This is a genomic window from Archangium sp. Cb G35, from assembly GCF_001896145.1.
GTDB lineage: Bacteria > Myxococcota > Myxococcia > Myxococcales > Myxococcaceae > Archangium > Archangium violaceum.
In genome coordinates, this window is sequence record NZ_MPOI01000018.1 from 230685 (window position 1) to 288355 (window position 57671).

Annotated in this window: 34 protein-coding genes (2 of these 34 cut by a window edge); 13 read left to right on the forward strand and 21 right to left on the reverse strand. The window is 70.0% G+C overall.

Annotated features, from left to right (window positions below; translation table 11 throughout):
• Positions 1 to 1439, reverse strand: the 5' portion of a protein-coding gene (locus BO221_RS44415; RefSeq protein WP_073566988.1) for a serine/threonine-protein kinase. The gene continues 493 nt to the left of window position 1, outside the view; only the first 1439 of its 1932 coding nucleotides appear in the window; its start codon is at positions 1437 to 1439; the stop codon falls past the left edge of the window.
• Between the two features lie 255 nt (positions 1440 to 1694).
• Here BO221_RS44415 and dtd point away from each other — a divergent pair, with 255 nt between their 5' ends.
• The gene (gene dtd / locus BO221_RS44420; RefSeq protein ID WP_073566989.1) at positions 1695 to 2162 is read left to right on the forward strand and encodes a D-aminoacyl-tRNA deacylase; all 468 of its coding nucleotides are present in this window, start codon (positions 1695 to 1697) and stop codon (positions 2160 to 2162) included.
• Positions 2163 to 2181: 19 nt separating this feature from the next.
• Here the strand turns inward: dtd and BO221_RS44425 are convergent, their stop codons facing one another.
• Positions 2182 to 2643: a PTS sugar transporter subunit IIA gene (locus BO221_RS44425; protein ID WP_073566990.1), complete on the reverse strand. Its 462-nt coding sequence runs from the start codon at positions 2641 to 2643 to the stop codon at positions 2182 to 2184.
• Between the two features lie 217 nt (positions 2644 to 2860).
• On the opposite strand from BO221_RS44425, the gene BO221_RS44430 reads away from it, so the two are divergent.
• The gene (locus BO221_RS44430; RefSeq protein ID WP_158080025.1) at positions 2861 to 4741 is read left to right on the forward strand and encodes a serine/threonine-protein kinase; all 1881 of its coding nucleotides are present in this window, start codon (positions 2861 to 2863) and stop codon (positions 4739 to 4741) included.
• A 45-nt stretch (positions 4742 to 4786) separates the two neighbouring features.
• Positions 4787 to 5698 carry a DUF2381 family protein gene (locus BO221_RS44435; protein ID WP_073566992.1) on the forward strand — a complete coding sequence of 304 codons (912 nt, stop codon included), beginning with the start codon at positions 4787 to 4789 and terminating at the stop codon, positions 5696 to 5698.
• 50 nt (positions 5699 to 5748) lie between these two features.
• Here BO221_RS44435 and BO221_RS44440 read toward each other — a convergent pair whose 3' ends face one another.
• A complete protein-coding gene (locus BO221_RS44440) occupies positions 5749 to 6489 on the reverse strand; it encodes an Imm52 family immunity protein (protein WP_073567052.1) in 741 nt (246 codons plus the stop codon).
• A 13-nt stretch (positions 6490 to 6502) separates the two neighbouring features.
• Complete coding sequence (locus BO221_RS44445; protein WP_304528735.1) at positions 6503 to 7804, reverse strand: Tox-REase-5 domain-containing protein; 1302 nt, start codon at positions 7802 to 7804, stop codon at positions 6503 to 6505.
• 509 nt (positions 7805 to 8313) lie between these two features.
• Here BO221_RS44445 and BO221_RS44450 point away from each other — a divergent pair.
• On the forward strand, positions 8314 to 10116 hold the full coding sequence (locus BO221_RS44450; RefSeq protein WP_233166536.1) for a glycoside hydrolase family 3 protein: 1803 nt from the start codon (positions 8314 to 8316) through the stop codon (positions 10114 to 10116).
• Here the strand turns inward: BO221_RS44450 and hpf are convergent.
• Together hpf and BO221_RS44460 are read right to left on the reverse strand one after the other, a co-directional pair.
• The gene (gene hpf / locus BO221_RS44455) at positions 10096 to 10749 is read right to left on the reverse strand and encodes a ribosome hibernation-promoting factor, HPF/YfiA family (RefSeq protein WP_073566993.1); all 654 of its coding nucleotides are present in this window, start codon (positions 10747 to 10749) and stop codon (positions 10096 to 10098) included. The two genes, BO221_RS44450 and hpf, sit on opposite strands and share 21 nt — an antisense overlap.
• Positions 10750 to 10979: 230 nt before the next feature.
• Positions 10980 to 12506: an ATP-binding protein gene (locus BO221_RS44460; protein WP_073566994.1), complete on the reverse strand. Its 1527-nt coding sequence runs from the start codon at positions 12504 to 12506 to the stop codon at positions 10980 to 10982.
• 139 nt (positions 12507 to 12645) lie between these two features.
• Here BO221_RS44460 and BO221_RS44465 point away from each other — a divergent pair, with 139 nt between their 5' ends.
• Positions 12646 to 14199: a PAS domain S-box protein gene (locus tag BO221_RS44465; RefSeq protein ID WP_073566995.1), complete on the forward strand. Its 1554-nt coding sequence runs from the start codon at positions 12646 to 12648 to the stop codon at positions 14197 to 14199.
• Positions 14200 to 14217: 18 nt separating this feature from the next.
• Here the strand turns inward: BO221_RS44465 and BO221_RS44470 are convergent, their stop codons facing one another.
• Positions 14218 to 19119, reverse strand: a complete 4902-nt coding sequence (locus BO221_RS44470; protein WP_073566996.1) for a hypothetical protein — start codon at positions 19117 to 19119, stop codon at positions 14218 to 14220.
• Positions 19120 to 19360: 241 nt separating this feature from the next.
• Here BO221_RS44470 and BO221_RS44475 point away from each other — a divergent pair, with 241 nt between their 5' ends.
• Positions 19361 to 22234, forward strand: coding sequence for a PAS domain S-box protein (locus tag BO221_RS44475; protein ID WP_073566997.1), 2874 nt, complete (start codon positions 19361 to 19363; stop codon positions 22232 to 22234).
• A gap of 189 nt (positions 22235 to 22423) precedes the next feature.
• A complete protein-coding gene (locus BO221_RS44480; RefSeq protein ID WP_073566998.1) occupies positions 22424 to 25657 on the forward strand; it encodes a PAS domain S-box protein in 3234 nt (1077 codons plus the stop codon).
• Between the two features lie 54 nt (positions 25658 to 25711).
• Here BO221_RS44480 and BO221_RS44485 read toward each other — a convergent pair whose 3' ends face one another.
• The 9 genes from BO221_RS44485 to BO221_RS44525 all read right to left on the reverse strand — a co-directional run bounded on the left by BO221_RS44485 (position 25712) and on the right by BO221_RS44525 (position 34882).
• Positions 25712 to 25981 (reverse strand): GlsB/YeaQ/YmgE family stress response membrane protein, encoded by a 270-nt coding sequence (locus BO221_RS44485; RefSeq protein ID WP_043413900.1) that lies wholly within the window; start codon positions 25979 to 25981, stop codon positions 25712 to 25714.
• 110 nt (positions 25982 to 26091) lie between these two features.
• Complete coding sequence (rpiA, locus tag BO221_RS44490; protein ID WP_073567055.1) at positions 26092 to 26799, reverse strand: ribose-5-phosphate isomerase RpiA; 708 nt, start codon at positions 26797 to 26799, stop codon at positions 26092 to 26094.
• An 87-nt stretch (positions 26800 to 26886) separates the two neighbouring features.
• Positions 26887 to 28044 (reverse strand): kelch repeat-containing protein, encoded by a 1158-nt coding sequence (locus BO221_RS44495; protein WP_073566999.1) that lies wholly within the window; start codon positions 28042 to 28044, stop codon positions 26887 to 26889.
• A 126-nt stretch (positions 28045 to 28170) separates the two neighbouring features.
• On the reverse strand, positions 28171 to 29769 hold the full coding sequence (locus BO221_RS44500) for a M28 family metallopeptidase (protein ID WP_073567056.1): 1599 nt from the start codon (positions 29767 to 29769) through the stop codon (positions 28171 to 28173).
• Between the two features lie 166 nt (positions 29770 to 29935).
• Positions 29936 to 31516 carry a caspase family protein gene (locus tag BO221_RS44505; protein WP_073567000.1) on the reverse strand — a complete coding sequence of 527 codons (1581 nt, stop codon included), beginning with the start codon at positions 31514 to 31516 and terminating at the stop codon, positions 29936 to 29938.
• The gene (locus BO221_RS55185) at positions 31513 to 32319 is read right to left on the reverse strand and encodes a hypothetical protein (RefSeq protein WP_073567001.1); all 807 of its coding nucleotides are present in this window, start codon (positions 32317 to 32319) and stop codon (positions 31513 to 31515) included. The genes BO221_RS44505 and BO221_RS55185 overlap by 4 nt, the downstream gene beginning before the upstream one ends.
• A complete protein-coding gene (locus tag BO221_RS44515; RefSeq protein ID WP_073567002.1) occupies positions 32316 to 32816 on the reverse strand; it encodes an RNA polymerase sigma factor in 501 nt (166 codons plus the stop codon). Before BO221_RS44515 ends, BO221_RS55185 begins: the two co-directional genes overlap by 4 nt.
• A gap of 6 nt (positions 32817 to 32822) precedes the next feature.
• Entirely contained in the window at positions 32823 to 33509 is a 687-nt protein-coding gene (locus tag BO221_RS44520; RefSeq protein ID WP_073567003.1) for a hypothetical protein, read from the reverse strand.
• Positions 33506 to 34882: a matrixin family metalloprotease gene (locus tag BO221_RS44525; protein ID WP_073567004.1), complete on the reverse strand. Its 1377-nt coding sequence runs from the start codon at positions 34880 to 34882 to the stop codon at positions 33506 to 33508. The genes BO221_RS44520 and BO221_RS44525 overlap by 4 nt, the downstream gene beginning before the upstream one ends.
• Positions 34883 to 35102: 220 nt before the next feature.
• Between BO221_RS44525 and BO221_RS44530 the strand changes: the two genes are divergently transcribed.
• Positions 35103 to 40469: an ATP-binding sensor histidine kinase gene (locus tag BO221_RS44530; protein ID WP_073567005.1), complete on the forward strand. Its 5367-nt coding sequence runs from the start codon at positions 35103 to 35105 to the stop codon at positions 40467 to 40469.
• Between the two features lie 12 nt (positions 40470 to 40481).
• Here BO221_RS44530 and BO221_RS44535 read toward each other — a convergent pair whose 3' ends face one another.
• Complete coding sequence (locus tag BO221_RS44535; protein ID WP_073567006.1) at positions 40482 to 41789, reverse strand: VWA domain-containing protein; 1308 nt, start codon at positions 41787 to 41789, stop codon at positions 40482 to 40484.
• Between the two features lie 742 nt (positions 41790 to 42531).
• Between BO221_RS44535 and BO221_RS54440 the strand changes: the two genes are divergently transcribed.
• Positions 42532 to 43092 carry a hypothetical protein gene (locus tag BO221_RS54440; RefSeq protein WP_143196039.1) on the forward strand — a complete coding sequence of 187 codons (561 nt, stop codon included), beginning with the start codon at positions 42532 to 42534 and terminating at the stop codon, positions 43090 to 43092.
• A gap of 20 nt (positions 43093 to 43112) precedes the next feature.
• Here the strand turns inward: BO221_RS54440 and BO221_RS44545 are convergent, their stop codons facing one another.
• Together BO221_RS44545 and BO221_RS44550 are read right to left on the reverse strand one after the other, a co-directional pair.
• Entirely contained in the window at positions 43113 to 44285 is a 1173-nt protein-coding gene (locus tag BO221_RS44545; protein ID WP_073567008.1) for an FAD-dependent monooxygenase, read from the reverse strand.
• A gap of 103 nt (positions 44286 to 44388) precedes the next feature.
• The gene (locus BO221_RS44550) at positions 44389 to 46047 is read right to left on the reverse strand and encodes a serine/threonine-protein kinase (RefSeq protein WP_073567009.1); all 1659 of its coding nucleotides are present in this window, start codon (positions 46045 to 46047) and stop codon (positions 44389 to 44391) included.
• 139 nt (positions 46048 to 46186) lie between these two features.
• On the opposite strand from BO221_RS44550, the gene BO221_RS44555 reads away from it, so the two are divergent.
• Complete coding sequence (locus tag BO221_RS44555) at positions 46187 to 47080, forward strand: MliC family protein (RefSeq protein ID WP_083682422.1); 894 nt, start codon at positions 46187 to 46189, stop codon at positions 47078 to 47080.
• A gap of 67 nt (positions 47081 to 47147) precedes the next feature.
• Positions 47148 to 48341 carry a cytochrome P450 gene (locus BO221_RS44560; RefSeq protein ID WP_073567011.1) on the forward strand — a complete coding sequence of 398 codons (1194 nt, stop codon included), beginning with the start codon at positions 47148 to 47150 and terminating at the stop codon, positions 48339 to 48341.
• A 9-nt stretch (positions 48342 to 48350) separates the two neighbouring features.
• On the opposite strand, the gene BO221_RS44565 is transcribed toward BO221_RS44560, so the two are convergent.
• Both BO221_RS44565 and BO221_RS44575 read right to left on the reverse strand, forming a co-directional pair.
• Positions 48351 to 53633, reverse strand: a complete 5283-nt coding sequence (locus BO221_RS44565) for a trifunctional serine/threonine-protein kinase/ATP-binding protein/sensor histidine kinase (RefSeq protein ID WP_073567012.1) — start codon at positions 53631 to 53633, stop codon at positions 48351 to 48353.
• A gap of 263 nt (positions 53634 to 53896) precedes the next feature.
• Complete coding sequence (locus tag BO221_RS44575) at positions 53897 to 55225, reverse strand: sigma 54-interacting transcriptional regulator (protein ID WP_233166537.1); 1329 nt, start codon at positions 55223 to 55225, stop codon at positions 53897 to 53899.
• 332 nt (positions 55226 to 55557) lie between these two features.
• On the opposite strand from BO221_RS44575, the gene BO221_RS44580 reads away from it, so the two are divergent.
• Positions 55558 to 57255: a hypothetical protein gene (locus BO221_RS44580; RefSeq protein WP_073567014.1), complete on the forward strand. Its 1698-nt coding sequence runs from the start codon at positions 55558 to 55560 to the stop codon at positions 57253 to 57255.
• 63 nt (positions 57256 to 57318) lie between these two features.
• Positions 57319 to 57671 carry the start of a serine/threonine-protein kinase PknK gene (locus BO221_RS44585; protein WP_073567015.1) on the forward strand. 3124 nt of this gene lie beyond the right edge of the window, so only the first 353 of its 3477 coding nucleotides appear in the window; its start codon is at positions 57319 to 57321; the stop codon falls past the right edge of the window.

Consider the following 57671-nt stretch of genomic DNA (forward strand, 5'->3'; position numbering starts at 1 on the left):
TTCCCCTTCTGCATGACCACCCCCGCCCCCACCCCGATGAGGACCGCCGCCAGGCCCACGCCCAGCAGCGGCTTCAGGATGGACCTGGAGCCAACAGGCGCAATCTCCGCTGTATCGGGGGCCGCCTGGACCGGAATCACATCGGTGGTGGGCGGAGGAGGGCGGGGGGCCGCGGCCTGCGGACGCGCCTGGGGACGTGCCGCCTGCGGGCGAGCGACGGGCGCGGGGCGGATACCGGGCCGCTCCACCGCCGTTGCCTCGGCCTCGGGCGGAGGTACGGCCGGGCGGGAATTTGTGATGACCCTCGGGGCCTCCACTGTCTCGCCAGCCGGCGGGGCCGGCGTGCGCGCGGCTCGCGGAGGCGCCACGGGGGCCTCCTGCCGGGGCGCGGGACGCGGGGCGGGAGCTGGAGCCGGCTCGGGCTCCGGAACCGCCCGGGCGAAGCCGGACAGCTGCGTCATGTCCACCGCCAGCGTCCGGGCGATCGTCTTCAGCTCGCGCGCCACCACCTCGGCCGAGGCGGGCCGCTGTTCGGGCTCCTTGGCCAGCAACCGCAGGACGAGCGCATCCAGTTCCGGAGGCAACCCGTCCACCAGCGAGGCCGGCGCGGGCGGCTGGGCCTGCACCTGCTGGATGGCCACATGCATGGGCGAGTCGCCCCGGAAGGGCAGCCGCCCGGTGAGCATCTCGAACAGGATGATGCCCACCGCGTACAGGTCCGTGCGCGGGCTCACCGGCTGGCCACACGCCTGCTCCGGCGCCATGTACTCCGGGGTGCCGACGATCATGCTCGCGCGCGTCTGCGGCGTGGGGCCGTTGGGCGTGGCCCCCTGCTTGGCGAGCCCGAAGTCGAGCACCTTCACGTACTCCGTGCCGTTGGACTCCAGCACCACGAAGATGTTGCCCGGCTTGAGGTCGCGGTGGATGACGCCCACGGCGTGCGCGGCCGAGAGCGCGCCGAGCACCTCGATGATGAGCCGGATGGCCTCGGAGGGCCGCATGGGCGCCCGCTCATGGATGACCTCATCGAGCGGCCGGCCGTTGAGGTACTCCATCACCAGGTACTGGCCGATGCCCGGCAGCGTGCCGAAGCCGAAGATGTCGATGATGCCCCGGTGGCGGATGGCGCTCACCGCGCGGGCCTCGCCGACCAGGTCTCTCGAGCGAATGCCCTCGGAGGAGTCCGGGCGGATGATCTTGATGGCGACCTTGCGGCCGATGACCGGGTGCTCGCCCTCGTAGACGACCCCCATGCCACCGGCACCGATACGCCGGCGCACCACGTACTCGCCAATCTGCTGGCCCACCATGATGTCCTTGCGGACGGTGGACTCCCAGGCCGCCTCCGGCTCGTCCGAGGAGGGAAAACGTTCGTCCAGGGGCGCGGTGGGCGCGGCGCGCATCACGGTCTTCTCGTCCGGATGGGACTCGATGGACACGGGTGTTCCGTCACGAGGGCATTGCGTCGCACCTTCCGGAAGGGCCCCCCCACAGGTGCGACAGGGTCGCTGAACAGTCATCGGCCGTGCATCTTATGTCACCCCCTCTGGCGAGGCCATCAGGGTGCGCATGGAATGTCCGCACCGGGGGCAGGCGGATTTGCCTGGGGGGTCCACCGTGGGTACGTTCGCGGCGGTCCGATCGTTCCCCCGCCAGCCAGGCAGCCAGCCTCGCCCCCCTCCCGTGAGCACGACATGAAGGCAGTGGTCCAGCGCGTCCTCGAGGCCTCCGTCACCGTCAACGGCGAGCGCGTCAGTCAGGTGGGCCCCGGGCTGCTCGTGCTGCTCGGGGTGGGCAAGGGCGACACCGAGGCGGACGTGGCGTGGATGGCGGAGAAGCTCGCCACGCTGCGCATCTTCGAGGACGCCGCGGGCAAGATGAACCTGTCCCTGGAGGACACCTCCCGGCAGCTCATCGTCGTCAGCCAGTTCACCCTCTACGGGGATGCGCGCAAGGGCCGGCGGCCCAGCTTCATCGACGCCATGGAGCCGGCGGGCGCCAAGGCCCTCTACGAGCGCGTCTGCGAGGTGCTGCGCGCCCGCGGCCTCACGGTGGGCACGGGCATCTTCGCGGCGGACATGAAGGTGGCGCTCGTCAACGACGGCCCCGTCACCATCCTCCTGGAGAGCCCGGGAAGCGCGGCGGCGCCAGGCCCGCGCTGAGCGGTCCGGAGACCCGGCTTCAGGGCCGGGCGTCCTCCTGGACGATCAGCGCGTGGATGTCCGCGGCCGAGGTGGCCTCGAGGATGGAGGCGCGGAAGCGGGGATTCTTGAAGAGGCGCGAGATGCGCGCCAGTGCCTTGAGGTGGACACCGGCACTGTTCTCCGGAGCCACCAGGGCGAAGAAGAGGTGGGTGGGCTTGCCGTCGATGGCCTCGAAGTCCACGCCCTGGCGCGACACCCCGAAGGCGGCCACCAGGTTGGTGAGCCCGGGCAACTTGCCGTGGGGGATGGCCACGCCCTCACCGATGCCGGTGGAGCCCAGCTTCTCGCGCTCGCGCAACACCTCCACGAGGCGATCCTCCTTCAAGGAGGGATGGGCCCGGGCGAGCACCGCGCTCATTTCGCGCAGCACCGCCTGCTTGTCGCTGGCCTGGAGGTCCGCGATCAGGGCTTCTGGGCTGAGGAACTCGGAGATTCGCAAGCTTGCGCTCCCACGGTGGCGCTGCCTACGCGGGCAATTACTCCTGAGCCTCGATTCGCGCAAGGGTCGCCTGCCTGCCTTGTCCTCATCCGGGTGGATTCCTCCGCCATCTGCCCGGTAGGCGAATCGTCCGGGGGCCCTGTCCTCCCGCGTCCGAATGGCGAAGGAGATGCAACAGGTCATGCTAGCCTCCGAACCCCGGAGGTCGAGTCTCCCTGTGCGAATACCCCTCAACAGGCTCCCAGTCCCCGGTGACAGCGTTGGTCCCTACCTCGTGCAGGAGCAGGTGGGCCAGGGCGGCCAGGGCCATGTCTTCAAGGCCGGATGCGCCGGACGCTGGTTCGCCTTGAAGTTCTTCCAGGCCCGCCCGGCCGCCCCCTGGGGCGAGCACGAGCTCGATGTCCTGCGGCGGCTGGAGCACCCCAACGTGGTGCGCATCCTGGGTTACGGCCGCTGGCCGGACCCGGAGCAGGGCTTCCTCTACCTCGTCATGGAGTGGGTGGACGGACTCACGCTGGAGGACCATGCCCAGGTGCACGGACTGTCGGCGCGGCAGGCCGCCACGCACACCTTGAAGGTGGCACGCGCGCTCGGGGCGGTGCACGCGGCCGGAGTGAGGCACCGGGACGTGAAGCCCGACAACCTCCTCATGCGCGGGTTGGACGAAGAACCCATCCTGGTGGACTTCGGCGTGGCGCACCTGGAGGGGTTGAGCTCGGTGGAAGGGCGAGGGCAGATGGTGGGGACACGGGAGTTCTTCAGCCCGGAGGCGTGCGATTTCATCTGGGAGCACTACGGCGATGGAGTGCTCTACCGGGCGGACGTCTCCGATGAGGTGTGGGCGCTGGGCGTCTCGCTGTACTGGATGCTGACGGGCGCGCTGCCCTTCGGCTCGCGCTTCACCAACCCGAACATGATCAAGGACATCCGCGACGGGATGACCGTGGCGCCGCACGAGCGCAACGGCCGGGTGCCGGCGGCGCTGAGCGGGGTGTGCATGCGCCTGCTGGAGAAGGACCCGGGAGCACGCTTCGCGGACATGGAGGCCGTGGGCTCGGCCCTGGAGGCGGTCCTCGCCGGAGCCGAGGGGGATTCGCACTGGGACGTGCCCCTGGTGAAGACAGCACCCCGGCCGCTGCCCGAGCCCCCCTCGCCCCCCGCCGTCCCGACACCACCGCCCTCCCCCATGGCGAAGCGGAACGTGTGGCGGCGTGCGCTGTCACACCTGTTGCCCACGGGGGTGGGGGTGCTCCCCGTGCGGACCCTCGCACTGGAGGCCCTGCGGCGGGCGGTGCCTGTCCTGGTGCTGATGCTGTTGGCCACCGTGGGGACGTGGCTCCTCGCCCCACGACCGCACGCCCCCGAGTCCGCTCCACCCTCCAGGTCCGTGACGGGAAACCCAACCCCTGATGCCGGTGTTTTCCAGGCAGTGGCGACGGGCGGGAAGTCTGCCGAATCTTCCGGGGCGGGCGCGGCCCCCTCCTTGTCCTCTCTCCCCGCGTCCGAATCCGCCAACACCATGAGCCCCAAGCAGCAGTCCCAGCTGAAGCCCGACGCCACTTCCTCCCTCCGTTCGCAGCGCAAGACGCGGCGCTGCGTTCCCGACCTCAAGGAGGTGTGCCTGGCCGGTGTCTGTACCGTCATGCTCACCGGCTGCCCGGGAGCACCCGTACAGCATGTGGTGCGGCCCACTCCCAAGCTTGAGGAGTGCCCCCCCGGATCCATCGAGACCATGAGGAAGACACTGAGCATCAGTGTCGGGGATGGAGTGGTCACCCAATTTCCCGGGTACGAATACGACGAGCCCGTCACCGTGCACGAGGGTCCCACCCAGGTTCGAATGGAACAGCCGTTGGGGAAACTGCCCGTCGGCACCATGCTGACGGGAAGGCTGCTCTTCGGAGAGAAACGGCTCTACGGCCGCTTCACCCAGGCCCATCGCGCGGACGGTGAGAGCTTTCCTGTTTGCATCGAGTTCTATCAGGAGGGTAACCCCGGAATGAAACTCATCTCGGGTGCCGGGACCGACACATTCAAAGTCGGGCCCCGCCCGACGGTGAGGACCTTCATCGAATTCGGCGTGAGGCAGGACGACTGAGTCCTCCGGTTCGCATCCCCCACATCTCCCCGGAATCCGACTCCCGTGCTACCCACGTCCCGTACTGGCTTGCTGCTCCTGGCGCTCGTCGCTGGAAACGCTGGTGCCGCTGAACCCCCCCCTGCCTCTTGCGAGATGGGAGACCTGCGCATCGAATTGACAGCGGACCCGCCCAGCAAGACTCCCGTCTTGTGCACCAGTCCAGGGCTAACCACCACGCTGCTGTTCGATACGACATTGCTCCGTGTGGAGTTGGAGGGACGTGAGCGCTTCCACCGCGTCATGGAGGACACGCATGGACTCACCCTCGTGCCCTCCGGGGCCATGCTCGGCGAGGAGCCACTGCGCTTGACGGTCTACTTCGCTGACGGAGCGGGCCCCGCGAGTGCCAGCTTCCTCGTCATGGTCCATCCGGCTCTCGCCGCACGACAGGTAGACGTCCTCCGCCACACACGCCCGGTGGCGCTCTACGAGTTGGCGGAACGAAAAGCACAGGCCACGGCTCAGCAATGTGAGGAGGAGAAAACGCAACTGCGGGCCGAGCTCGATGGGCCCGGAGGGCTCCGGGGATTGCGCTTCTCGGGCCTGATGGACCAGAACCAGGGAGTCAAGGTTCATGACATCAGCACCGCCATCCACCGAAAGCCTGGTAACGCGCTGCACACCTCGAGCATCTGGGCCTACCGCGCCCACCACCGCATCGCCGTGGAAATGCTGCTGCACAATCAGGGCACCAGGCCCTGGATGTTCAAGGACGCATTGCTGAGGTGTGAGAAGGGTGAGGAGTTGAGACCACTTCCCATGTTACGGCCAGACACCATCTCCCCAGGACAGATGAACGTCCTCATCATGGTGGAGATGGATGCGAAGACCGAGAGCGCCAAGGGCTCGTGCACGCTCACACTCTGGGGAACCGACGGGCGTTTCATCACGCTCGGCAACGTGACCTTCCCGTAGGGCTGCTCCGGAGCGACAGGCACGGCCGTCCGTGTGGCTCCGGGCCCGTGTCACTCACTGGCGGGCTTGGGTTGAGGACGCTGGATGAGACCGGCCCTGTCGAGCAGCTCGCGCACGCGAGCCGTGAGGGCCACGTGCTCGGGGTTGCTGGCCGTCATGGGCTCGGGGGAGAGGACCAGGAGCCAGCCCAACGTCCCCACCGGCTCGATGCGTACAGGAGCGGGCAGCGGCGGCAACCTGCCCAGACGGCGCGACAGATACGTCAGCCAGCCCATCCGCACCTCGGGTCCCTCCTTCTCCACGAGGTCCACCATCTCCGAGGAGCTGGCCATGGCGAAGTCAGGGTCCCACGCGGTGACCGTGCACGTGAGCACCTCGGTCAGCACGGGCGAGCGGACCAATCGCTCCCAGACTGCGCTCGGCCAGATTGGGTTGAGCAGGCACAAATTGGGCCCTCCCCACGGCGAGTATCCGCCACAATGCAGGTGAACGTGGATGGGGTCCTTCTTGGCATTCCACAGCATCCGGCTGAAGCCCATGTCATCGAGGACCGTCTTGCTGGCGCCGCGGTGCCTGCTCTTCAGGAAGAGTTCTTCCAATTCCTTGAGCTCTGGACGAACCGGCCAGCCCGGCAGCTCTCGGGGAAAACCACGGCCCGCCCGGAACCATTGGGCGAACGCCGGGTCACACCGCGCCAGCATGTGGAAGAAGAGTTCCGCACGCCGCGCACACTCCAGCGCCGTCTCCTTGCGCGGACCCCAGTACGCCCCAACGTAGTACTTGTCCTGCATGCGTGCGCCCATCCTACTGTGTTGGCCGTGTGTGGCGGACGGTGATGTTCTTCAATTCTCTGTCCTTGAAGATTGCGCGAAGGAACTCCGCTACCTTGGCATCGGCGACATGCCAGGTCACCGGCATCCCTACTTGCTGGGCCATCTTTGACTGATCCGCAGCCTGGTTCAGCATCTCGTCGAACTTGCCGGAGTTCATGTACCAGTACTTGGGCGTGCCATCCGCGTTGAAGAAGGAGCAGTAACCCGGGCCCTTGGCCTCCAGCAGTTCCCCCAGCTTGATGCCGTCGAACTCCAGTTTCCCAATCATGTACACCCACCACGCGGGCCGCCCCGTCACCTGCTCCTGGTAGTCCAGGGAGCGCTTGGACTCGGTCGTGGGCTTCTTGTACGTCCACCTGCCGGGACTCCGCGCCGGAGCCGTCTTGGAGTTCTTCTTCGTCTTGTCGCTCGTGTCACCGCCTTCTCCCCGGCCTCTGCCCGCCATGTGGAGGATGGAGAAGGCGCCCAGGTCCACTCCCGCCGTGCCCACCGCCACGGATTCACCGAACACCAGTTCGCCCCTGGCCGTGAGTGACAACACCGGCACTTCCGCCCCAAGCCCGCCCATGCGTCCCACCGTGGCCCGCGCGCCTCCGAGCAACATGAGCAGGTGCGTGGACAGGCGCGCCGCCTCGCGTATCTGGTCCTCCCGTGACATTGCCCCGTAACGCGCGAAGTACTCGGGCGAGGTGGCAATCAAGTGCGCCACCGTGGTGGGCAGCTGACCCAGGTCCTCCAACGTGCGGATGGGATGGAGCACGGAGTGCGCCAGCGCCAGCGTCATCTCCGCCAGGGCGTCCTGGGCTCCATCGAGCGCGGCGTTGAGCGGGTCCCTCCCCAGGCCCAACTCCGCCAGGGGCGCGCTGTCCGCGCGCCGCAGGGCCTCGGTGACTGGATAGAAGACGCCACCGTGTGAGAAGTAGAAACCGCCCACCACGAGGCGGCCCACCCACCACTCGCCCTCCACCAGTTGCAGGGGCCCCCGACGTTGAAGCGGCGTGCCATCGAGCGCGACCACCAGGTAGCCATCCGGACGCACCAGCACCAGCCGCTCGAAGCGCTCGGCGCGCCACTTCAAGTCGGCGTAGTCCACGCGCTCGCCGCCCTCGAGCACCTCGCGCAGCAGCCAGGACAGCGCCCGGCGCGGGGCGAGGCTCCGCTGCGTCACGGGCGTCTTCGCCAGTTGGCCCAGCAGCTGGCGCGCCTGCTCCAGGTAGAGCGCAGCGCCCACCGGGTGCCGGGCCTCCTCCCCGAGGCCACTGGCCTCCTGCACCACTTGGAAGGAGTCCTCCGTCTGATCGGGAAAGCCGCCCGCGGACCCCTCTGTCTCTTCCGGCACAACAGGGACAGTGGGCCACCGGGATCCGGCACCGTCACGGAACGCAGCGGGCCGCGAGTGGAGACCGAAGCCGCTCGTCAGGCTCGCGCGTGGAGGGCCCGTGGCGCACCCGCCGAGGAGAACGGCCAGGGCCAGAAGCAGCCGCACGCCCGCGGGGAGCTCGCCGACAACACGCGTGGACAAGTCGCACCGCCTTCCGCCGCATGGGCTCTGGACAACCAACCCCCGGGACTTCAGGGAACCCCATCTTGCCCCCCTTCGCTGGATGAGCAGCGGCAGACGCCTCCCCGTCACACCCCACCCCCACCCACACGACTGATGGACGTCTACCCACCGCGTGGGCACCACCGCCCCACCGGACGGAGCGCTCGCGGCGGGTATCTCCGACTTCTCTGGCCAGAAAATGGAGGGCGCGAAGGGCTCGTCTAGGCTCCAGGCCCACCGTGTTCCCCCGGCCCCTCCGCGCGCTCCTCCTCCCGATCGTCCTCTGCTTCGGGGCCTGTGCCACCACCTCCGGCCCGCCCGAGGCGGCCGCGCCCCAGGCCCCCGTCCAGGCCGAGCAGGCCCCTCCACCCACCCCGCCCTCGGCGGACGAGCTGCTCCGGGCCCGCGCCGAGCACCTCCTGGCGGGCCTGTCCCTCGAGGACAAGGTGGGCCAGTTGATGATGGTGGGCTTTGGCGGCACCACGGTGGACGAGTCCGTGGAGGCGCTGGTGCGCGGCCGCCGGGTGGGCGGGGTGTGCCTCTTCCGGCGCAACATCTCCAGCGGCGAGCAGGTGGCCCGCCTCAACGACGGCCTGCGCCGGCTGCTCGCCGACGGCATCCCCCCCTTCCTCGCGCTGGACCAGGAGGGGGGCAACGTGGTGCGGGTGAAGGACGACGTGGTGGTGCTGCCGGGCAACATGGCGCTCGGAGCCACCCGCTCGGCCGAGCTTGCCTACGCCGCGGGGCTCGCCCAGGGGGAGGATCTCAAGCGCCTGGGCTTCAACATGAACCTGGCGCCCGTGCTGGACGTCAACCTCAACCCGCGCAACCCCGTCATCGGCATCCGCTCCTATGGCGACTCGGTGCCGCTCGTCTCCGAGCTGGGGCGGGCCTTCGTGCGCGGCCAGCAGGACGCGGGGCTCGTCACCGTGGCCAAACACTTCCCCGGCCACGGCTCCACCGACGCGGACAGCCACACCGCCCTGCCCATCATGCGCGAGACCCGCGAGGAGGTGCTCGCCCAGATGGAGCCCTTCCGCGCCGTCATCCAGGACGGGCTGGACGGGTTGATGACGGCCCACGTGGCCGTGCCCGGCCTCACCGGCGACGACATGCCGGCCACCGTGCACCCCCAGGTGCTGGACGGGCTGCTGCGCCAGCGGCTCGGCTTCGACGGGCTGGTGCTCACCGACGAGCTGGAGATGGACGCCATCGCCCGGCGCTACGGCGTGGGCCACGCCGCGGTGATGGCGGTGAAGGCCGGCGCGGACATGGTGCTCGTCCCCTGGCGCGCGGAGAAGAAGACGGAGGTGTACGAGGCCCTCATGACGGCGGCCTGGAGCGGCGAGCTTCCCCGGGCCCGGCTGGACGACGCCGTGCGCCGCATCCTCACCTCCAAGCTGCGCCGCGGCCTCTTCGAGCCGCCGCCCCTGCTGGAGGAGCGCCTGGCCACCCCACCCGCTCCGGAGAACGCCGAGGTGGCCCACCGCATCGCCCGCGCCGCCGTCACCCTGCTGCGCACCGACGGCAAGCACTTCCCGCTCTCCCCCGGCACGCGCCTGGGCCTCATCACCCCGGAGCACTCGCTGGGCGAGTCCATCCTCGAGCGCGTCCCGGGTGCCCAGGTGCTCAACGTCCCCACGTGGCCCTCGCCCGCACGCCGGGCCGTGCTGAGGCGGCAGGCCCGCCGCCTGGCGCTCGGCTCGGACGTGGTGGTGGTGGGCGTCATCAACTCCCGCCAGCTCGAGCTCGTCACCATGGCCGCCGCCACGGGACGCCCGGTGCTGGTGGTGTCCATGGGCCTGCCCTACCTCGCCGAGCAAGCCGACGAGGCCCGGGCCGTGCTGGCCATCTACTCGTACCAGCCCGCCGCCACCGAGGCCGCCGCCGCCGCCCTCTTCGGGGAGATCGGCACACCGGGCCGGCTCCCCGTGGGGCTGGGCCGGCTCGCCTTCGGTCACGGACTGGACGCACCGCGCCCCGGGCGGGCGGCCCGCTCGGAGCGCGGCAAACGCCAGGACTCAGCCCGCGGTGGGCGCTGAGCCGTGCACGCCGATGAGGCCGTACTGCCCGTCCTCCTTGCGCCGGTACACCACGCAGACCTCGTGCGTGGTGGCGTGCTGGAAGACGTAGAAGTCCTGGTTCATCAGGTTCATCTGCATCACCGCCTCGTCCACCGCCATGGGCTTCACGGTGATCTCCGCGGTGCGCACGATGCGCGTGGTGGACTGCGCGAGCTGCTCGGTGGCCGGCGCGCTCGGAGCGGGCTGCGCGGCGGGAGCGGGCGGCGCGAACTCCTCCTGCAGCTCCTCGGGCAGCTCGAACACCTTGTGGCGCACCTTGAGCTGGTTCACCAGCCCCTGGCGGTGGTGCACGCGCTCGCGCCCGTGGTGGTTCTTGATCTTCTCCTTGTACTTGCGCAGCTGCGCTTCGATCTTGTCCATCGCGAGATCGATGGACGCGTACATGTCCTCGCTCTTCTCCCTGCCGCGCAGCACCCAGGAGCCGGAGTGGATGGTGATCTCCGCGTGGTGCAGGTGCCGCTCGAGCGACAGCACCACGTGGGCCTCACCGGCCCTGTCCAGGTACTTGTTCACCCGCTCGACCTTCTCCTTCGCGTACTCCTTGAGGGCATCGGACGAGCCGAACTGGCGGAAGGTGATGTTGAGCTGCATGCGTTGATTGCCTCCGTTGGGGGCTTGGAGTGAGACGACCGGAGCTCCGGTACAGATCAGAAACGTTCTGAAGGGCCGAAAGCAACCCGCCCACTCGAAAGGACGGCTGATCGCACTCCACTCAACAGGCAGTGTCGTCTTGACTTTCCAGCGCGGCTGAACTCCTGACACACCCAGTGTGAGCGGCGGAGCGACGGGGAATGCCTGGACGAGAAGCCGGGTTGCAGTTGTTACAGCGGAATCTCGACCACGAAGGCCGCGCCGCGCCCGCCGGGCCCCGCCTCCACGTGCACGTGGCCGCGGTGGCCCTCGACGATCTGCTGCACGATGAAGAGGCCGAGTCCCAGGCCGCCGGCGCGAGCCACGCCACGCACCTGCTCGAAGCGCGCGAAGATGCGCTCGCGATCGGCCTCGGGGATGCCGGGCCCCTCGTCCCGCACCACCAGCCGCGCGCCCTCCGGGGTCCGCTCCAGCCGCACCTCCATGGGCTGTCCCCCGCCGTGGCGCAGGGCGTTGGCCAGCAGGTTGAGCACCACCTGCTCGAGCCGCAGCCGATCGAAGCGTCCCACCAGCGCCGGGGTGATGTCCGCGGTGAGGGACACGCCCGCCAGCCGGGCCTCCTCGCGGGTGCGCTCCACCAGCTCGGACACCAGCACGGACAGGTCCCCCGTGGAGAAGAGGAAGTCCAGCTTGCCCTGGCGCATGCGGCCCACGTCCAACAGGTTGTCCACCAGCAGGCTCGAGCGCCGCAGCAGCCGCTCGATGGCCTCCAGACGCGTCCGCACCTTCTGGGAGTCCAGCGGCGTGGAGCCCGCCTCCGCCTCCAGCCGCCGCATCATCTGCATCTGCAGCAACAGGCCGGTGAGCGGCGTCTTGAGCTCATGACTGGCGAGCGACAGGAAGTCCTCGCGCACGCGCACCGCCTCCTGCAGCGCCAGCTCCGTCTGCTTCAGGGTGGTGATGTCGAGCATGGCGCCGCGCACCACCATGGGCCGGCCCTGGGCGTCCCGCATCACGGTGGCGCGGCTGGTGAGCCAGTGCCAGGCGCCATCCGGCCACCGGGTGCGGAAGGTGGACGTATAGGACTTCACGTCATTGTGGAAGATACCGGTGACCTGGGCCTCCACCTCCGGCCGGTCCTCCGGGTGGAGCGAGGCGAGGAACTTCTCGTGGGTCCACTCCTTGAGCGGCTCGGGGTAGCCATAGAGCCGGTCATGCCCCTCCGAGCGGAACACCTGGCCGGTGGCGAGGTTCGTCTCCCAGACGGCCATCTGCGCGGAGTCGAGCGCCACCTGGAAGCGCTCGCCCAACAGCCGGAAACGCTTCTCCGTCTCCTCCACCAGGGCCTGGGCCTCCTCGCGCTGGGTGATGTCCGAGGCGAGCACCCACAGCTCGTCGCGCACGGGGACGACGGACACCTCCACCCAGGAGCGCGGCGGCAGCGAGGCGAGGAAACGCGCGGGCTGGCGCGTCTCGAGCGCCGTCAACAACCGCCCGTGTAACGTCCTGCCCGCGAGCGAGGGCACCGCCACCCACGGCTCCTGGCCGAGCAGCCGCCCGGCGGCCACTCCGAACAGCGCCACCGCCCGCGCGTTGCAATCGAGCACCCGCCCCCGTCCATCCAGCGACAGGAAGGACTCGGACATGTGCTCGAGCAATAGCCGCAGCCGCTCGTCGGCCGGCAACCCGGAGCCGTCGGAGTTGGAAGAAGGCGCCTGGCCGGAACCGGGCGCGCTCGGAACGGAGGGCGCGCTCACCCTGCCACGGTCGCTGGCACGGGCCGCCCCGTCAAGAACGCAGCACCAGGAGTGAAGCGGAATGGACGCCAGGAGGAAGGGGACGTCCGCGCAACGCTGTTGTATGAGGATCCCCGCCCCCCCGGGAGGGGCCCGCCGAATGGAAAAGACCCCATCCTCCCAGCCCCCCTCGCCCGTCGTGCTCATCGTCGAGGACGATGACGCCAAGCGCTACATGCTCGCGCGGACGCTGGAGCTGGCGGGATTCAGGACGCGGCAGGCCGCCACCGCGAGTGAGGCCTTCCAGCTCGCCCGGGAGGGGCCGGATGTCCTGCTGCTGGACGTGCGCCTGCCAGACCTGACGGGTTTCGAGGTGAGCCGCCGGTTGAAGGCGGACCCGGCCACGGCCTCCCTCCCCATCATCCAGATGTCCGCCAACTTCACCACCATCCAGGACAAGACCCAGGGGCTGCTCGGAGGCGCGGACGGCTACCTCGTGGCCCCGGTGGAACCCGAGGAGCTGGTGGCCACGCTGCGCACCGTGCTGCGCACCCACGAGGTGGCCCGGGAGCGCGCGCAGCTGCTGGAGTCCGAGCGCGCGGCCCGTGCCGAGCTGGAGGCCCTCAACGCCCAGCTGCGCACGCAGGTGGACATCCTCGCGAACGTGCAGGACAGCATCATCGTGTCGGATCTGTCCGGCCTCATCACCTACTGGAACGAGGGAGCCACCCAGCTCTTCGGCTACAGCGCCGGGGAGATGATGGGCCAGTCCGTGGCGAAGCTCTACCCGAGCCAATCCGCCGAGGAGCTCGCGGCGGGCCTCGCCCGCATCCTCACCATTGGCGAGCGCAGGGGCGAGTGGCTGGGAAGGCGCAAGGACGGGAGCGAGGTGTGGGTCGGCATCCGCACCGTTCCCATCCGCTCGGCCGGGGGAGAGCCCACCGGCTTCATCGGGGTGGGCCGGGACGTCACCGAGCTGCGCGAGCTGCGCGCCGAGGCGCTGCGCCGGGCCGAGCTGTCGCAACAGCTCATCGGCATCGTCAGCCATGATCTGCGCAACCCGCTCACCGCCATCACCCTGGCGGCGGAGTCGGGCCTGCGCAAGCAGGGCCGGGACGAGGCCGTCCAGGTGCGCCTGCTCACCCGCATCCGCAGCAGCGCCGAGCGGATGACGCGCATGGTGAGGGAGTTGCTGGACTTCACCCAGGCCAGCATGGGCAGCGGCATCGTCCTCCACCCGCAGCCGGTGGACCTGCACGAGCTGGCGCGGCAGGCGGTGGAGGAAGTGCAGTTCGCCCACCCCGGGCGCACGCTCCGGCTGGAGTGCACGGGCGATGGCAAGGGAACACTGGACGCGGACCGCGTCGCGCAGGTGCTGACGAACCTGCTGACCAACGCCCTCCAGTACAGCCCGCCCGATACGCCCGTGACCGTGAGCAGCACGAGCGAGGACGATACGCTGCAACTGCGCGTGCACAATCTGGGGACGCCCATCCCGCCCGAGGACCAACGGCACATCTTCGAGCTCCTGCGGCGCGGGAAGGACAGGACGGACAACTCCCAGCGCAGCATCGGCCTGGGGCTGTTCATCGTAAAGCACGTCGTGCGCGCCCATCACGGCGACATCCAGGTGCGCTCCAACCGCGAGGAGGGCACCACCTTCCAGGTGCGCCTCCCTCGCGACGCGCGGGACGCCGGGTCCTCGAGGGAGTGACCCGGCCGTCCCCACGTCTCACGGACAGAAGCGGGTGTCCGAGTGCCGGCACGCGTGCAGGTTGCGCGGCACCTCCAGCCAGGAGATGTCCGGCGTGGTGTTCTTGCGCTCACGCAGCGTCTCGCTGACGGGAGCCTGTCCCACGCCCGGCATCACCACCTCGTAGCGGATGCCACCCGTCGAGGACACGGAGACGACCGCCGCCGGCTCCGGAGGCGGCGCCCACGCATCCAGCGTCTTGGCGGGCATGTACCCGAGCAGCTTGCCGTCCGCGTCCGTCACCCGGAAGCCCTCCGCCTGGTCCGGCATGCCGGTGATGACGTCCGCCTGCCACGAGCGGCTGATGTCTCCGCCGCCCGACAGCTTGCAGGCGGAGACGGTGGCCGCCGCGGGAGGCGAGAAGCTCGGCCAGAACACGATGCCGCCCAACACGGCCGAGCCCGCCGCCGTCTTCTCCTGCAGGCCGCCATACCGGAGGAACCAGCCCGGCCCCTCCATCGTGCCCCGCGGGAGCGACGCCAGCGTGCTCGTGGGCACGTAGCGCTGCGGGCCCAACTCCGGGTGTACATACGTCGCGTAGGCGCTGTCCGGAATGGTGACGTCCACCAGCGAGCAGTCGACTCCCGCGCCGCAAGCGAAGGCGGTGTCCGTCACACGCTTGTGGTCGAACGCGAGGGCCTCGGTGGCGCTCTCGAAGTGGCGCTGCCATCCACCATACGCGTGGAAGCCGAAGTAGCGGTTGTGCGGCACCTTGTTCGCGTCCGCGCCCAGGTTCAGGTCCCCGTGCGAGTCCGTGGGAAGCGTGGCCAGCGTGCACGACCACTCACCGCCCGCCACCGCGCACTCGGCATCCGAGCTGGCGGGCGCCGGCGCACCCGCCGCGGGGAAGTAGTAGGAGCCGCTGCCCAGTGCCGTGCCGTTGTCACACCGGATGCGCAGGCGGGTGAGTTCCATGCGCGCGGACGAGCACGCCGGCGCCACCGAGCCCGAGAGCGCTCCCGTGTTCTTCACCAGCACGCCGTTGTCGTACTCGATGACGGACGTGCGCAGCAGACCGTTGATGCCGGCGGTGAGCTCCGCCTCCACGTCGCACTTCATCCGCACGCACGCCAGCAGATCGTCCGGACCGCAGTTCGTCCCCTCCTTGGAGCGCAGGTGCTGCCGGTCTCCCGTGCCCAGGAAGGCACGCAGCCAGCCCGTCTCCGGCTGACGCACGGTGGAGGCCATGTGGAAGAAAGGCTGCTTCTCGAAGTCCTTGCCACGCGCCATCTCCAGCGAGCGCGCGCCGAACCAGTTGTTCACCCGGCCATCGCTCCCGAGCACGCCCGGCGTGTGGAAGCGGAACGTCCACACCTGGCCGCCCAGGTCACCGGCGACGAGCGTGTCGAAGAAACCATCCAGGTCCATCTGCAAGCTCTCCGCGTCGCCAATGTCCACCAGCGCCGGCGCCGCCGCGATGGGCAGCATCCGGTTGAGCACCGCCGTGTACGCATCCGGCGAGGCCGCACCGGGCCGCGCCTCCACGGACCACAGCGTGTCACCCGTCCACGCATCCAGCATGTACACACCGCGGCCACGCGACAGGTCCGCGCTGTACCCGCCGTTGAGCACCGCCACCCAGCGCTCCTCCCAGCCGCGCGCATTGCTCGCCGCGAGCCGCACCGGACCGATGGGCGGCGGCTTGGGCGCGAAGTTCGTCCACGACTGGCCCACCATGGCCGACTCCGGCTCGCACGCGTTGGGGAACATCCAGCGGAAGGGCTTGCCGTCCGGCTTCAACATCTCGCGCGGGTTCGTCACGTCCAGCGCGGCGAAACGCTGGCCCCCCGAGCGCTCGGTGAGGATCGCGAGCGAGTGGAACTCGCCCGCCTCCTTCACGCCGTTGCCCGTGCTCGTGCCGCTCGCGGAACCGTCCGCCCAGACGTCACGCACCATGGCCGTGCCGTCCACGAAGTACTCGTGGCCGTTCAGCATCAGGCCCAGCTTGGGCAGCAGGTCCGGCGGGATGAAGCCCCACAGCTCCTGGCCCGTGCCCAGGTCGTGCACGTCATCAACGGCGCTCGTCTTGTCCCGCGCGAGCGCCGTGCCCGCGTGCACGGCGTGCAACATGCCTCCGTTGGAGCCCACCAGCACGATGCGCTCGCGCTTCGCGTTCGCCTTGCGGAACACGTCATAGGAACCGAACCGGTTCGCGCTGGAGCCACGTGGCGGATCCATCGGCGTGGCCGCGTAGCAGGGCTTGCCCGCGGACGGCGTGGAGCACGACGTCTCGGACGACACCGAGGCGGTGAAGTCGTCGTAGAGCGTGGACAGGCACTGGCCGCTCAGCCCCAGTGTGCACAGGAAGGGCTCGATGGGCGGCTCCACCGTCACCGGCGTGGAGTGGAAGATGTCCGCGAGCTTGCACGAGCGCGACGGATTGCCCGAGCACGGCCGGTCCTCGTCCGTGAGCAGGTCTCCGTCGTAGTCGAACACGTCCACACCGCGCACGAAGCGGATGAGCGTGTCCACGCACTCGGCGCGCTGCGCGGGCGTGCCCGTCCAGGCCTTCTTCAACTTCGCGAAGGCCACGGCGCAGAAACCATCTCCCGCCGCCAGCAGGTACTCCTCCAGCTCGGCGCGGTGGGCCACGTCGAAGGGCATGGGCGGGTTGTCCGCCTGCGTGAAGCGGCCATCCTTGTCACGGTCCACGAGCGTGAAGAGGCAGCGGCCTCCCGTGGGGTTGAGCGGATCCGCCGGGTTGCACGGCGCGCTCGCGCTGCGCTGGCCGAGCGTCTCCGCCAGGTCCCAGAAGGGCTGTGCCGGCGTGCCGCCCACCAGACGGCCATCGCTGGAGAGGGTGGCCGTCTGCACCTTCACCCAGACGCCCTCGGTGTTCTCCTGGACGATGTTGGCGCGCGTGAAGCTGGAGGGGTCCACCACCGCGCCCGGCGCCGGCGTGAAGCCCGCCGGCTTGTCGAGGAAGAAGGAGTCGTCGCAGTCCTTGTCTCCGTTGAGGTCGCGCGGGTCCCCCAGCGGGCTCCGGGCCACCGGCAGCTGGCAGCCCTGCGAGAACTCGCTGAAGAAGAAGAAACGGTAGAGGTGGCCCTCGTAGGGCCGGCCCCGGCGCGGCGTGAAGCGCGGCACGTAGGAGGACTGCGAGCCTCCCGACTGCACGCTCGCGACACTCGCGGACGAGAACGCCGTGGAGACCTCCTTCACGTCCCCGAGCGCGGCCATGAGCGCATCGCGCAGCTCTCCCGCGTTGTTGGCGCGGAAGAACCGGCCCTTGCCCGCCTTCGCGATGCTCTGGAGCATCGGGCTGTTGTCGCCGTAGCCGATGGTGTACGTGCGCACGGACTGGTCCCCCGCGAGGTCATCGCGCAGGTCCGCGTTGGCCAGGAAGAAGGCCACGTCGTCCATGAAGTTCTTGTTCGTCTTCGCCAGACCCGTGGGCCAGTTGGCGTAGTCGCAGTCCTCCTTCGTCGCGCCGAACTCGTCGCAGTAGTTCACCCCACCCGGCGCCGGGTTCGTCTCCGGGCTGCTCGGGTCGAACGTAAGCGGCGTACCGTCCGCGTGCTTCGCGCCCCGCGCCTTCAGCACCTCCATCATCTTCGTGATGGGCACCGTGTTGTCGTACCGGGGCGAGCCATCCGCCAGCACGATGACGGAGCTGGCCTGGCAGGCCGAGCACACGGAACGGTCCGTGCCCATGCCCTCCCACGGCTGCGTGTCCTTGAGCCACTCATCCGGAGACTGCGCGCCCCACGGCTCGCCATCCTTGCCCGTGAGCACATCATCCACCGTGCCGCCGTTGCAGCACCCCGGCCAGCCCCAGCCCGGGCTGATGGGGTTGGTGAACCAGTTGGCCCACCGCCCATCCACCTTCTGCGAGGAGAAGTACCCACCCAATCCGAAGAGCGCCTCGCCGATGGAGCGCTCGTCGTTGCGGAAGGAGATGGAGTTGATGGCCTTGCGCAGCTCCGCCCGCCCCAACGCCGTCTCGTCCAGCACGGGAAGCGACTTGTCACACGAGGGCTTCAGCGGCCGCAGCAGCACCGGCGGATCGAACCAGCCACGGTCCGGGCCGAACGTGGCCACGCCCATGCGCAGGTCCACCGCCGTGGAGACCACGTCCTTGAGCACCTTGCGCGCCACCACGAACTTCGGCGGGCGCACGTTGAGCACGCGGCCGCTCAGCACCCACTTGCGCCGCGCCTCCACCGGCAACGTCTCGCCCGCGGGCGCCGTGGGCGTGCTCGCCAGCGGACCCCGCCACCAGCCCTTGTCCGTCAGGCACTTCTGGCACTCCGTGTACACGGGCGAGCCCCACGGCTCGCTCCAGTCCATGGCGTTGCCGCACACCTGCATCAGGTCCGTGAAGCCCAGCGTGCTCCGCATGTCCACCGGGAGGGAGTACGGGCCCTCCTCCACCTGCCACGCCAGGCGCCGCCCGCGCGAGTGGTAGTACTTGTCCGGATCGAAGAAGTGCGGCTCCGTCGTGGAGAAGTCCGGGTCCGCGTCGAACGGAATGGAGCCGTTGAGCGCCGGATCCGCGCTCCCACGGTCGAACCACTTCATCGCGTCCACCAGCGCCGGGTCCGAGCAGCCCGGCTTCGAGGTGTCACCCACCTCGGGCAGGTACTGCGCGTACTCCTGCATGGACGCGTTGTTGCCCAGCAGGAAGATGGCTCCCGGCGGGCTCGAGGGCACCTCGAAGAACTCCTTGTCGCCTCCACCCGAGGCGTGAATCATCGTGTCACCCAGCGCGGCCGCGCCCGTGCAGCACGCGGCCTTCCCGGGCACAGGCACACTGCCCGTGCGGGCCGGCAGGGCCAGCAGCCCCGCGGCTCCAGCGGCCAACAGCCCCGCCGCCAGTCCCACGCGGCGGTTGAACCACCGCTTTCCCGCACGTCCCACTGCGTCGAAATCGATGCGCATATCCAGGCTCCCTGAAGCCGGCCCACCCCCCACCGACTCCCTTCGCCCTCGCACCCGGACAGAGTGGACCGCACCCTCCAGCAGAGTCCGGAGCCCTGACACCCCGCACGCACCACCAGGGGAAATGTGCCGTGACATCAAATCGCCACGATTTGAGGTCATAATGAGCCCGGCTCGGTGAGGACTTTCCTCGGCCCGGGGGATTGACGTGGGCGGCCGAGCCCTTCAGGAGATTCTGTTCATGCTCGCTCTGGCGCTCCCCACACGTGACACCCTGCGCGTCCGTGCACTCCTGGCGGATACGCACCGGCTCGTCTGGGTGGTGGACGAGGCGGGACGGATGCAGGAACCCTCGCCCTCCTGGGCGGCCTTCACCGGCCAGGCCCCCGGACAGATGATGGGCTGGCACTGGCAGCACGCCATCCACCCCGAGGATCGCGGCCCGCTGGACCCGGAGGGCGAGCTGCTCGGGCCCGGCGGGTCCAGTGAAGGGGAGCTCACCTTCCGCGTGCGCCGCGAGGATGACGTCTGGCGCGACATCCAGGCACGGGCGCTGCCGGTGAAGGACGACGCGGGGCGGCTCGTGGAGTGGCTCTTCCTCGGCGAGGACGTCACCGGGTGCTCCAGTGCCGTGCACACCGCGGAGGCACTGAACGAGAGCGAGGAGCGGTTCCGCTCGCTGGTGCAGACCTCGGCGTCGGCCATCTGGACCACCAACGCCCAGGGCCGTCCCGTGGAGGACGCGCCCACCTGGCGGGCCTTCACGGGCCTCACGCTCGAGCAATGGCTGGATGGAACCTCCTGGCTGGAGGCCATCCACCCCGAGGATTCACCGGCGGCCCGCGGGGCCTGGAAGAACGCCGTCACCACGAAGACGCCGTTCGCCCACGAGTTCCGCCTGAAGCACGCCAACGAGAGCTGGCGCTGGGTCATGTCGCGCGCCGTGCCCGTGTTCAACCTGGATGGCGGCGTGCGCGAGTGGGTGGGCACCAACACGGACATCTCCGAGCGGAAGAACGCCGAGGCCGAGCGCGACCGGCTGCTGGCGGAGCTGGAGACGAATGAGCGGCTGCTGTCGGCCATCCTCGAGCAGATGCCCTCGGGCTTCCTGCTGGCGGGGCCCCAAGGGGAGCTGACGTACGCCAACGCCCAGGCGGAGGCCATCTGGGGCCACCCGCTCATCCAGGCCTCGGACGTGAAGGGCTACACGGCCTACCATCAGCACCGCCTGGATGGCACCCCGTACCCGGCCGAGGAGCTGCCGCTGGCGCGCAGCGTGCTGCACGGCGAGGTGGTGCGCGGCGAGGTGCTGTGGCTGCGCCGGCCGGACAAGGACAACCGTTTCATCAAGGTCAACTGCGCCCCCATCCGCGACGAGCGCAGCCGGACGATCGCCGCGGTGATGGTCTTCGACAACATCACCGAGGCCCGTCAGGCCGAGGAGCACGCCGCGCGCCTGCAGGTGGTCACCTCCGCCCTGTCCCAGGCCCTCACCCAGGCCGACGTGGCCCGGACGGTGCTGTCCGTGGCGGTGGGGGGCATGGGCGCCGAGGCGGGGGCCGTCTACCGCCAGCGCGCGGACGGCTCGCTCGAAAGCCTCCATGACGTGGGGTACCCGGAGCGCTTCGTCCGCCATGTGCGGGACCTGATGCCCTCCGCGCACAACCCCGTCGTCGACGCGGTGCGCACGGGCAGGGAAATCTGGCTGCGCTCCACCGCGGACATGCAGGCGAGGTACCCGGAGATCGTCACCCTGCGTGCCTCGGAGCGGGACCACGCGGTGGCGGTGTTTCCCATGTGGGTGCATGGACAGTCCGTGGGCGCGCTCGTGCTGAGCTACCCCGACCCGCGCATCTGCGTCCCCGAGGAGTTGCAGTTCCTGCAGATGCTCGCGCAGCAGTGTGGCCAGGCCCTGGAGCGCGCGCGCCTGTACGAGGCGGCCGAGGCGGAGCGCCAGCGCGCCGAGCAGGCCAGCCGCCTCAAGGACGAGTTCCTCGGAGTGCTCTCGCACGAGCTGCGCACGCCGTTGACCGCCATCCTCGGCTGGGTGCAGATCCTCCGCACGCGGGAGCTGCCGCAGGACAAGCGCGAGCGCGCCCTGGAGACCATCGAGCGCAACGCACGGGCGCAGACGCAGCTCGTGGAGGATCTGCTGGACGTCAACCGGATCGTCAGCGGCCGGCTGCGGCTGGACGTGCGCCCCACGAACCTGGAGAAGGTCATCGAGAGCGCGGTGGACGTGGTGCGCCCGGCGGCCGAGGCGCGAGGCATCCAATTCCAGGTATCCCTGGAGCCGCAGACGGTTCCCGTGCAGGGAGACCCGGACCGGTTGCAGCAGGTGGTGTGGAACCTGCTGTCCAACGCGGTGAAGTTCACGCCCCAGGAAGGAAGCGTGACGGTGTCGCTCTCGTGGCGCCCCGCGCACGTGGAGATCCATGTGCGCGACACCGGGGATGGAATCTCCCCGGGCTTCCTGCCCCACCTCTTCGAGCGCTTCACCCAGGCGGATGCCTCCTCCACGCGCCGCCATGGCGGACTGGGGCTGGGACTGGCCATCGTGCGCCACCTGGTGGAGCTGCACGGCGGCACGGTCGAGGCGCAGAGCCCGGGCAAGGGACAGGGCGCCACCTTCACCGTCCTGCTGCCCCTGGTGGCCCCCCGCGCGGACGCGGCCGAGCCGGCCCGTACACTTCCCCAGCACCCGCCCCAGCTCCCCGCCGACTACCCGAAGGCGCTCCACGGCCGCCACATCCTGGTGGTCGATGACGAGAAGGACACGCGCGAGCTGGTGGCCACGCTGCTCCAGGAAGGAAAGGTCCGGGTCTCCATCGCGGAGAGCGCGGCCCAGGCGCTCGAGCTGATGAACCGGGAGCCGCCGGAGCTGCTCATCTCGGACATCGGCATGCCGGGGATGGATGGCTACGCGCTCATCCAGGAGATACGCACGCGGGCCCCCGAGCAGGGTGGACGGGTGCCGGCCGTGGCGCTCACCGCGTATGCCCGTCAGGAGGACCAGGCCGCCGCGCTGCGGGCGGGCTTCGACTCCCACGTGGCCAAGCCGCTCGAGCCCGCGGAGCTGCTGTGGGTGCTCGCCACGCTGCTGAAGCGTTCCTGAAGGTCCAGGTTGAGCCCCCTCCCGCGGCTGGCAGGGGAGCGAACGGCGTCAGGCACGAAACGGTTGCATTCATGACCGGGTGGCGGTTGTTCACCGCCCGCTCTGGAGTTTCATATGCAGGGCCTCGAAGCTGGCCCTCCAGGTTTCATGAGCGCCATCGGGCAGGCCGCCGTATGGAGACACGTGGGGATGAAAATGAGCGGGCAGGTCCGGAAGCTCCTGGTCATCGCCCGTCATGCCGGGCTGCGCGCCGGGTTTCGTCAGATGCTGGAGCATGACGCCGGGGGCCAGTACGACGTCACCGAGCTCGAGACGGGCACGGCCGCTGTGCGCGCACTGAGCACGGGAGAGGTGGCGCCCGACTGCCTGCTCCTCGCTCATGAGCCGCCAGACCTGGATGCGCTGGAGGTGCTGGCCGCGCTCCGGGCGGAGCATCCTGTTCCCTCCTGCCCCGTCGTCCTCATCCCGGCCGGCCCGGTGGATGAAGACGAGACGCGACGAGCCGCACTGCGGTCCGGCGCCATGGAGTTCCTCGAGCGGAGCGCGCTGAACACGCAAGCCCTGACCCGAGCCATCGAGAACGCAATCGATCGCTTCACGCCCTGGCGGACGGTCCAGAGCCCCACTGGACGCGGGGGCCCCCCCGGGAACAGCCTGGCGCAGCTCGAGGCCGTGCTCAACGCGATGGCCGACGGAGTCGCCGTCTTCGACATGGACGGGAACGTGGTCCTCCTCAACGACGCGCAGGCCCGCATCAACGGCTTCGCGAATGCCGAGGAGATGAAGCGCGACCTCCCGTTCTTCGCGCGGCTCTACGAGCTCAGCTCCGAGGATGGACGGCTCATCCCCATCGAGGAGTGGCCGGTCTCGCGGGTGCTGCGAGGAGAGAACATCCCCCACTGGCAGCTCCGGACCCGCCGGCGGGATATCGGCCGGGAGTGGCACATCCACTTCAGCGGCACCCCCGTTCGAGACGAGACGGGACGGCAGGTGTTCGCCATCGTCGTCACCCGCGACCTCACGGACCACGTCCGGGCCGAGCACGCCCTGAGTGCCTCGCAACGGCGCTACCGCACGCTCTTCGAGTCCATCGACGAGGGGTTCTGCATCGTGCAGATGCTCTTCGACGAGCACGGCCAGCCCATCGACTACCGGTTCCTCGAGACGAACGCCGCCTTCGCGCATCAGACGGGCCTGGAGAACGCCGTCGGCAGGACGGCCCGTGAGCTCGTTCCGGAGCTCGACGCGTCCTGGTTCAAGCGCTACGGCCACGTGGCGCTCACCGGCGAGACCGTCCGCTTCGAGAACCACGCCCCGGCGATGAACCGCTGGTTCGAGGTGTTCGCCACCCGCACGGGCGAGCCGGAAGACCGGCAGGTGGCGATCGTCTTCAAGAACATCACCGAGCGGAAGCTCGCCGAGCAGGCCCTCCGCGAGAGCGAGGCCCGCGCGCACCAGGCCGCCATCAACGCCGAGGCCGAGAGCCGCCTGCTCGACGCCGTGCTGGAAGCGGCGCCCGCCGGCATCGTCCTCGCGGATGCCAACGGCAAGCTCGTCCGGATGAATCCCGCCAATGCGCGCCTGTGGGGACCCGCGCCCTATAGCAGCAGCGTGGAGGAGTACCGGGAGTGGAAGGGCTGGTGGGCCGACGGCTCGGAGCGGCACGGGCGCCGCGTGGAGACGGGCGAGTGGGCCATGGCCCGGGCCCTGGGCGGGGAGACCGTCTCGGGCGACCTCGTGGAAATCGAGCCTTTCGATGCCCCCGGAGTCCGCCGCACCATGCTCAACTCCGCCGCGCCCGTGCGGGATACGGCGGGAAGGATCCTCGGGGCCGTGGTGGCGCAAATGGACATCACCGCCCGCGTCCGGGCCGAGGAGGCCGTCCGGAGGAGCGCGGAGCGGCAGCGGCTCGTCAGCCGCGCCACCAACGACGTCATCTGGGACTGGGACCTCACGACGAACGGTGTCGAATGGAACGAGGCGGTGCGGGTGCATTTCGGCTGCACGCGAGAGGAGCTCGGCTCCACCGCCGAGGGCTGGTACAGCCGCATCCATCCCGAGGACCGCGAACGGGTGGTCTCCGGCATCCACGCGGCCATCGACGGCGGCCAGGAGTCCTGGACCGACGAGTACCGCTTCCGCAGGAGCGACGGCTCCTACGCCACCTTCCTGGATCGCGGACACATCGGCCGCGACGCCTCCGGCAAGGCCCTCCGCATGATCGGCTCGATGCTGGACCTGACCGAGCGTCACCGCGCCGAAGCCGCCCTGCGTGAGAGCAAGGAGCGCTTCGAGACACTCGCCGACAACATCCCGCAGCTCGCCTGGATGACGGACGAGACGGGCGCCATCTTCTGGTACAACCAGCGCTGGTTGGACTACACGGGCACGACGCTCGACGAGATGAAGGGCTGGGGCTGGCAGAAGGTCCACCACCCGGACCACGTGCAGCGCGTCACCGAGCGATTCAAGCGGAACATCGCCTCGGGAGAGGTGTGGGAAGACACCTTTCCGCTGCGCGGCAGGACGGGGGAGTACCGCTGGTTCCTCTCGCGCGCCCATCCCATCCGTGACAGCTCGGGCCGGGTGCGCCGCTGGTTCGGCACGAACACGGACGTCACCGAACAGCTCGAGGCCGAGGAGCAGCTCAAGGAGGCCCTGCGCTCACGCGACGAGTTCCTCTCCATCGCGAGCCATGAGCTGAAAACACCCCTCACGTCGCTCAAGCTGCAGATGCAGATGATGCAGCGCCGCCTCGAGCGGGGAGATCCGGCCGCCTTCGAGCCGGAGCGGGTGGGCAGGCTCGTGGCCCAGTCGAACCAGCAGCTCGCGCGGCTCTCGCGGCTGGTCGGTGACATGCTCGACATCTCGCGCATCCGGACGGGACGCCTCGGCCTCGAGCCGGGCCCGGTGGACGCCGTCGGGCTCATCCGCGAGGTGCTGGAGCGCTTGAGCCCCCATCTGGCCGAGGCACGCACTCCCACCACGCTGGAGGCCCCGGAGCGGCTCGAAGCCGAGTGGGATCGTTTCCGCATCGAGCAGGTGGTGACCAACCTGCTCACCAACGCCATGCGCTATGGCGACCACAAGCCGGTGACCGTGAAGCTGCGGTCACACGAAGGGCGCATCCTGCTGAGCGTGGAGGATCATGGACTCGGCATCGCGAAGGAGAGCCAGGAGCGCATCTTCAACCGCTTCGAGCGGGCCATCTCCGCGAGCGACATCTCGGGGCTGGGCCTGGGACTCTTCATCAGCCGGCAGATCGTGGAGGCCCACGGCGGCCGCATCTGGGTGGAGAGCGAGGGCCCGGGCCGGGGCGCGACGTTCTTCGTCGAGCTGCCGGTGTTCGCCCACGTCAACCCGCTGAAGCTCGGAGGCACGGAGCCGGGCGCGGCCTCGCGCCGCCCGAGCATCAGGGCGTGAGCGGCGTGAGAGGGAGCCCACCCGTGGCAGGCTCCCTCTCACGAAGGACGCGAATCAGGTGGCGCGGTATCGCGTGCGGTGGAGCGCCCTTAGCAGCAGGAGCAGGACACATGCTCCCACGAAGGCGACGATGATGGTGGACACGATGCCGCTGCCGGGTGCACCGATACCAAGTGCCCGGAAGAGCCAGCCGCCGATGAACGCGCCAACGATGCCGACGACGATGTCTCCCACGATGCCGTAACCGCCGCCCACTACCGCCGAGGCCAACCAGCCCGCGATGAGGCCGACGACAAGCCAGATGACGAGTGTTTCGATGGTCATGAGAAGTGCCCTCGAATGCGAGTCACCCATCAGGTAAGCACCCGAGCCCGTGGAGCCGAGGGAACAGGCAGGCAGGAGAGCGCCGCGCCGTCCGTCCGCTCCGGCTCGCCTCATGAGGGCCGGCGGAACTCCACCCCCGAGGGACCGGCCACCACCAGCTCGGAGGTCAGGCCGATGAACAGGCCATGCGCCACGATGCCGGCCCGGGCCTCCAACCGCGAGGCCAGTTGCTCCGGCCGCTCGATGGGACCGAACGCACAGTCGAGGATGAAGTTGCCCTGGTCCGTCCGGTAGAGCGCCCCGTCAGGCCCCTGTCGCGGGGTGATGCGCGCGCCGAGGCCCTCCAGGAAGAGCGCCTGCGAGCGCCAGCCGAAGGGCAGCACCTCCACCGGCACCGGCCAGCGCGTCCCCAACCGGGGTGACAGCTTGCCCGCGTCCACCACGATGAGCACCCGCCGGCTCGCCTGGGCGACGATCTTCTCGCGCAGCAGCGCCCCTCCCCCACCCTTGATGAGCCGCAGCGCCGAGTCCACCTCGTCCGCCCCGTCGAGGGTGAGGTCCACCACCGGGTGCTCCTCCAGCGTGGTGAGGGGCACTCCCGACGCACGCGCCAGCGCCTCCGTCCCCACCGACGTGGGCACGCCCACCACGTCCATCAGCATCCCCTCGGCGCGCAGGGCGGCCAGCCGGTGCACCACGAAGGCCGCGGTGCTGCCCGAGCCGAGCCCCACCACCATTCCCGGTTGGATGGCCTCCACCGCGCGCTCGGCGGCCTGGCGCTTGAAGCGGGCGACGTCCCCCTCACCGGTTGTGGACATGACGGGCTCTCCCTCGTGGAAGGTGCACACCCGGGCCCTCGCGCACAGTCCCGGGCCCGCCTTCCTCCTCCACGAGCATTCGACGGCTCACGGAGTGAAGCGCACGGAGGACGGCAGCGTCACGCTCCCCGACGCGCCACCGATGACCTGCACCGCGCCCGTATCCAGCAGCGTGGCGGTGTGGCCGGTGCGCGGCACGGGCATGTAGTCGATCGTGAACCACCGGTTGGACTGCGGGTCGTACACCTCGGTGCTGGTCTCCAGCGAGGTGCCGTTGGTGCCGCCCGTCACCAGCAGCGCGCCCGAGTAGAGCAGGACGGCGGTGTGGTCCCGGCGCGGCCGGTTCATCGGCGGCGCGGAGAACCACCGGTCGTTGTACGGGTCATACACGTCCACCGAGCCCAGCACGGGATTGCCGCTGGTGCTCGGGTCGAAGCCGCCCGCGACCAACACGTAGCCCGAGTAGAGCCGCGTCGCGGTGTGGCCCGCGCGGGTCACCGGCATGGGCTGCACCTGCCTCCACGTGTTCGTGGCCGGGCTGAACAGCTCCGCCTTGTTCGTCACCGCGCTCAGCCCGCCCAGCACCAGCACCTCGCCCGAGTAGAGCGGCGTCGCGGTATGGGAGAAGCGGGCGGTGGACAGGGAGCCCACGAGGCTCCACGTGCCCGTGGCCGGGTCATACAGCTCCGCGCTGGTGGACAGGCTGCCCGCGGGCGTCATGCCGCCCGAGGCCAGCACCTTGCCCGACTCGAGCCGCGTCAAGGTGAAGAAGGCGCGCGGCACCACCATGGCCCCCGTGAGGCTCCACGTGCCCGTGGCCGGATCATACAGCTCCGCGATGCTGGAGTAGGGCGAGCCACTGCCGTCCTGCCCTCCCGCCACCAGCACCTTGCCCGACTCGAGCCGGACGCCCGCGAAGTTCTGGTGCGGCACGTTCAGCGAGCCCGTGCTGCTCCACGTGTCCGAGTACGGGTTGTACAGCTCCGCGCTCCGCGTGAGGCCGATCGTTCCGCCGCCCGTCGTGCCACCCGCCACCAGCACCAGCCCCGAGTCCAGCAGCGTCGCCGTGTGCAGGCCGCGCCCGGTCTTCATGAGCGCGCTCGTGCTCCACCGCGAGGAGGTGAGCGCCCTTCCGTCGATGGTGCGCGCCACCCCCTCCTCCGGCGCCTCCGCGCTCCCGCACCCGCCCACCACCCCCGCCGCCACTCCCGCCAACACCACCGACAGCCGAATCGTCTTGAACATGGAACCCCGTCCCCAGATGAACCCCGCTCCAGCCCGGCCGCTGGAGGCGCGCGCATATTGCACATTCAACGGATAGGTCCAAGCATTTCGGAAATCCGTTTCTGCGGGGTTTGACGGGGTAGTGGGTTATTTCGCGAAACGGCGAAAGAAGCTGGTGTCGTTCCAGCGAGGGCGCTCGGGGGCGTTCGCCACGGTGCGGGCGAGGTCGGCGAGCATCCGGACGAACTTCGCCGCGCCCTCCTTGTTCACCGGCTGGGCCAGGTCATCCGACGGGGCGTGGTAGCGCTCACGGTACCAGCCGCGCAGCATCTGCTCCTCCTTGGAGCCCGGCTCGGCGCCGAACTTGAAGGCCAGCGCCGGCACGCCCTCGCGGATGAAGGCGTACTGGTCGCTGCGAACGAAGCCCATGCGGTTGGGCTGCGGGTCCGGCTGCACCTTCACGCCGTGGGCCGCCGCCACCTGCACGAGTGAGGCGCCGAGCGTGGACTCCTCCTGGCCGTAGGCCACCACGTGGGTGAAGGGGACGAGCGGCAGGAACATGTCCATGTTGAAGTCCGCCAGCAGCCCCGCCGCCGGCACGGTGGGCCGGGCCGCGAAGTACTTCGCGCCCAGCAGGCCCTTCTCCTCGCCCATCACCAGCGCGAAGAGCACCGAGCGCTTGGGCTTCTCCGCCGAGGCCTGGAGCGTCCGCGCCACCTCGAGCACCGCCGCCACGCCCGAGGCGTTGTCCATGGCACCGTTGTAGATGCGGTCTCCCTTCACCGGCTCGCCCACGCCCACGTGGTCCAGGTGCGCGGAGATGACCACGTACTCCCCCGCGAGCTTCGGATCGCTCCCGGGCAGCACGCCCACCACGTTGGCGGCCTTGAGCGGCGCGGTCTCGAAGGCGACCTGGGCCTTCAGGCGCGAGGGCAATTCGAATTTCGGCATCGGCTTGTCCGCGTTCGCCAGCGCGACCAGCGACTCGAAGGTGTGCGGCGCGCCCGCGAACAGCTTCTGCGCGTGGGCGTGGTTGAAGACGACGCTCAGCTTCATCCCCTGGTCCTCATTGAGGGCCGCGTCGGCGAACATCATCGCGGGCTTCTTGCGCGCCCCCGCGGCCCGCTCCCAGGGGACCTCCACGAGCTTGGGGTTCTGCAGCATGACGAACCCCACCGCTCCCGCCTGCTTCAGTGCCTTCGCGCGCTCGCTCGAGGAGCCGTGGTGGGCACGCAGCGCGCCGGAGACCTTCTCGGGGCCTCCCTGGAGGATGACGGCGATCTTCCCCTGGAGGTCCACGCCCGCGAAGTCGTCGTGGCCGGCCTCGGGGATGGAGAGGCCGTAGCCGATGAACACCAGGGGGGCGTCGACGGAGCCCGCCTCCCCCGCGCGGGAGGAGATGATGGCGTCCTTGCCGAGCGTCATCCGCGTCTCCTTGCCCTCGCGCACCAGGGACAGGCGCGAGCGCTCCTCCACCAACCGGCGCGACACCAGATCCACCTCCTGGAGGTAGCTGTCACCGGCCCCGGGCTTCACGCCGGCGGCCGAGAGCTGCTCGGTGACATAGGCCGCGGCCTTGCGGTAGCCCTCGCTGCCCGTGTCCCGGCCTTGCAGCGCATCGCTGGCGAGGTACTCCACGTGCTTCCACCAGCTCGCCCCATTCGGAGCGGGTGCTTCGGCACGGGCGGCGGAGGCGCTCAGCAGGGCGAGCGCGGCGAGGAGCGGGGTACGAGGAGAACGGCGCATGATGGACTCGCTTTCGGCCCGGAGGTGCCGGGCGCGGAAAAACAGCGCGGCCCCCAACACCCGGCGGTCCGGATCATTTCCGGCGAGTCGCGAGAAGGAGCACCCAGGGAATATGCGCTGACAATCGCGCCCATTTCCCCTCGCCCTCCGGGAGAGGGGTGGTTGCTCAGAGCGCCCAACGCACGGACACGTGGAGCTGGCCCGAGGGCCGGAGCTCCGCCGTGCCATCGTGCCTCGGCGCCAGGGCGAGGCCCGCCGCCCCCTCCAGGCCCAACAAGAACCGCTCGGCCAACGGATACGTCACGGCAGCGTAGGGCCCCAGGCCCCAGATGAGCCCCCAGCGCGGAGGCTCCTTGATGCCGTAGATGCGCCCGGCCTGCTCCGCGTCCACCCGCCGGATGGTCTGCCTCACCCAGGTCCCCTGCCCCTCGGCCCCGAGCGTGAATTCCACCGGCCCCGCGTGCAGCAACACCCCCCCACCCAGCGACAGCCTCAGCTCCGTCTGCGACAGGGAGAACAACTCGCGCTCCATATAAGCGCGCGTGAAGCCAAACCGTGTGTGCGCCGAGGCCCGTGACCACCGGTGACGCAGCCCCACTTCACCAAAGTGCTCCGCCCCCATTCCGCGCACCGAGCCCGTGGACAAACCATAGCCCGCGCTCACATCCCAGGGGCGCAGCACCAGCGGTCCGCTCCCGCGCAACCGGGCCCGCTGAAGCGGCACCCGGATGAAGTCCGCGCGCGTCAGCACCCGCTCCGCGCTCCAGCCGACCCGCACGTCCGTGGCCTCCGCGAACGTGCCTTCCGGGCGAACCACCCGGTAGAGCCCGGGCCGCACCGCCAGACGCGTGGACTCGCCCCGGTACTTGCGGATCTCCGCCACCAGCTCCTGCCGGTGGTCCGCCACCCAGAGGCTCCCCTCCAGATCCTCACCGAGCACCAGGCTGGCCCCGAGACGCGCCGGGCGCGCCATCACCCACTCGCCCCAGCCACTCAGGCGGATGTCGAAGCCCGGGTGCTGCGTCCCCGCGCCACTGCGCGTGGAAGCCGCGAGCGTCTGGCGCCAGGCGTAGCCGTAGAGCTCGGAGAGGGAGATGGCGCCATCTCCATTCCCATCCGCCAGGCCGTGCAGCGCCGCGAGCACATGGTGCGTGAAGAGCGAGCCACGCAGCGAGGGCCACTCCTGAGCGGGCTCGCCCTCCGCCGCCGCCATCAACAGCACCATGCCCTCCACCCGCGAGGGCACCTCCAGGCGGACCGGCGCCTCCTCGGAGACGGGCACGCCGCCCTTGGCGCGGGAAACCACGGGCGTCCGGCACGCATCCAGGATGGCGAGCCGCAAGGAGGACGGAGCCGCCGCGAGCACCTGCCGCAGCACGGCCAGGGGCAACCGGGTGCCCTCCAGGTGCAGCGCCTCCGCGTCGGCGTGGGCCGAGACGTAGAACACCAGCGTGGCCGGCCCACGGGACCGCGAGCGCGCCAGCAACCCGTGCGCCTCGGCCAGCGCGCGCCGCACCGCCGCCGCGTCCCCTCCCGTCACCAGGAAGGCGTGCTGGGGAGAGACGCCCCCCACCTCCAACAGCAACTGGTGGAAGCGCCGGGCATCCGCCTCGGCGTACTCCAGCGGTGCGTCCCCGCTGACTCCGGTGTTGCTGCCCACCACCACCGCCACCCGCAGCTCCTCCGCCACTCCGGCGGCCCACGCCCCGGAGCACAGCAGCAGCGCGGCCAGCACGCCCCACCTCACCGCGTCCCCTTCCGATGGAAGTGCGCCACCGACTGGCCCGGCAATCCCGTGTCCTCGAAATGCAACCCACCGGCCCGCTCGAAGGCGCGGCGCAGCGCCGCCTCGACGTCCCGCTCCTCCAGTGGCTCCGGACTGAAGAGGACGGTGATGCGCTCCTCGCCCCGCCAGCCGTCCAGCACGACGCCGCCCGGCAACAGGTGCTCTCCCGGCTCGAGCGGCACGCTCCGCGAGCCACTGGCGGGGAAGTAGCGGGTGAACCGGCCCTCTCCATCCTGGTTGGCGATGAAGACGGAGCCCCGCTCCGGCACGGCCACCCGGAAGCGCAGCGTGTCCCCAGGCAGCAGGGGCGCTCCTTCCGGGAACGGAACGGCGGGCTGTCCCTCGCGGCTGACGAGCACCTCCAGCCGCACCCCGGACGCGCCCTTGAGCTTCACGGGGAACCCGTCTCCCGTCTCCCCGCCCCGAGGCACCACACGCGGCACCACCACGAGCAGGACGAGGGCCACGGCCACCGCGGCCGGGAGCGCGCCGAACGCCCACACGGGCCGCCGCCACCAGGGGACACGGCGGGCCCGCTCCTCGATGCGCGCCGCGAAGGCTCGCGCGGGCCGGGCCTGGAGGAATCGCGCCCGCTCCTCGCGCAGGGCCGCCACGCGCGCCTGACAGCCGGCACACGCCCGCACGTGCGCCTCCACGTCCGCGGGCCGGGGTGTCCCCTCGGGCGCGAAGGCCAGCGTCTCGAGCACCCGCGCCGCCGGGTGGCCCGCCTCTCGGGACTCCCGGAGGGACTCGAAGTCGTTCATCCCGTACCTCGCTTCGCCCGGCCGCCCGTCAGCAACCGGCTGGCCACGGCCTTGAACTGGGCGAGCCGCTCCTTCACCGTCTTGCGCGAGCAGCCGAGGCTCTCGGCCACCTCGTCCTGCGTGAGCTCGTCCAGGTAGTAGAGCACCGCGGTGTCCCGCACGCGCTCCTTGCACGCCGAGAGCACCTGGCCGAACAGGTGCATCTGCTCGGACGTGTCCGGGGCCGAGGCCTCCTCGGGCAGGGGCCCCTTCACGTCCTCGCTGGGAACGTGGCGCGCGCGGCGGCGCAGCAGGTCCACGCAGTGCCGGTCCGCGATGCGGTAGAGCCACGGCAGCGGCTCCTCGCCCTCGAGCGTGTGCGCGTAGCGCCAGGCGCGCAGAAACACTTCGTGCAAGGCATCATCCGCCTCGGCCTCGGATTGCAGGAGGCGGACGCAGCGGCGATGCACGGCGTAACCGTACAGCGCGTACCATTGCTCGAGCGTCGCCGCTTCCATCCCCGCTCACGGGCACACGTGCCGCGCGGCCTCCAGCGACAACGAGGTGGAGGCCGGGAGCGCGGTGAAGGATGGAGGCTCGCTCCCGGCGCTCCGCACGCCGAGCAGGCTGAAGCCCCGAGGCACCTCGCCGGGCCACTCCGTCCACGTCCCCGAGCGTTCGCGTGGGAGGGCGCCATCCAGGAAGAGCACCGCCAGTCCCGAGTCGAGAGACGTGGCCACCACGCGCTCTCCGCCCGGGCCCAGGTCCAGCACTCCGTTGCGGTTGTCATCCTGGAAGAAGACGACCCACCCGAGCGCCAGGCGGCCCTGCCCACCGAGCGGCTCCAGCGCGAGCTGCGCGGCGGGCATGGGAGTCGTGGACAGCGGCAGCACGAAGCTCGAGGGGAAATACGGCTGGAAGGACATGGGCTGCAACAGCGCTCCCTGCTCCGCTCCGCACGAGGAGCCCCCGGCCAACAGCAGCGCGGCGAACCGCTCCGTGGCGGCGAGGTCCGGCGCCCACGCCAAGGTCATCGCCGTGGGGCCCCGCCCATTGCCAACACCCGCGTGGAGCTCTCCCTCGAGAACCTCCACCGGCTCGACGGGATACGTCTCGTCCGCCAGCCCGTATTCGCCGCAGCCGGCCACGCTCAATGCGAGTGTGGCCAGCCACGAGGTCAGCCTCGGGACTCGTGCGAGTGGATGGGTCATCCGACGTTCTCCCTCTTCCTGCGCCGCGACGCCAGCAGTGCCACCAGCCCGGACAGCAGGAACGTCCCTCCCCCGCTGGCCGTGCTGCAACCCCAGTTCCCGGGCGGTGGCTCATCGGGCTCTGGCGCCACACATTGTACAGCGGGAGCTCCGCGCGGGTAGATGGTGCACATGGCCAGCCGCGAGCCCTCGTCGATGAGCCGCTGGTACGGAGTGGACGTGGGATACATCGTCGAGCGCGCATCCGGCGAGTGGTCCAGGCCCAGCGCGTGTCCCAGCTCGTGCGTCACCGTGCCCTGGAGGTCCCTCACCTCGGAGGGAGAGGCGAAGGCCACGGCGTTGAGTTCCACGTCCGCGTCGAGGATCTCTCCCGAGCGCATCTGGAAGGTGACCGTCGTGAGGCCCAGCGTCTCCGCCGCGTACCGCCAGCAGTCCTCGCTCTCCGAGGAATCCTGCTGGGTACAGGCCCGATCCCTCAGCACGAGAATGTTCTCGTTCTCGCCGTTCAACACGTAGCCCACCTGCCGCGAGGCCGTGGCGGGTCCCTCGGAGATACGAAGGCTCGCGCACTCCGTGAGGACATCATCCCAGCTCCGCAGCGCCAGGCGCACCGCCTCCTGGCGCGCCGAGCAGTCCGCCTCTCCGGGCATGCACTGCTGTTGCCGGAAGGTGAGCGTGCTGCCCTCCTTCCACCACAGGCAACGGCCATCGGGGGCGCCCTCGGTGACCGGGGCGCGCGAGCGGTTGTAGGGAGGAATGGACGTCTGGGTCTCGCGCACCCGCGGGGACGTGGAGCGGGGAACGGGGGGCGCCGCGTCACGCGCCGCCGCGAGCACCTGGACCCGGAGCTCCTCGAGGTCCATCGTCCGCGACATCCCCGGCACGGGCTGGAGCGACAGCGGATCCACCAGGCGCAGGTCCTCGGGGAGTTCCGCGGTGGCGGTCACCTTCTGGCCCGCCTCCGAGCGCTGGATGCGGAACGCGCCCTGGGCCAGGCCCACCACGCGCAGGCCCTCCGTCCCATGCGCGAGGAAGAGCACCACCTCCTCACCCGGCACGAACACGGGCGCACCGCTCACGTACTGGCGGAGCCCTCCCGCGATCCCTCCCGGCACGGTGACCTGGACGGACGGAGACGACACCGCTCCAGCAAGCACCTCGTCCACCGAGACCTCCACGCCGGTGACGATGCGCCCGGTTCCCGGCAGCGGATGGCTGGAGACCTGGAGCACCCGGCCGCGAATCACCCACTCGGAGCCGCGGGTGAGGGACGGCACATCGAGTGCCATCACGGTGGAGGCCCGGGCAGCAGCGGGCGCGAGCAGGCACAGGGCCAGTGCCCAGAGCAGGTGCAGCGGAATTCTACGGCTCATCGTGTTCCTCCTGGGGTGGTTCGCGTCACATCGACCCCAGGACCGAGGCAGCGGGAAAAACTGGCACCCTCTTTTTTCGCCGTGACGCTCGCTCCCTCCCCAGGGGTGTGATCCAAAGCACAGCGGCCGAGCGCTCGTGGAGGTAAGAGGGTGGATTACCATGCCCACCCGGCATGGCCTTGCGGCGGCTGGACAGCCGCGGACCCTCGAAGGAGCAGCCGTGGCACACCGGGCGGGGTACACCCTTCACGAGCAACTCCATTCGAGCCATCGCTCCACCCTCTTCCGCGCCACGCGGCTCAGGGACCATCGCCCGGTCATCCTCAAGCTCACCACCAGCGACTATCTCGACCGGCGCCGCACCCTGGAGCTGCGCCGCGAGTACGCCATCGCCCGCCGCGTCGAGGGCAACGGCATCCTCCGCGTCCTCGGCCTGGAGGAGTTCCCCGACCGGGCCGCCCTCGTCCTGGAGGACTTTGGCGGCATCTCCCTGCGCCACCTGCTGGACGAGCGCGGGCCCCTGGACGTGGGCACCTTCCTGGACTTCGCCGTGCGCCTCGGCGCGGCGCTGGGACACATCCACCAGCGCGGCGTCATCCACAAGGACATCAAGCCCCACAACATCATCGTCAACCCCACCACCGGCGAGCTGAAGATCACCGACTTCTCCCTCTCGGTGGGGCTGTCGCTGGAGTCCGTTCCGCCCGAGCTGCCCACGCACCTGACGGGCACGCTGGCCTACATGGCGCCCGAGCAGACCGGACGCATGAACCGGGGAGTGGACTCCCGTGCGGACTTCTACGCCCTGGGCGCCACCTTCTTCGAGCTGCTCACCGACCGCCGCCTCTTCATCACGAGCTCGCCCCTGGAGTTGCTGCACGCGCACGTGGCCCGGGTGCCGCCCTCGCCGCGCGAGCTCAACCCCGAGGTGCCCGAGCGCCTCGCGGCCATCATCCTCAAGCTGCTGGCCAAGGCCCCCGAGGAGCGCTACCAGAGCACCTGGGGCCTCATCGCCGACCTCGAGCAGTGCCAGCGCCAGTGGCGCGAGGGCAGCACGCTGCCGCCCTTCCCCCTGGGCCTCGCGGACCAGCCCCACCAGTACCGCCAGCCGCAGGGACTGCATGGACGCGACGCGGACGTGGCGCTGCTGACCCGGACGTATGCGCGCGCCGCCGCCGGCCAGGGCCAGCTCCTGCTCATCTCCGGCCCGGCGGGCATCGGCAAGTCCTCGCTCGTCAACGAGCTGTACCGCGTCACGGCCGCCAGCCGCGGACGCGTGGCCATGGGCAAGTGTGACCAGTTGCTGAACAGCGAGCCCTTCGATGCCATCCACCAGGCCCTCCAGGCCCTGGTGCGGCAGACACTCGGGGAGGGCGAGGCGGAGACAGCCCTCATCCGCGAGCGCCTCCAGGAAGTGCTCGGCTCGAACCTCGCCGCCCTCGCCGAGGCCGTTCCCGACACCCGCGCGCTGGTGGGAGAGCAGCCTCCGCCCCTCCCGCTCTCCTCCTCCGAGTCCAGGAATCGCCTCAACCTCGTGCTCACGCGCACGCTCCAGGCCTTCGCCACGCCCGAGCGTCCGCTCGCGCTCTTCCTGGATGACCTCCAGTGGGCCGACAACGCCACGCTCACCCTGCTGCAGAGCCTCGCCCGGGATGTGTCCTCCCGGCACCTGCTGCTCATCGGCACCTACCGCGATACCGAGCTCTCCCCGGAACATCCGCTCACCCACGCGCGCGACGCGCTGCGCGCCACCGGCACCACCTGGGAGCGGATCCACCTGGCGCCGCTCGGCATCAAGGATGTCGCCCGGATGGTATGCGAGAGCACCGCCGTGGAAGCCGGGCACGCGCTGGAGCTGGCACGCCTCATCCATTCCCGGACGGGCGGCAACCCCTTCTCCGTCAAGACGTTCCTCCGCTTCCTGCATGAGCGGGAGCTGCTGCGCTTCGACCCGCGAAGCCGCCGCTGGGAGTGGGACGTCGCCCGTATCGAGTCCCAGGGGCTCCCGGAAGACATCGCCACGCTGATGGTGGCCGAGAGCCAGCGGCTGCCCGAGGAGATCCGCGCCCTGCTCCAATCCGCGGCCTTCCTGGGCGTGACGTTCGGCTTCCAGGATCTCCTGGCCGCCCACGGGGCCTCGGCCGCGGAGACGGCACGTGCCCTCTGGACGGCCATCGAGCGCAGGCTGGTGCTCCCGCTCGGCAAGGACTACGTGCTGTTGGACCCGCAGGGCGGCGCGGTGGAGCCCCTGGACCTGGACGTCTCCTTCCGCTTCGCGCACGACCGCATCCGTCAGGCCGCCTACTCACTCATTCCCGAGGAGGAACGCGCCGCGCGGCATACGGAGGTGGGACTGCGCCTGTACGAGGATGCCCGTGCCACGAAGACGCTCGACGAGCGGATGTTCACCATCCTGCCGCACCTGGGCCACGAGCCCGAGCGCATCGGTCCGGACACCCTGCGGCTGGAGCTGGCCGATCTCCACCTGTCGGCGGGACGCCGGGCGAAGAGCTCGGGCGCCTACCGCACCGCCTGTGAGCTCTTCCGGACCGGCGCCGGGCTCATCCCCGCCGCCCGCGAGCAGGAGCACGAGCGGACCTTCGCGCTCCACAAGGAGCTCGCCGAGTCCTTCTATCTCACGGGAGACATCGAGGCGGCGGCCTCCAGCTTCTCCGCCCTGCTTTCCCAGGCACGCACCCCGGCGCAACGCGCCAGTGTCCTTTGCCTGCAGGCCATCCTGAGCAGCCTCAATGACCGGCACGCGGAGTCCCTGGAGCTCGGCCTCGAGGGCCTGCGCCTGCTCGGAATCGACCTTCCCTCCGCGCCCGACGAGGCCACCGTGGCCGCGGAACTGCGAAGGGTGGAGACCGCGCTGGAAGGCCGTCACATCGAAGCGCTGCTCGACCTGCCCCCCATGAGCGAGCCCACCGCGCAGCTCGCCGCCGAGCTGCTGAGCGCCACGGTCACCGCCTCCTACTTCATCTCCCAGCAGCTGCTCGTCCTGCTGACGCTCCGGCAGGTGCGGTTGAGCCTGGAGCACGGCAACAGCCGCTTCTCTCCCTATGGCTACGCCGCTTATGGCTTCGTCGTCTCGACCCTCCGCGACGACCCCGCCACCGGCCGGCGCTTCAGCCTTCTCGCCTTCGAGCTCGCCACGCGCCTGAAGGATCCGATGCAGCAGGCGCGCGCCCTCTACATCCACGTGGCCTACCTCGAGCAATGGACGCGGAGCGCGAGGGCCGGCATCCCCCAGCTCGCCAAGGCCTACAAGGGCCTCCTGGAGAGTGGGGACTGGCTGCACGCGGGACATTGCTCCACCTTCCTGTCCTGGCAACGCCTCGCCCTGGGAGAGTCGCTCCCGGACGTGCTGGCGGAGAACCAGCGGTTCCTCGAGCAGTTCGCGGCCCAGAAGGACGTCACCAACCTCCAGATGCACCGGGCCTTCCGGCGGGCATTGCTGCAGCTGACCGGTGCTCCGGAGGAGGAGTCCTCGCGAGAGTCCCATCCCCCCCACTTCGGGGCGGACGCCATGGCCCACATCACGCAGGTGCGGCTCGAGCAGCGCTACCTGTTCCGCCAGTTCGAGGAGGCGCTCGCCCTGGCGCGGGAGGGGAGCGTCTACATGCCCTTCACGCTCGACGCCTTCCTGCGGACCACGCATGCCTTCTATTACGCGCTGAGCGCGGCCGCGGTGTACCCGCGTGCCAGCGTGGAACAGCGGCAGGAGCTGCTGGCGGCCATGGAGCAGCAGCGGGCCTGGCTGGAGAAGTGCGCCCAACGCGCGCCGGAAAACTTCTCGCCCTACCACGTGCTCTTCCTCGCGGAGCTCGCCCGCGTGAAGGGGCAGCACGTCGAGGCCCACACCCGCTACGAGGAAGCCATCGCCGCCGCGCGCTCCAGCGGCTTCACCAGCGTGGAGGCCATCGCCTGTGAACAGGCCTGCCGCTTCCAGGCGGAGCGCAACCGTCTTCCCCTCGCCTCCGCCTACCTGGTGGAAGCCCTCAACGCCTACGAGCGCTGGGGCGCGGCGGGCAAGGTCCATCTCCTCGCCACCGAGCAGTCCCACCTCCTTCGCGCCTACGGCGCCAGCCTCCGGGCGTGGGACCACAAGCTCCAGCAGGCCGGCCTCCCGGCACTCCCGCCCACCGCGGACCTGACCAGCACGGATTCACTCGCCGAGGTGCTCGACATCTCCTCGGTGATGAAGGCCTCCCAGGCCATCTCCAGCGAGCTGCACTTCCCCCAGCTCGCCGCCAACCTCATCGACATCCTCATGGAGAGCACCGGCGCCCAGCGCGGCGTCCTCGTCCTCCAGCGAGAGGAGGACTTCTTCGTCGAGGCCTCCGGCGAAATGGGCCACGGCAGCGCCCCGCTGCTTCCCGTGGAGCGCATGGCCCACAGCGACGCGCTCTGCCACACCATCGCCGAGCTGGTGCTCAGCACCGGCACCCACCTGCTGCTCGACGATGCCTCCTCCCAGGAGCCCTTCCGCGCGGAGCCCTACGTCTCCCGCCACCACGTCCGCTCCGTCCTCTGCGTCCCCATCCTCCATCGCAAGCAACTGCTCGGCCTCGTCTACCTGGAGAACAACCTCACCCCGGGCGCCTTCAACTCCAACCGCCTCAAGGCCGTGGGCATGCTCCTGGCCCAGGCCGCCATCTCCCTGGAGAACGCCGGCCTCTACCGCAAGCTCGAGAAGTCCCACCGCACCCTCGAGCACCGCGTCCAGGAGCGCACCGAGCAACTCCATTCCAAGAACGCCGAGCTGGAAGGCGCCCTGGAGCGCCTGCGCACCATGCAGGCTCAAATCATCACCCAGGAGAAGCTCGCCTCCCTCGGCTCGCTCACCGCCGGCATCGCCCACGAGCTGAAGAATCCGCTCAACTTCGTGAAGAACTTCTCCGAGCTCTCCCTCGAGCTGATGCAGGAGCTGCGCGAGTCCGTGGACAAACGCGAGGACACCGGCTCCCTGCTCCAGGAGCTGGAGCGCAACCTCGCCAAGGTGTGTGAGCACGAGCAGCGCGCCAGCGGCATCATCAACGGCATGCTGCGCCACGCGCGCAACACCCGCGGCGCGCCCCGGGCCACCTCCATCAACCAGCTCGTCGAGGACGCCGTGCGGCTCGTCGACCATGGGCAGAGGGCCCGGCGTCCTCCGCGCCACGTGGCCTTCGACGTGGCCTTCGACACCTCCGTGCCCCCCTGCCACCTGGTGCCCGAGGACCTCAGCCGCGTCATCCTCAACCTGTTGGACAACGGCTGCTACGCCGCCCAGCAGAAGGCAGGGCGCGAGACGGATGGGCAGCCCCGCTTGAAGGTCTCCACCCGCTGGACGGGCAGCGAGGTGGAAATCCGCGTGCGCGACAACGGCAACGGCGTACCCGCCTCGGTGCGCGACAAGCTCTTCACGCCCTTCTTCACCACCAAGCCCACCGGCGAGGGCACCGGGCTGGGCCTGTCCCTCAGCCATGAAATCGTCGTCGTGGCGCTCGGCGGCAAGCTGCGGGTGGAGTCCGAGGAAGGGCAGTACGCGGAGTTCACCGTCGTGCTGCCCGGTGAGCTCGCCCGTCCCCGGACCCGGAGCTGACGTCCCCTCGCCTCAGAGGTACGTCACCGTTCCATCCTCGCGCGTGCAGGAGCCATCCTGCGCGGGACTGCCCACGGAGCGGAGGATGTCCGTCCCCGAGGCCGGCAGCCGCCGTCCCGCCAGCTCGGAGCCGATGGCGCGCACGAGCAGGTGCTTGAGGAGCTGCACCTGGTAGCAGGGGATGTGCGGCTCCGCGTGCGCGTTGCCGATGCCCGAGTCATCCGTGAGGAAGATGTAGCGGCCCAGGGTGAGCTGGGCGGCGGCGCGCATCAGGTACTCGGCCTGGTCGGCCACACCGCTCGCCGCGACCGGGTACACCTTGATGCCGGAGAGGCGGGCGCGGTTGGCCTCGCGCAGGAAGGCCTGGTAGTTCCGCGCGTGCGGCGGCGCATCCGCCACCAGGAAGGTGAGGCGCGCGGTGTTGCCGGTGCGCCACGAGAGCTGGTGGATGGCGCCCAGTCCGCGCTCCATGGCCTCGGGATAGTCGCCTCCGCCATTCGCGGACTGCTGCGCCAGCCACTCCCGGAAGGTGGACTCGGACGAGACGAAGTCGAAGGGCCGCACCACGTACTCGTCGCCATCGTCGCGGTACATCACCAGCGCGAAGCGCGCCGAGACGTCCGGGTAGGTGGCGCGCACCGAGTCGACGATGTTCTGGATCTCCGCCTTCAGGTAGTTGATCTCATCCCCCATGCTGCCGGTGGCATCCACCACGAAGGCCACGTCCAGCTCGGTGGGCAGCACGCCGCGCGCGCCCGGCAGGGTGAGGTTCCACGCGGTGCCCTCCACCGGGGTGGTCACCGGCGTGCCCGGCTGGCCGGGCGGAGGCGACACCGTCACCGAGAAGCTCCCGGTGCCCTGCGCTCCATCATGCGTGGGCAGGAAGAGCAGCCGGCCGTCGCTGGCCGTGGGCGCCTCGAGCCGCTTGCCCGCGGCATCCCCCACGGTGACGCGGGCATTGGGCACGGGGATGCCGTCCTCGTCGCGCACGGTGATGATCACGCGATCCGTGCTGGGGTGCGCGGGCATGCCCTGGGGCGCCTCGGTGAGGTACTTCTGGAAGAAGGAGAAGTTGAGGTTGTCGTCCCAGTCTCCGGCGGTGAGCTGCCCGGGAGACGGGGTGGAACCACCCTGGCCCGGCTCCGGGGAGCCCGGGCCGGCCGGCGGCCCCGGCACGTCTCCAGAAGCGCCACCACTCCGGGGCGGCTCGCTCGGGCTCTCGAGACCACCGCCCGCGCCAAAGTCGCCTGCCGCACCGCAGGCCGAGAGCAGGGCCAGGGCCGCGACCAGCGCGCCGAGAACGAACGGCTTGTGTCTCATGTCTGTCTCCGGGTGAGAAATGAGGGAATCGGGGCGGCGCGACTGCAAGCGCCTTGCCTCGCGATTCACCACCCATAAGAGAGCAAGAGCCAGGAGGCGCCGGGAACGCTCACGGTTTTCCACCACGGAAAACCGAGCGGGTAGGGCGTACGTGCCCGGAAAAAAGATCGGGGAGGAGCCACCCCCGTAGCTCCTCCCCGACCCACTTCCCCGTTACTGCCCCCGAAGGACTTCCGTGCCGCTCCCCAACAACACCCTACCCGTCAAACTCTTCCCGACCCCGTCCACCCCACCCCAACCAACCCGCCGCCCCCGACCGTCCCCAACCCCGTCCTGCCCGTCCCCAACCCCGTCCTGCCCGTCCCCAACCCCGTCCTGCCCGTCCCCAACCCCGTCCCGCTCTGCTCGACTCCAACCGACCCGCCGCCCCCGACCATCCCGCCCGTCGTACGCTTCCCAGCCCCACCCGTCCTGCCCCGCCCTACCCGACCACCCCACCCGCCCTGCCCCGCTGACTTCTTGCTCAGGGAATTAGCATCACGCGTGCCAGCGGGTCTCCAGGGTCAGAGTCCTGTGATTTCAAAGACTTGCCCGCCAATGGTGAGCGGAAGCTGTACCGGAGTCGGTAAGACTTACAGGAGAAAATTTCCGTGAAGCAGGAGCGGCGCCCGGGGCGCGATATGGGTGCCACGCCAGCGCGTTCCTGGGGGATTCCGCTTCATCCAAGCATCGGGAGAACTGGATGCACCGCGCACATCGGCAGTCAGGGGGGATGATTCTCGGGCTGTTGCTGCTGGCCGTGACGGGCTGTGCCACCTCCGAGCGGCGGGAGCTGCTCGAGCGCAGTGCCGCCCAGGTCGCCTACCGGCTCCCCGCCGAGCAACTCCTGGAGGCGAGCCGCGAGCTGCTCAAGGAGCGGGGCTATCTCATCCTGGAGAGCCGGGACCCGAACTACGTGCGGACCTCCTGGAAGGCGAAGTTCGACGAGAGCCTCGACATCGGCGGAGTCCGGGAGCGGCACTTCGTCATCAGCAAGGAGCTCCCGGACGGCCGCGTCGTGCTGAACGCGTACCGCGCCGTCTACACCACCATCGGGCGGACCGCGCCCCACCCGGCCTCCACCCAGACGGATGCGAAAACGGGCTATCAGCCGATGTACGAGGGAGACCCCCTCTCCTATGTCCGTCCGGAGGTCGTCCGGGACCTGGAGCTGGAGTGGCAGATCCTCTCCCGGGTCTCTCCCTCCACTGCCCGCGAGCTGGAAGACCAGGTGGACGAGTACCTCGCCCCTCCACCGAAATAGCCTCCACGGAGGCGGAGGGGCTACGCCAGGAAGTCGTGGCCCACCGCGAGACGAAGCTGCTGGAGCGCCACGGAAGGTGGCAGGACCCGCATCAACAGATCCCTCCCCCACACCGCCACCGGGTTGCGCAGGTAGCGGATGGAGCCCGACCGCAAGCTCAGCTCGGCCATGTGCGCCGTGCGAGGCCGGCGTTTCGCCTCGTAGCTCCGCAACGCGCGGACCCGGTCCGTGTCCTCGCGCAGCAGCTTCGCCAGGACCACGGCATCCTCGATGGCCTGGCACGCCCCCTGGCCCATGTCGGTCACCATCGCGTGCGCCGAGTCTCCCAGCAGCGTGACCGGACCCTCGCCCCAGCGCGGCAGCGGCGCCAGGTGGTGGATGTCGGTGCGAAGGATGTCGGATTCCCGCGTGGCACGGACCAGCGCCTCGACGGGCTCCATCCAGCCCCGGACATGGCTCAGCACCGCCTCCTGGTGGCCTCCCGGCGCGTCCTGTCCGCCCTCGGGCGCGGGGATCATCAGGAACCAGTACATCCGCCACGTGCCCTCCGGGTTCCGGCCGAGGTGACAGATGCCGAAGCGGACGCCGCGGCCGTAGATCTCGAACTGGCTCCCGTCTGGAATCACCTCGGAGGCGACGTCCACCACGCCGCGCCAGGACGTCCGGCCGCCGTAACGGAGCCGGACCTCCGGGAACAACCGCTGGCGGACCACCGAGTGCAGTCCGTCCGCGCCGATGAGACAGTCCCCCGTCACCTCCCGGCCATCGGCGAAGGTGACGCGGACGCCCTCGCCCTCGACGTGGAAGCCCGTACAGGCGGCGCCCAGGTGCACCACGCCGGGCCCGAGCTCCCGCAGCAGCACCTGCTGGAGCTCCGAGCGGAGCAACCCCACCGTGGGCTGGCCCACCTCCCGGCACAACACGTCCACGGACAGACGGGAGAGCACCTTGCCATCCCACCGGTTCATCACCGTCTCACGCCACGAGGCTCCCGCGCCGGCCACCTTCCCGGCCAGCCCCAGGGCATCGAAGGCCCGCATCGCGTTGGACCAGAGCGACAGCCCGGCGCCGACGGGCCGCCAGGCCTCGGCCCGTTCGTACACCGCGGCCTCGAGACCGGCCTGACGCAGGGCGATGGCGGCACACAACCCACCAATCCCCCCGCCGATGATGACGGCTCCGCGTGACGACATGAGGCCCTCCCCATTGAATCGAGGACGGGCCCCGGATGAAGACCCGTTGCCGCGTTAATAGTTCCGGTAATCGTAGAATACCTCTGACGGAGTGCTTCAACGCTCAGAGGTTGATGTCATAGGGATTGCAATATTGGCGGACCCGGTTGCGCTCCACCGAGGGGACCCGCCCCCACTGCGCGCGGGCATTCGCGAGGTCTCCCTTGCGGCAGTAGGCCCGGGTGAGGAGCGAGAACGAAGACCCGGTAATCTTCGTCCGCTGGCTGCGACGGGCGAGCCGGAGCGCCTCCATGGTATCGCCCGCGGCGAGGGCCCGCTCCGCCTCCTCCAGGTCCTTGCGCACCACCTCGGGCACCTCCTCGGGCGAACCCTGGCGCGAGCGAACATTGGCGGTGGTCCGCGACTCGGCAGGAGAAGTGTCGATGGTGGCCGCGGTCCGTGCCTGGACGGCACGCGCGGGCTCCTCCGGTTTGACCTCTGGAGGAGTTTCGACCGAAGGCGTTTCGGACACCGGCGGCGCCGGAGGAGGCGTCTCCTTCGCCATGCGCGCCAGCTCACCGGCGGGAGCGGTGCTCACGGCGGGAGCGGGCGGGGAGCGCCACCACCACCCGGCGGCCGCGGCGCTCGAGAGCAACACCACCGCCCCCACGGCCACGAGCACCTTTGACTTCAGCGGGGCCCCGGAGCGCGGCGAGGCCATGTGAGCGGGAACCTCCGCCTGGACTGGCTCGGGCGCGGGCCCTGACGACGTCTGAGGGCGCAACGACACCGTGCGCCCCGGAGCCTCCACCTGGGGAGCCTCGGCCGCGGCGGGAGAACCCGCTGACGTGGTCGCGACCTGGGGACGGACCTCCGGACGCAACTGTTGCCGCGGCTTGGGGAGGGTCTGGAGCGGCGTCCCGGTCAGCTCGGCGATGAACGACGCGACATCCGGGAAACGATCCTGCGGCTTCTTCTCGAGCGCCCGTTCCACCGCCGCGATCACCGTTGCGGGGAGGTCCGGACGGAGCGAGCCCAACGGCTCGGCGGGCTCACGCACGATGCGGAAGATGAGCTCCGCCACGGAATCCGAGGAGAAGGGCGGCCGCCCGGCCAGCATCTCGTAGATGATGCACCCGAGGGCGAACTGATCCGAGCGGGCATCCACCTCGCTGTTGCGTCCCATCGCCTGCTCGGGCGCCATGTACTGCGGTGTGCCGATGAGCACGTCCTGCTCGACCTGGAGGGTCTGCGCGGTGACGAGCTTCGAGATGCCGAAGTCGAGCAGCTTCACCTGCTCGCCCACCACGCCCCCGGACTCGGTGGGGACGAGGAACACGTTGCCCGGCTTCAGGTCCCGGTGGACCACGCCCGCTTGATGGGCCGTGTGGAGGGCCGAGCCGATCTGCCTCGCGATGAAGAGCGCCTCCTGGAGCGGAAGGGGGCCTCGACGGATCCGCCGCGAAAGGCTCATGCCGCGCAGGTACTCCATCACCAGGTAGGGAGTGCCATCCTCCATGCTGTGGTAGTCGAACACCTCGACGATGTTCGGGTGTCCGAGCCGGGAGGTGACCTCCGCTTCACGCTGGAAGCGCGCGTACAGTTCGGGCCGCATCCCCTCCGCGATGTGGAGGACCTTCACCGCCACCTGCTTGCCGGGAAGCCGGAGGTGCTGGGCCAGGAAGACCGCGCCCATGCCTCCCTTCCCCAGCTCCGAGATGAGCTCGTAGGTCTCTCGCAGGATGGTTCCGATGCGAATGGGAGCCGGGACTGGATGGGTCATGAGAGTCGCTTTTTTCCCATCAGGGTCTGACGTGGAAAAGGATAATCGGCCCTGTCGCGTGTGGTGCGTTTCACCCGACTTCTTGGGATGTGAGGATTCTGTTTGGGAATGTGAGGATGATGAAAAACGGAGGTAACCCATGACCCGCAGGACACCCACCCGAAGCTCCTCGAGCAGGCTCACCCCGGCCGCATTGGTGCTGATGCTCGTGGGCTGCCAACACACACCGGCGCCCCAGACCCCTCCATCTCCGACAGCGACTCCCGCCGCGGCGCCCGTGAACCCGGGGCCCGGCATCTGGACCTATGTCTGCGGGAACGGCGAGACGCTCCGGGCGGACTACCCGGACACCGGCACCGCGGTGGTGGAGCGCGGCGGCCGGCTCCATCCACTGAAGGCCGCGCGAGCCGCGAGCGGTGCGCGCTACACGGGCCCGGGCCTGCAATGGTGGCTCCAGGGCTCCGAGGCCATCCTGAGCCAACTGAAGCCCGATGGGGAGCTCGCCGGCGACCCGGGCGTGGCGTGCCGGCTCTCCGTCGATGCGCCCGTGTCACCGCCACCGCCCGGGGCGCCTGGCGGGCTGCCCGACGACCGCACCCCGATATCGGAAGCGCCCCAGGGGCCGAAGAGCCCCCAGGCCGCGGGCGATGTCGTGCAGACCTATTTCGCGCTGCTCGAGGCCGGGAAGTACGGCGACGCCTGGCGGCTCTGGTCGGATGGCGGCAAGGCCAGCCAGCGCACGGAAGCCCAGTTCGCGGCCGGCTTCGGCCGTTACGCCAGCTACCACGCCCTGGTCGGCGCACCCGGCCGGCCCGAGGGCGCGGCGGGCTCGGTCTATGTCGAGGTCCCGGTGGTCATCTATGGGCGGTTCAAGACCGGGAACGAGCTCCACCAGTCGGGAACGGTCACGCTCCGGCGCGTCAACGACGTCCCCGGTTCGACGGAAGAGCAACGCCGCTGGCACATCTTCCGGATCGAGCTCTCGCCCGAGGAGAGAGGGCTGGGCACGTCCGATGCCCGGGGGCCGGCCTGACGGAGCAGGCGGACCCTGCCCGCCCCGGGTATTGCCGCGCTGAAGCCGCCGGGGTCAGATAACGGGCATGTCCGCTCCGCTCTCGCCCGACGTGCTCAATACCCCCGAGGGAATCGCCAACCCCTACCCGGCCTACCGGGCCTTCCAGGGCCCCAACCCGGTGCGCTACCTGCGGCTGCCCGCGGGCCCCCTCACGGGCCGGACCGAGCCGCTCTATGCCTGGGCGCTGCTCCGTCACGCCGATGTCCTCGCCGCCATCCGCGACCCCGCCACGTTCTCCTCGCAGACGCCGGCGGTGTTCAAGACGATGCCCAAGTTCGCGCTCCTGCACGATGACCCGCCGTACCACACGCGGATGCGGCGGCTCGTGAGCAAGGCGTTCAGCCCCCAGCGCATCGCCTCGCTGTCGGAGTGGATTGGCCGCCTCGCCAACGAGCTGCTCGACACCACGGGCAAGGGCCCCGTGGAGCTCATGTCCGCGTATGCCGTCCCCCTGCCGATGCGGGTCATCGCCGCGATGCTCGGGGTCCCCGACCAGGACTATCCGTCGTTCAAGCTCTGGTCCGAGGCCGTGGTCGCCTACGTCGGCATGTCCAGGGAAGAGCGCATGCGCAAGATGCAGGAGATGGCCGCCTACCTGGACCAGGCCATCGCCGCGCGCCGCACCCAGCCCGCCGAGGATCTGCTCTCCGCGCTCGTGGAGGCCAAGGTCGAGGGCGAGGCCCTCACCGACGTGGAGATCCGCAGCTTCGCCGCCGTGTTGCTCGTCGCGGGCAACGAGACGACCACCAACCTGATCGGCAACATGCTGGCGCTGCTCGCGGATCGCCCGGAGCTCTGGCGCCGGGCCCGCGAGGATCGCTCGCTGGTGGAGCCCATCATCGAGGAGGTGCTGCGCTACGAGAGCCCGGTGCAGCGCTTCCCCCGCGTGACGACCCGGCCGGTGAAGATCGGCGACGTGGAGATCCCCGAGGGGGAGATCGTCGACATCGCCTATGGGGCGGCCAACCGGGACCCCGCCGTCTTCGAGGATCCGGATACGTTCCGGCCCGAGCGCCCGACGAACCAGCAGCACCTGGGCTTCGGGCTGGGGACCCACTTCTGCCTGGGTGCGCCGCTGGCCCGGCTCGAGGCCCGCATCACGCTCAACGCGTTCCTGGACAGGTTCCCGTCGCTCGGCCGGGGAGAGGGAGCCGCGGTGCGGCAGGGGTTCGCTCCCGTGAGCTTCGGCTACAAGTCGCTGCCGCTCGTGCTCGGCTGAGCGGAGGGCCTACACCAGCGGCAACTCGAGCGTGGCCGTGGCACCCTTGCCCGGCCCGTCGCTCTCCAGCGTGAGGCGCCCGCCCAGCTTCTGGGCCGCCAGCGCGCTGGAGTGCAGGCCCAGGCCATGCCCGTCCTCGCGCGTGGTGAAGCCCTGGCGGAAGAGCCGCTCGCGCACCTCGGGCGCGATGCCCATGCCGTTGTCCACCACCTGGATGCGCGCCATGTCCTCCCGCGCGTCCAGCCGCACGTACAGGTGGCGCTGGCCCGGGGGCAGCACGGCCATGGCGTTCTTGGCGTTGGTGATGAGGTTGATGAGGATCTGCAGCACCTTGTGCTTGTCCAACCGCGTCCGGGAGAGCGTGGAGAGCTCCCGGACGACGTTGACGCCGTGGCTCTTGAGCGCCGGCATCTGGATGCTCAGCGCTTCCTCGACGACCAGGGGTAGATCGCACTCCTCGGTGACGAGCGTGTCTCCGGCGTAGGTCTGCTGCACCTTGACGATGGCCCGGATGTGCTCGACGTGCTGGGTTGTCGCCGCCAGGCCCTCCTTCAACACCGCCTGCTCATCGAGCAGCTCGTCGGAGAGCTCGGCGAGGTAGTCCGGCAGCAGGGAGCCGCGCGGATCCCGGGCGAGGAAGTCCGCCAGTTCCCTCCGGTGCTCCTTGAGCATGCTGGCCACCTGCTTCAAGCGCTCCAGGCGCGAGGTGCCCACCGTCTGGTTCATCATCTGCACGTTGACGATGGCGCTGGTCAGCACGTTGCCCACGTTGTGGAGCACGTTGGTGGCCACCTCGGCCATTCCCGCCGCGCGCGCCGTATCCACCAGTTGGGCCTGGGCCTGCCGCAGCTCCCGCGTCCGCTCATCCACCCGGCGCTCCAGCTCGTCGTTGGCGCGGCGCAGGGCGGACTCCGCGCGCTGCACGTCGGCGTACAGCCGCGCGTTCTCGATGGAGATGGCGGCCTGCGAGGCGAGCTGTCCCAACAGGGAGAGGCGCGCGGGCGTGAAGGCGTTGGTGGTGAGGCTGTTCTCCAGGTAGAGCATCCCGCGGAACTCCTCCTGGCGCAGCAGGGGCAGACAGAGCAGGGAGCGGGCCTTCCCGCGCTCGAGCCAGGCATCCGACGAGAAGGGATGGGGCTGGGAGGCATCGCCGATGAGCACGGTCTCGCGCGTGCGCTTGACGTAGGAGAGGACGGTCCACGGCAGGGGCGTCCCGTCCGGGCCGTCCGGAGCGCCGTCGGGCAACGCCCCCGAGTGGGCCACTACCGAGAGCGTGTTGCCCTGGGGCAGCAACAGGGCGCCGCGCTGGGCGCCCGCGTTCTCGATGGCCACCCGCAGCAACGTGGCCGCCAGCCGCTCGAGGACGATCTCCCCGGAGATGGCCTGCTGGGCCTTCACCACCGTGAGCGCGTCCAGGAGCTGCGTCGAGCTCGTGTCCGTGGAGGTCACCACGGTGGACACGGAGGAGGCCACGGACGGCCATTCGGCGTCCAGGTGCCGCACCTTCCCGTGGGCGCCCCAGCGCAGGTACGCCTCCCGGGCCTTGAGTGCATAGGCCTCGGCGATGGTGGGCACCTGCCGCTCGCGCCAGTAGCGGGCCGCGAGCTCGTTGGCCAGGGCGGCGTTCTGGACGAAGCCATGCTCGCGGGCGGACTGGACGGCCTCCTCGTAGGCGTGCAGGGCTTCCTTGTCGCGGCCCGTGAGGCGGGCGAGCTCCGCGAAGACCATGCGCTCGGGCGCGCGGAAGGTCGAGGGGGCATTGCTGGCCCACTCGGCCAGTTGCCGTTGCGCCTCGTGCAGGGTCTCCAGGGCCCGCTCCCGCGCCCCGGGGCTCAGCTCGCCGAAGCAGGCGGCCAGGGACAGGGCGCGGTAGAGGTGGAGGTCCAGGAGCTGGATTTGAACGAGCGCGGCCCAGGAGAGCGCGGCCGCCCTTTCACCCGCCTCGCGCGCCTCCGCGTACGCCCCGCTCAGGTAGCGCGAGCGCATCTTGAGGATCCAATAGAAGCACCGCATGGTGCTCATGCGCTCGGGTGACAGCCCGGCCTCGAAGGCGTCCTCGTCGAAGTCCTCTCCGCTCAGCGAGCCGAACGCGTTCGAGAACCCGCGCAGCTGCTGCACGTAGCGCTGGAGGTGGTGGAGGATGTGTTGCGCGTCCGGGAAGCCCGCCTTGCGGACGAAGGCGAGCCGCGCGACGGACTCCTGGTAGACATCGTCCAGCGGGTGCCCCACGGCGAGGCGGTCCGTGACGATGTTGATGCAGCAGTAGCAGGCCACCTGGAACTCACTGACCTGCAGCGCGAGCTGGAAACCCCTGCGCAGGGGCTCCAGCGTCCCGGAGAGGGGCTGGGTCCAGTAGGTGATCATCGCCATGAGGTAGATGATCCGGCTGCGGAAAGCGGTCAGGTCGTAGCGCTCGACGAGCGCGCAGGCCAACAGGCCGAAGGCATGGCCCTCCTGGTACCGATGGAAGGCGGAGCCCAGCACCGCGCCGTACCAGCCCAGGCCATAGGCGGCCGCATCGGTCATCCCGTGGCGGAGGATGAGGGAGACCATCCGGCACAGGTGGAGGACGAACAGGTTGCGGTCGAGGAAGGACGAGGGCGCGGAGAGCGCGGAGAGCACGCTGATGACGGCCGCCATGTCCGGGTCCGTCATCCGGGGCAGGTCGATGAGGCTCGGGATGGGGCGGTCCCCCAGCAGGGCCTGGACCTCCTCGTTGGCGGCCACCACCTCCTCCCAGGAGGGATGGGGTGACATGGGCAGGCCCATCCGGGCCAGACACTCCAGGAGGCAGGTGGCGGACGCCTGGACTTCACCCGCGGCGAGGTGGATGCCGCTCTTCAAGCGGTAGACGACCGCCATGTCCGCGCGGGTGCGCGCCCGGGGCAGGAGATCCTCCAGCAGGCGGCGGGCCTCGGCGGCGTTGCCGCTCATCAGCTCGCAGTTCGCCTGGTCTCGCCGCAGCTGGAAGGCCAGCGTGGGGGCGGTCTCCCAGGGGTCTCCGGGGAGGAGGCGGAAGGCCGTGGCCAGATAGACGACGGCCGAGCGGAAGGCGGTCGAGGCCTTGGCCCTTCCGCCGGCCTCGGCGTTGAGGCGTGCCACGCGGTGGCGCTCCTCGGGCTCGGTGATCAGCTCCGCGCCGGAGTTGAGCTGGCCCACCACGTCGAAGAGCTTCTCGTGCACCTCCTCGGGAGACAGGCTCGCCAGCAGCAGGCGGCCGATGTGCAGGTGGACGGCCTTGCGCTGGTCCTCGGGGATGAGGGCATGGGCGGCCTGCTGGATGCGGTCATGCAGGAAGCGGTACTGCTCGGGGCCGGCGCACATCAGCAGGCCCTCCTGGAGCGCGGGCTCCAGCCCCTTCTCCACCTCGGTGGTCTCCGTCATGTGGGAGATGACGAGCAGGATGCGCGGGGAGAAGGTGTTGCCCACGCAGGCGGCCAGCCGCAGCAGGTGCTGGGTGCCATGGGGGAGCTGGCGCAGCTTGCCCACCATGAAGTCCACGACGTTGTCGGAGTAACCCCTCGCCCGGACCCCGCCGGCGTCCCAACGCCAGGTGCCCTCGGCCGTGCGCACCAACAGGCCGTCCTGGTTGAGCGTGAGCAGGAACTGCAGCAGGAAGAAGGGGTTGCCGCCCGTCTTCTCCCGGGCCAGTGCCGCGAGCGGTTCGACGAGGTCCGCTCCCGCACCGGGGAGCGTGTCGGCCACCAGCCGATGGACATCCTCCAGCGCGAGCGGCTCGAGCGGGAGGTCGGTCACCCACGCGTTGGCCTTGCGCACCGCCTCCAGCGCCAACGAGAGCGGATGGGTGGGGCCTACCTCGTTGTCCCGGTAGGCCCCCAGCAGAAGCACGGGAGGTGCCTCCGGGTGGGTGAGCAGGTGCTGGAGCAGCTGAAGGCTGGCGAGATCGGCCCACTGGAGGTCATCCAGGAACAGGACGAGCGGATGCTCGGGCGTGGCGAACACACCCAGGAGCCTGCGGAACACGCGGTTGAAACGGTGCTGCGCCTCGAGGGGCGGCAGCTCCTGGACGGGTGGCTGCTTGCCGAGGATGAGCTCCCACTGCGGCACCACGTTCACGAGGACCTGGCCATGGCCTTCCAGGGTCTCGTGCAACTGCCCGCGCCAGCGCGCCAGCTCCTCGTCCGTCTCCGAGAGGAGTTGCTGCGTCAGCGCGCGGAGGGCCTGGGCCAGCGTGGAGTAGGGAATGTCCTGCTGGAACTGGTCGAACTTGCCGCTGAGGAAGAAGCCCCGCTGACGCACCACCGGCTTGTGCAGCTCGTGCACCACCGAGGACTTGCCGATGCCGGAGTAGCCGTGCACCAGGATGAGCTCCGGCCGGGCATACCGGGCAACGCGCTCGAAGCTCTGGAGCAGGGCGGCGGCCTGCGTGTCGCGCCCGTAGAGCCGCTGCGGGAGCTGGAAGCGGGTGGGCACATCGTGGACGCCGAGCGGGAAGTCCTCCTGCTCGCCCCGCAGCAGGCCGTCGCGGCACCGCTCCAGATCGGCCCTCAGCCCCTCCGCGCTCTGGTAGCGCTCCTCGGCCACCTTGGCCAGCAGCTTCAGGACGATGGCGGACAGGACGGGCGGCAGCTCCTCCACCCGCTCGTGCGGGGGCTGCGGCGCGAGCGCCATGTGGGCATGGAACCACTCGAGCGCGTCGCGCCCCTGGAAGGGCCGGCTGCCCGTCAGGAGCTCGTAGAGGGTGACGCCCAGGGAGTAGAGGTCGGTGCGGTAGTCCACCGAGCGGTTCATGCGCCCGGTCTGCTCCGGGGACATGTACGCCAGCGTCCCTTCGATCAACGACGCCTGCGCCGCGTCCACGTGCTCGACGAGCTGGAGGCTGGCGATGCCGAAGTCGATGAGGTGCGTCTCGCCCGAGGGCGTGAGGATGATGTTGGAGGGCTTGATGTCCTTGTGGATGATGCCCCGGCGGTGGATCTCCGTGAGGGTCGAGGCCAGGGAGATGGCCTGCTCCACGACCCGGAGCGCGTTGAACGGCTCGCCGGTGAGTTCGGACAGGGGGATGCCCTCGATCTCCTCCATCAGCAGCACCGGACGATCCTGGAGCTGCTCGCAGGCGATGGCCCGGGAGACCCCGCGCACGTCCCGGAGCCGCTGGAGGATGCCGAACTCGCGCTGGTAGCGCTCGCGCTCACGGGGGGCGGGCGAGGGAGCCACCGGCGTCTTGAGGATGAGCGGAAGCCCGTCCTCGTCGCGCACGGCGTGGAACAACAGGTTCATGCCAGTGGACTTGACGACTCCTCGCGGCGTGTAACCTGGGATGTTCAGCATCTCGGGCGTCCGGGGCTGGGAGCTGCCCGCCCGGCGTCTCCACCATCATGGGGGAAGCACAGATGGGAACAGACCCGGGGGTGATCTGCAACGCGGGAGTGCGCACCTGAAGTACGCCCCCTCCCCCGCGAGGCGGCCGCATTCGAGCAGGCCAGCGGCTCGGCAGGCCCGCCTGATGATCGAGGAAGCGGTCCCGCCACCCTCCGGCGAACGGAGAGACGGTGAGCGCGTGATCGCCGCACTCGGGGTACGGCCCGGGCAGCTCAGGAAGAGGAAGGCTCCTTCGCCGGGGACTTCCCACCCACCGACTCTCCTGAGAACGGGCGGAAGCGCTCCGCGGACAGGCCGTAACCCTCGAGCCAGCGGTAGAGCTGCTGCCGCGAGCACCCCAGGTGGCGCGCCGCCTGGGTGACCTTCCCCTGGAAGCGCTCCAGCACCGCCTCCAGCTCCGCGGCACCCGGCACACGAAGCGTGGACGGCGCCTCCGCCTCGCGTTCGGGCACAGGTGATGGCACTGGCCCCTCGCCCAGCGCGCGCTCCGAGGCCAGTGATTGCTCCAGCCGGGGGCTCAGCTCCAGCGGCGCTCCCGGCTCCGCCCCTACCACCGCCATCGACAGGAAGTTGTACAACCCCCGGACGTTGAGCGGCCACGGGTGCAGCAACAACGCCTCGAGCAGCGCCACGTCGAGCACCCGTCCCGCCTCGCCGAGCCGCCCGAGCAGGTGGTGGATGAGCAGCGGCAGATCCTCCCTCCGCTCGCGCAGGGGCGGCAGGACGAGGCTCCACTGCGCCAGCCGTGCGTAGAGATCGGCCCGGAAGCGCCCCTCGCGCACGGCCGCCACCAGGTCCCGGTGCGTGGCCGCCACCAGCCGCACGTCGATGGGCACCTCGTGCGCCGCGCCAATCGGCCTCATCGTGCGCGTCTCGAGCACGCGCAGCAGCTTCACCTGCAACCCGGGCGGCATCTCGCCAATCTCATCCAGGAAGAGCGTTCCCTGCTCCGCCACCCGGAACAGCCCGTCGCGGCTCGTCACCGCCCCGGTGAAGGCGCCTCGCACGTGGCCGAACAGCTCGCTCTCGATGATGCCCTCCGCCAGACCGCCGCAGTTGAGCGCCACCAGCGTCCCCGGGCGGCCGCTCCCCCGGTGCAGCGCGCGCGCGGCGAGCTCCTTGCCCGTCCCCGTCTCCCCGGTGATGAGCACCGAGTTGCCCCGCGGCGCCACCGCCGCGAGCGCCTGATGCACGGCCCGCATCGCCGGGCCCTCACCGAGCAGCTCGGGCTCCGCCTCCGCCGGGACCGGGCCGGCCAGGCTCTCGGAGAACAGCAGCAGCGTGCCGCCCAGCCGGATGACGTCCCCCGGCCGCAGCGCCACGGGGCCGCTCACCACCTCGCCATTGAGGCGGATGCGGTTGCGGCCGCCCAGCTCCTCCAACCTCCATCCCCCCTCCCCGGGAGAGATCCGGCCATGCTCGCGGGACACCCGTGGATCCACACGGCCATCGTCCGCCGCGAGCGTGAAGCGCCCGAGCAGCATCCCGCCCGGCGCCAGCTCCCAGCACGTCCGCCCGTCGAGCACGCCGCACGAAGCCATCAGGCACAGCCTCCACCCCGTGCCGCGCCCCTCCCTGGAGCCGGCATGCGGGCCAGTGGGTTGGGTGCTGGTCCGCTGCGTCTCGGCCTGATCCGGAAGTGAGGTGCCCAAGCGCGGGAAAGCATGCCACAGGGCCCCGGCCCCCGTTGACCGTGGACGTCCGCGAACGTCCGCGAATGTCCGCGAATGTCCGCGGACACCGTCTCCACGGGCTCCGGGCAAGGGGCCCTCTGGTTCTTCCCTCTGGAGAGCCCCTGGTACGGCGATTGCTCTGGCCCCATGCCACGGGACGCTCCAGGCGGAGCCCGTCCTGCATCTTCAGGGAGACATCAATGACGACAACGACGGATGGGTGCTGGGTCCAGTTCTATGACGGTGAGAAGGAGTCGGGCGGAACGCTCCGTTTCGATGGACCGGTCAACGTCGCGGACATGAATGATTACATCTTCTCCACGGGCGAGAAGGGCGGCGACGAGCCGGACTCCCTGGTGATGGGCTCCCGGGCGTGGATCCAGGTCTTCACGAATGACGACTACGGCGGCAGCGACGCCTTCTTCTACCCCAACCAGAAGATCGACTCGTTGGACGACTTCGGCGTGGGCGGGAAGATCGACAGCTTCAAGCTGTTCGACTCCCAGCCGTCGTGGTTCCCGCCGCCCAGCACCGTCAACTGGGCCGTGGAGAGCAGCAACGGCATCGTCTCATCTCTGTCCATCAACAACTTCTTCCGCACCGCGCTGGGCACCGCGCTGATGCTCGTTCCCAAGGTGGGCAGCGCGCTGAAGACGCTCGCCTACGGACTCTGGCCGGATCCGCGCAACAACAAGGAGCAGGCCTGGGCCTGCTTCCAGAACTACATCAGCCAGGTGGTGGGCACCATCTACCAGCAGATCATCACCACCGGCCTGAGCGACAAGCTCTCGGGCCTGTACAACCTGACCGTCGCCTATGCGGACGCGCCTCCCGAGCGGCGCCAGTCGACCTTCGCCGCGCTGCTGTCGGATCTGCAGGTGCAGGAACCCTTCTTCGTGAACCTGAGCTCGGCACGAAACACCCTGAGCTTCTTCCTGCCCTTCGGCTCGCTGATGCTCATCACGCTGCGCGAGCAGATCCTCTTCTACCAGGACATCTATGGCACTCCGCTCGATCCGCAGGAGCGGCAGAAGCTGGTGGATGCGCTGCAGGCGAAGATCGACGCCTACCAATCGGCCGTGAACACCGCGCGGAGCCAGCTCCTGAGCCAGCGCGCCGCCATGGTGACCATCCTGGACGAGAGCTCCATCACCTCCGATATGTGGGTGCCCATCGACACCTACAGCGGATGGCGGGGGACCCAGGAGTTCGGTGGCGGCTCCAAGGACAGGGCCCAGCAGGCCGCCAACCAGCACGCGGAGGACGAGACCAACGCCCTGGCCTATAGCCTGGACCAGAACATCGCCCAGACGCAGCTCTGGAGCTGGATGAACCCCGACAACACCACGCCCATCCAGGCGCCGTCGCTCATCTATCTCGACGGGCCCTACGGCAGCTACCAGAGCAGCACCGCCTTCAGCGCCGTGGCCGGAACCGGCAGCTCCATCACCCGCGTGGTGGTGATGGCGGGCTCGCTGATCGACAGTCTGGAGGTATTCATCGACGGCGTCTCCACCGGCCGCAATGGCGGCAGCGGCGGTGCGCCCACCACGCTCAACCTGGCCTCGGGCGAGTCCATCGTCCGGGCGAACGGCTACTCCTCGGGGTTGATCAACGAGCTCGGCTTCACCTCGAGCACCGGCCAGTCATTCCTGGTGGGCAGCCTCAACGGGACGAACGGCACCACGGGGAACTTCACGTCGGAGGCCCCCTCGGGCACGGCCAATGGGCGGCTGGTGGGCATGTCGGGCTACAGCGTCAACGGCACGAGCGCGTCGTCCAACCTGAAGGTGCTGACCTTCCACTGGTACTGCACGCTGCCCCTGCCGGAGAACCCCGAGCAGGCACTCGGCACGCTCGAGGGCGGAGGCCAGCCCGTGCGGACGAAGGTGGCGTAACGGGCCGGGCCGGGAGCCCTCCGGGGACAGGGGCGCGAGGCGGGCGCTATAGTCGGCCCGCGGATGACGCACCTTGTCCTCGGGCCCTACCGGATTCTGGGAACGCTGGGCCGGGGAGGAATGGGGCAGGTGTTCCGGGGCCAGCACCGGGAGAGCGGACAGCTCGTCGCGCTCAAGACGGTGCGGGCCCCTTCCGCCCTCCACCTCTCCAGCCTGCGGCGTGAGGTGCGGGCACTGGGCCAGGCGCGGCACCCGGGCCTGGTGCGCATCCTCGACCAGGGCGTCGAGGAGGGCCGCCCCTGGTACGCCATGGAGCTGCTCCACGGGCGCACGCTGCGCGACGTGATGGCCGGTGGCGGGCACGCCCCCGCGGACGGTGAGCCCACCCTGCCCACCGGAGAAACACCTCCTCCCGT

Bases quoted from the DNA above. Each gene is read 5' to 3' on its own strand.
- dtd (WP_073566989.1), top strand. From the start codon at position 1,695: ATGAAGGCAGTGGTCCAGCGCGTCCTCGAGGCCTCCGTCACCGTCAAC.
- BO221_RS44440 (WP_073567052.1), bottom strand. From the start codon at position 6,489: ATGCAGGACAAGTACTACGTTGGGGCGTACTGGGGTCCGCGCAAGGAG.
- hpf (WP_073566993.1), bottom strand. From the start codon at position 10,749: ATGCAGCTCAACATCACCTTCCGCCAGTTCGGCTCGTCCGATGCCCTC.
- BO221_RS44465 (WP_073566995.1), top strand. From the start codon at position 12,646: ATGGAAAAGACCCCATCCTCCCAGCCCCCCTCGCCCGTCGTGCTCATC.
- BO221_RS44470 (WP_073566996.1), bottom strand. From the start codon at position 19,119: ATGCGCATCGATTTCGACGCAGTGGGACGTGCGGGAAAGCGGTGGTTC.
- BO221_RS44475 (WP_073566997.1), top strand. From the start codon at position 19,361: ATGCTCGCTCTGGCGCTCCCCACACGTGACACCCTGCGCGTCCGTGCA.
- BO221_RS44480 (WP_073566998.1), top strand. From the start codon at position 22,424: ATGAAAATGAGCGGGCAGGTCCGGAAGCTCCTGGTCATCGCCCGTCAT.
- BO221_RS44485 (WP_043413900.1), bottom strand. From the start codon at position 25,981: ATGACCATCGAAACACTCGTCATCTGGCTTGTCGTCGGCCTCATCGCG.
- rpiA (WP_073567055.1), bottom strand. From the start codon at position 26,799: ATGTCCACAACCGGTGAGGGGGACGTCGCCCGCTTCAAGCGCCAGGCC.
- BO221_RS44495 (WP_073566999.1), bottom strand. From the start codon at position 28,044: ATGTTCAAGACGATTCGGCTGTCGGTGGTGTTGGCGGGAGTGGCGGCG.
- BO221_RS44500 (WP_073567056.1), bottom strand. From the start codon at position 29,769: ATGCGCCGTTCTCCTCGTACCCCGCTCCTCGCCGCGCTCGCCCTGCTG.
- BO221_RS55185 (WP_073567001.1), bottom strand. From the start codon at position 32,319: ATGAACGACTTCGAGTCCCTCCGGGAGTCCCGAGAGGCGGGCCACCCG.
- BO221_RS44515 (WP_073567002.1), bottom strand. From the start codon at position 32,816: ATGGAAGCGGCGACGCTCGAGCAATGGTACGCGCTGTACGGTTACGCC.
- BO221_RS44520 (WP_073567003.1), bottom strand. From the start codon at position 33,509: ATGACCCATCCACTCGCACGAGTCCCGAGGCTGACCTCGTGGCTGGCC.
- BO221_RS44525 (WP_073567004.1), bottom strand. From the start codon at position 34,882: ATGAGCCGTAGAATTCCGCTGCACCTGCTCTGGGCACTGGCCCTGTGC.
- BO221_RS44535 (WP_073567006.1), bottom strand. From the start codon at position 41,789: ATGAGACACAAGCCGTTCGTTCTCGGCGCGCTGGTCGCGGCCCTGGCC.
- BO221_RS54440 (WP_143196039.1), top strand. From the start codon at position 42,532: ATGCACCGCGCACATCGGCAGTCAGGGGGGATGATTCTCGGGCTGTTG.
- BO221_RS44545 (WP_073567008.1), bottom strand. From the start codon at position 44,285: ATGTCGTCACGCGGAGCCGTCATCATCGGCGGGGGGATTGGTGGGTTG.
- BO221_RS44550 (WP_073567009.1), bottom strand. From the start codon at position 46,047: ATGACCCATCCAGTCCCGGCTCCCATTCGCATCGGAACCATCCTGCGA.
- BO221_RS44555 (WP_083682422.1), top strand. From the start codon at position 46,187: ATGACCCGCAGGACACCCACCCGAAGCTCCTCGAGCAGGCTCACCCCG.
- BO221_RS44560 (WP_073567011.1), top strand. From the start codon at position 47,148: ATGTCCGCTCCGCTCTCGCCCGACGTGCTCAATACCCCCGAGGGAATC.
- BO221_RS44565 (WP_073567012.1), bottom strand. From the start codon at position 53,633: ATGCTGAACATCCCAGGTTACACGCCGCGAGGAGTCGTCAAGTCCACT.
- BO221_RS44575 (WP_233166537.1), bottom strand. From the start codon at position 55,225: ATGGCTTCGTGCGGCGTGCTCGACGGGCGGACGTGCTGGGAGCTGGCG.
- BO221_RS44580 (WP_073567014.1), top strand. From the start codon at position 55,558: ATGACGACAACGACGGATGGGTGCTGGGTCCAGTTCTATGACGGTGAG.